This window comes from Desulfotomaculum copahuensis, assembly GCF_001655685.1.
Classification (GTDB): domain Bacteria; phylum Bacillota; class Desulfotomaculia; order Desulfotomaculales; family Desulfovirgulaceae; genus Desulfotomaculum_G; species Desulfotomaculum_G copahuensis.
Genome location: NZ_LYVF01000188.1, coordinates 1 through 48,641, shown reverse-complemented (window position 1 = coordinate 48,641; position 48,641 = coordinate 1). Strand labels below are relative to the sequence as shown.

47 protein-coding genes and 1 riboswitch are annotated in these 48,641 nt (G+C 62.3%); of the genes, 43 read left to right on the top strand and 4 right to left on the bottom strand.

Going from position 1 to position 48,641, the window contains the following annotated elements; all coding sequences use genetic code 11:
- Positions 1–219 precede the first annotated feature (219 nt).
- From A6M21_RS15320 to fliY, 33 genes are all read left to right on the top strand, one after another.
- Positions 220–846: an HD-GYP domain-containing protein gene (locus A6M21_RS15320; RefSeq protein WP_066670638.1), complete on the top strand. Its 627-nt coding sequence runs from the start codon at positions 220–222 to the stop codon at positions 844–846.
- A 3-nt stretch (positions 847–849) separates the two neighbouring features.
- Positions 850–1,992 (top strand): methyl-accepting chemotaxis protein, encoded by a 1,143-nt coding sequence (locus tag A6M21_RS19320; protein ID WP_078060767.1) that lies wholly within the window; start codon positions 850–852, stop codon positions 1,990–1,992.
- Positions 1,993–2,516: 524 nt separating this feature from the next.
- A riboswitch (cyclic di-GMP riboswitch) is annotated at positions 2,517–2,604 on the top strand.
- 187 nt (positions 2,605–2,791) lie between these two features.
- Positions 2,792–3,199 (top strand): flagellar basal body rod protein FlgB, encoded by a 408-nt coding sequence (gene flgB / locus A6M21_RS15310; protein WP_242868872.1) that lies wholly within the window; start codon positions 2,792–2,794, stop codon positions 3,197–3,199.
- 6 nt (positions 3,200–3,205) lie between these two features.
- Complete coding sequence (gene flgC, locus A6M21_RS15305) at positions 3,206–3,649, top strand: flagellar basal body rod protein FlgC (protein WP_066670635.1); 444 nt, start codon at positions 3,206–3,208, stop codon at positions 3,647–3,649.
- 15 nt (positions 3,650–3,664) lie between these two features.
- The gene (gene fliE, locus A6M21_RS15300) at positions 3,665–4,024 is read left to right on the top strand and encodes a flagellar hook-basal body complex protein FliE (protein WP_151191975.1); all 360 of its coding nucleotides are present in this window, start codon (positions 3,665–3,667) and stop codon (positions 4,022–4,024) included.
- Positions 4,025–4,208: 184 nt separating this feature from the next.
- The gene (fliF, locus tag A6M21_RS15295; RefSeq protein WP_066670632.1) at positions 4,209–5,726 is read left to right on the top strand and encodes a flagellar basal-body MS-ring/collar protein FliF; all 1,518 of its coding nucleotides are present in this window, start codon (positions 4,209–4,211) and stop codon (positions 5,724–5,726) included.
- Between the two features lie 7 nt (positions 5,727–5,733).
- A complete protein-coding gene (fliG, locus tag A6M21_RS15290; protein WP_066670630.1) occupies positions 5,734–6,732 on the top strand; it encodes a flagellar motor switch protein FliG in 999 nt (332 codons plus the stop codon).
- Positions 6,716–7,657 (top strand): FliH/SctL family protein, encoded by a 942-nt coding sequence (locus tag A6M21_RS15285; RefSeq protein WP_151191974.1) that lies wholly within the window; start codon positions 6,716–6,718, stop codon positions 7,655–7,657. The genes fliG and A6M21_RS15285 overlap by 17 nt, the downstream gene beginning before the upstream one ends.
- A 430-nt stretch (positions 7,658–8,087) precedes the next feature.
- On the top strand, positions 8,088–9,362 hold the full coding sequence (gene fliI / locus A6M21_RS15280; RefSeq protein WP_066670654.1) for a flagellar protein export ATPase FliI: 1,275 nt from the start codon (positions 8,088–8,090) through the stop codon (positions 9,360–9,362).
- Between the two features lie 238 nt (positions 9,363–9,600).
- On the top strand, positions 9,601–10,035 hold the full coding sequence (gene fliJ / locus A6M21_RS15275) for a flagellar export protein FliJ (protein WP_066670625.1): 435 nt from the start codon (positions 9,601–9,603) through the stop codon (positions 10,033–10,035).
- Positions 10,036–10,161: 126 nt separating this feature from the next.
- Positions 10,162–12,225 carry a flagellar hook-length control protein FliK gene (locus A6M21_RS15270; protein WP_066670622.1) on the top strand — a complete coding sequence of 688 codons (2,064 nt, stop codon included), beginning with the start codon at positions 10,162–10,164 and terminating at the stop codon, positions 12,223–12,225.
- A 134-nt stretch (positions 12,226–12,359) separates the two neighbouring features.
- Positions 12,360–12,764, top strand: a complete 405-nt coding sequence (locus A6M21_RS15265; protein WP_066670620.1) for a flagellar hook assembly protein FlgD — start codon at positions 12,360–12,362, stop codon at positions 12,762–12,764.
- A gap of 289 nt (positions 12,765–13,053) precedes the next feature.
- The gene (locus A6M21_RS15260; protein ID WP_066670617.1) at positions 13,054–13,866 is read left to right on the top strand and encodes a flagellar hook-basal body protein; all 813 of its coding nucleotides are present in this window, start codon (positions 13,054–13,056) and stop codon (positions 13,864–13,866) included.
- A 68-nt stretch (positions 13,867–13,934) separates the two neighbouring features.
- A complete protein-coding gene (locus tag A6M21_RS15255; protein WP_066670614.1) occupies positions 13,935–14,426 on the top strand; it encodes a flagellar basal body-associated FliL family protein in 492 nt (163 codons plus the stop codon).
- 314 nt (positions 14,427–14,740) lie between these two features.
- A complete protein-coding gene (fliN, locus tag A6M21_RS15250) occupies positions 14,741–15,121 on the top strand; it encodes a flagellar motor switch protein FliN (RefSeq protein ID WP_066670651.1) in 381 nt (126 codons plus the stop codon).
- Positions 15,118–15,498, top strand: a complete 381-nt coding sequence (gene fliO / locus A6M21_RS15245) for a flagellar biosynthetic protein FliO (protein ID WP_066670611.1) — start codon at positions 15,118–15,120, stop codon at positions 15,496–15,498. Before fliN ends, fliO begins: the two co-directional genes overlap by 4 nt.
- A gap of 212 nt (positions 15,499–15,710) precedes the next feature.
- Positions 15,711–16,445 (top strand): flagellar type III secretion system pore protein FliP, encoded by a 735-nt coding sequence (gene fliP / locus A6M21_RS15240; protein ID WP_427854633.1) that lies wholly within the window; start codon positions 15,711–15,713, stop codon positions 16,443–16,445.
- Positions 16,446–16,462: 17 nt separating this feature from the next.
- Positions 16,463–16,732 carry a flagellar biosynthesis protein FliQ gene (gene fliQ, locus A6M21_RS15235; RefSeq protein ID WP_066670643.1) on the top strand — a complete coding sequence of 90 codons (270 nt, stop codon included), beginning with the start codon at positions 16,463–16,465 and terminating at the stop codon, positions 16,730–16,732.
- 18 nt (positions 16,733–16,750) lie between these two features.
- Complete coding sequence (gene fliR / locus A6M21_RS15230) at positions 16,751–17,518, top strand: flagellar biosynthetic protein FliR (RefSeq protein WP_066670600.1); 768 nt, start codon at positions 16,751–16,753, stop codon at positions 17,516–17,518.
- 163 nt (positions 17,519–17,681) lie between these two features.
- Positions 17,682–18,755, top strand: a complete 1,074-nt coding sequence (gene flhB / locus A6M21_RS15225; RefSeq protein ID WP_066670598.1) for a flagellar biosynthesis protein FlhB — start codon at positions 17,682–17,684, stop codon at positions 18,753–18,755.
- Between the two features lie 193 nt (positions 18,756–18,948).
- Positions 18,949–21,021 carry a flagellar biosynthesis protein FlhA gene (flhA, locus tag A6M21_RS15220; protein ID WP_066670596.1) on the top strand — a complete coding sequence of 691 codons (2,073 nt, stop codon included), beginning with the start codon at positions 18,949–18,951 and terminating at the stop codon, positions 21,019–21,021.
- A complete protein-coding gene (locus A6M21_RS15215) occupies positions 21,018–22,517 on the top strand; it encodes a flagellar biosynthesis protein FlhF (protein ID WP_066670594.1) in 1,500 nt (499 codons plus the stop codon). The genes flhA and A6M21_RS15215 overlap by 4 nt, the downstream gene beginning before the upstream one ends.
- Before the next feature lie 208 nt (positions 22,518–22,725).
- A complete protein-coding gene (locus A6M21_RS15210) occupies positions 22,726–23,631 on the top strand; it encodes a MinD/ParA family protein (protein WP_066670590.1) in 906 nt (301 codons plus the stop codon).
- Between the two features lie 228 nt (positions 23,632–23,859).
- Positions 23,860–24,513, top strand: coding sequence for a flagellar brake protein (locus A6M21_RS15205; RefSeq protein ID WP_066670587.1), 654 nt, complete (start codon positions 23,860–23,862; stop codon positions 24,511–24,513).
- Positions 24,514–24,708: 195 nt separating this feature from the next.
- Positions 24,709–25,467: a sigma-70 family RNA polymerase sigma factor gene (locus A6M21_RS15195; RefSeq protein ID WP_066670581.1), complete on the top strand. Its 759-nt coding sequence runs from the start codon at positions 24,709–24,711 to the stop codon at positions 25,465–25,467.
- Positions 25,464–26,243, top strand: coding sequence for a flagellar hook-basal body protein (locus tag A6M21_RS15190; RefSeq protein ID WP_066670578.1), 780 nt, complete (start codon positions 25,464–25,466; stop codon positions 26,241–26,243). Before A6M21_RS15195 ends, A6M21_RS15190 begins: the two co-directional genes overlap by 4 nt.
- 256 nt (positions 26,244–26,499) lie before the next feature.
- Entirely contained in the window at positions 26,500–27,321 is an 822-nt protein-coding gene (gene flgG, locus A6M21_RS15185) for a flagellar basal-body rod protein FlgG (RefSeq protein ID WP_066670571.1), read from the top strand.
- A gap of 47 nt (positions 27,322–27,368) precedes the next feature.
- Positions 27,369–27,869 (top strand): chemotaxis protein CheD, encoded by a 501-nt coding sequence (locus tag A6M21_RS15180; RefSeq protein ID WP_066670568.1) that lies wholly within the window; start codon positions 27,369–27,371, stop codon positions 27,867–27,869.
- 1 nt (position 27,870) lies between these two features.
- Positions 27,871–28,659, top strand: a complete 789-nt coding sequence (locus A6M21_RS15175) for a CheR family methyltransferase (protein WP_066670567.1) — start codon at positions 27,871–27,873, stop codon at positions 28,657–28,659.
- Complete coding sequence (locus A6M21_RS15170) at positions 28,656–29,282, top strand: chemotaxis protein CheC (RefSeq protein ID WP_066670565.1); 627 nt, start codon at positions 28,656–28,658, stop codon at positions 29,280–29,282. The genes A6M21_RS15175 and A6M21_RS15170 overlap by 4 nt, the downstream gene beginning before the upstream one ends.
- A gap of 23 nt (positions 29,283–29,305) precedes the next feature.
- Positions 29,306–29,677, top strand: a complete 372-nt coding sequence (locus A6M21_RS15165) for a response regulator (protein ID WP_066670640.1) — start codon at positions 29,306–29,308, stop codon at positions 29,675–29,677.
- 27 nt (positions 29,678–29,704) lie between these two features.
- The gene (gene fliM, locus A6M21_RS15160) at positions 29,705–30,697 is read left to right on the top strand and encodes a flagellar motor switch protein FliM (RefSeq protein WP_066670555.1); all 993 of its coding nucleotides are present in this window, start codon (positions 29,705–29,707) and stop codon (positions 30,695–30,697) included.
- The gene (gene fliY / locus A6M21_RS15155) at positions 30,690–32,213 is read left to right on the top strand and encodes a flagellar motor switch phosphatase FliY (RefSeq protein WP_078060764.1); all 1,524 of its coding nucleotides are present in this window, start codon (positions 30,690–30,692) and stop codon (positions 32,211–32,213) included. The genes fliM and fliY overlap by 8 nt, the downstream gene beginning before the upstream one ends.
- 438 nt (positions 32,214–32,651) lie before the next feature.
- On the opposite strand, the gene A6M21_RS15150 is transcribed toward fliY, so the two are convergent.
- The gene (locus A6M21_RS15150; RefSeq protein WP_151191973.1) at positions 32,652–33,155 is read right to left on the bottom strand and encodes a copper amine oxidase N-terminal domain-containing protein; all 504 of its coding nucleotides are present in this window, start codon (positions 33,153–33,155) and stop codon (positions 32,652–32,654) included.
- 262 nt (positions 33,156–33,417) lie between these two features.
- On the opposite strand from A6M21_RS15150, the gene A6M21_RS15140 reads away from it, so the two are divergent.
- The 6 genes from A6M21_RS15140 (at position 33,418) to A6M21_RS15115 (ending at position 39,971) form a co-directional block, all read left to right on the top strand.
- Complete coding sequence (locus tag A6M21_RS15140; RefSeq protein ID WP_066670548.1) at positions 33,418–34,971, top strand: O-antigen ligase family protein; 1,554 nt, start codon at positions 33,418–33,420, stop codon at positions 34,969–34,971.
- Positions 34,972–34,998: 27 nt separating this feature from the next.
- Positions 34,999–35,460 (top strand): hypothetical protein, encoded by a 462-nt coding sequence (locus tag A6M21_RS15135; RefSeq protein WP_066670545.1) that lies wholly within the window; start codon positions 34,999–35,001, stop codon positions 35,458–35,460.
- Between the two features lie 17 nt (positions 35,461–35,477).
- Positions 35,478–36,434, top strand: a complete 957-nt coding sequence (locus A6M21_RS15130; protein WP_066670543.1) for a tetratricopeptide repeat protein — start codon at positions 35,478–35,480, stop codon at positions 36,432–36,434.
- Positions 36,435–36,827: 393 nt separating this feature from the next.
- Entirely contained in the window at positions 36,828–37,064 is a 237-nt protein-coding gene (locus A6M21_RS15125; protein ID WP_066670541.1) for a hypothetical protein, read from the top strand.
- A gap of 66 nt (positions 37,065–37,130) precedes the next feature.
- Entirely contained in the window at positions 37,131–37,331 is a 201-nt protein-coding gene (locus A6M21_RS15120; RefSeq protein WP_066670538.1) for a ribbon-helix-helix protein, CopG family, read from the top strand.
- 69 nt (positions 37,332–37,400) lie between these two features.
- Complete coding sequence (locus A6M21_RS15115) at positions 37,401–39,971, top strand: Ig-like domain-containing domain (RefSeq protein WP_066670535.1); 2,571 nt, start codon at positions 37,401–37,403, stop codon at positions 39,969–39,971.
- A 103-nt stretch (positions 39,972–40,074) separates the two neighbouring features.
- On the opposite strand, the gene A6M21_RS15110 is transcribed toward A6M21_RS15115, so the two are convergent.
- From A6M21_RS15110 to A6M21_RS15100, 3 genes are read right to left on the bottom strand one after another with little or no spacing between them, the layout of a single operon-like run.
- Positions 40,075–40,596 (bottom strand): GtrA family protein, encoded by a 522-nt coding sequence (locus A6M21_RS15110; RefSeq protein WP_066670532.1) that lies wholly within the window; start codon positions 40,594–40,596, stop codon positions 40,075–40,077.
- A 21-nt stretch (positions 40,597–40,617) separates the two neighbouring features.
- Entirely contained in the window at positions 40,618–41,604 is a 987-nt protein-coding gene (locus tag A6M21_RS15105; protein WP_066670529.1) for a glycosyltransferase family 2 protein, read from the bottom strand.
- Between the two features lie 18 nt (positions 41,605–41,622).
- Positions 41,623–43,290, bottom strand: a complete 1,668-nt coding sequence (locus A6M21_RS15100; protein ID WP_151191972.1) for a hypothetical protein — start codon at positions 43,288–43,290, stop codon at positions 41,623–41,625.
- A 354-nt stretch (positions 43,291–43,644) separates the two neighbouring features.
- On the opposite strand from A6M21_RS15100, the gene A6M21_RS15095 reads away from it, so the two are divergent.
- The 4 genes from A6M21_RS15095 to A6M21_RS15080 all read left to right on the top strand — a co-directional run.
- The gene (locus A6M21_RS15095) at positions 43,645–44,187 is read left to right on the top strand and encodes a tetratricopeptide repeat protein (protein ID WP_066670525.1); all 543 of its coding nucleotides are present in this window, start codon (positions 43,645–43,647) and stop codon (positions 44,185–44,187) included.
- Positions 44,188–44,364: 177 nt separating this feature from the next.
- Positions 44,365–44,862 (top strand): copper amine oxidase N-terminal domain-containing protein, encoded by a 498-nt coding sequence (locus A6M21_RS15090; protein ID WP_066670523.1) that lies wholly within the window; start codon positions 44,365–44,367, stop codon positions 44,860–44,862.
- Between the two features lie 23 nt (positions 44,863–44,885).
- Positions 44,886–47,369, top strand: a complete 2,484-nt coding sequence (locus A6M21_RS15085) for a S53 family peptidase (RefSeq protein ID WP_066670521.1) — start codon at positions 44,886–44,888, stop codon at positions 47,367–47,369.
- A gap of 100 nt (positions 47,370–47,469) precedes the next feature.
- Positions 47,470–48,641 (top strand): glycosyltransferase family 4 protein (locus A6M21_RS15080; RefSeq protein WP_161486092.1); only part of this gene is annotated, 1,172 nt, incomplete at its 3' end.

Genomic DNA, 48,641 nt, shown 5'->3' with positions numbered 1-48,641 from the left:
TAATTTATCCTATTACATACATAAATTTACACGCGGTCCATTTCCAGCCACAAGGCCCTCTTCGTTCCATACATCCATCCACCCGGCGATGTTTTCCCGCCTCCGTGCACCGCCTTGCCCCCCGCCTCTGCTCAGTTGCCGTGCAATCAACCGGGAAACGGGCTTGCCCGTCTGTTTGCCGCCGGTTCGCTTCTTGAAACCAATTTTTCGAGGTGCCGTATGAAATCCACATTAATTCACGCCGCCAGGGTTTTGATCCGGATACAGGAAGCAGGTTTCAAACCGGCGTCGGATCATGCCGGACGGGTGGCCGGATATGCGCTGATGCTGGCCAGGCGGTTGGGGATGAGTGTCAAAGCGCAGGAACGCATTTATCTGGCCGGGCTGGTGCACGATATCGGCAAAATCGGCGTCAGCAGCGACTGTTTGATGAAACACGGCCCGCTTACCGCCGCCGAGTGGGAGGAAGTAAAAAAACACCCCCGGCTGAGCCACGAAATAGTCTCGGCCATTCCGGGCATGAAGGAAATCGGCGGTATTGTTCTGTACCACCATGAGCGCTACGACGGCAGGGGTTATCCGGAAGGACTGAGCGGGGAGAAAATCCCTCCCGGAGCGCGGCTGATTGCCATTGCCGACAGTTTTGACGCCATGACCGCAAGCCGGGTATACCGTCCGGCGGTGACCGGGCAAGAGGCGGTGCAGGAAATGCGCCGCTGTTCCGGCACCCAGTTCGACCCGCGGCTGGTGGAAACCTTCTGCCGGCTGGTGGAGCAGGGTGAAATCGGTGCGGATAAAACAATGGACATAACGGTGGAAGGATTTTTGTCGGGAGGCCGGAGATAAAATATGTTCAATTTGCCTTTGTTAAATAAAAAGAACCACACGGCTGAAAATACCGCAGCCGGAAATTCATCTACCGCCGGCTGCCTGTTGCCGGATAGCGATCGTCATCCTGCCGCTGCCGGCACGCCTGCCGCGCAAACAACTCCGCCGGCCGGTACGGAGTGCGTCCCCGGAACGGGCGCGCAAGCCGCTGACGCGGCGCCGGCCGGCAAGTGCAGGTCTGCGGTGGGCGACAGCGGCTGCCATAACGGGTATGCGTCCGGGGCCGGAAATAATGCCGTCCGCGGCGGGGATCCGCCGCATAACAGGGAAGACGCCGCGCGGAATGAACTGATTGCATGCGCGCTCAAGATCGCCCCGTTTATCAAGGGATTGCTCGGCGATCAGACCGGTGTATACCTGGCCGACTGTGAAAAATATATCTATTGCAATATCGGGGTGGTGCAGCTGAAGCTGCGTCCGGGAGACCCGGTGCTGGCCGGCAGCATGACGGCGCGGGCTTTGCAGACCGGCAGGCGGGCGGTGGCCAGGGTCGGCGGGGAAGTTTACGGCGTTCCTTACATCGGCACTGGATATCCGGTCACCGATCCGGAAACCGGCGAAACAGTAGGGGCGTTCGGTACAACGATGCCCGTTACCCGCCAGGAAAAACTGACTGCCGATGCCGAACAATTGGAAAACCAGGTCGGCGCCATCGCCATGGCCACCGGCAATCTGTCCGCCACCGCGGAAGAACTGGCCGCCACCACGGAAACGCTGAACAACAACGCGCAGGGCATCCGGGAGGAAATCAAAAAAACAGACGGCGTGGTTGCCTTGATTCAGGAAATCGCCGAGCAGACGCACATGCTGGGATTGAATGCGGCCATCGAAGCGGCCCGGGTGGGTGAAGCCGGCCGCGGCTTCAATGTGGTGGCCGGGGAGATCCGCAAACTTTCCCAGGAGACCCAGCGGTCGGTGAAAGACATTTTGCAGACACTGCAGAAAATGCAGCAATCGATCATCGAACTGACCCAATCCATCGAGCAGATGGCGGCGGCCACCCAGCAGCAGGCCGCCTCGGCGCAGGAGATCAGCGCCTCCGTCAACGAACTGGGGGCAATCGCGACGGATCTGAAAAAGCAGGCCGGCGACCTGCTCAATTAATTGTGGAACGTCATGGTGACATTTTACGACCGTCCCACTGTAAATATTCCCGTCCCGTTGGGTCTGTGGACATATTCCGACTGACCATATAATTCCTTATATCAATTATATACGAAAGTTTTGGTTAATTTTTGGGTATTCCATTGTTAAAAATTGATTATTTTTTTGTTTTTTCTTGCCGATCAAGGAGGAATTTTGGCAAGGCTGGCAAATTATAAATTTGGAAATGGAAAACAGCCCAAAAAAAGCTGGGAAAAAGGACACCCTGCCGAACGGGGGCGGAAGGTACGGGCCGGGGGTAAAAATCAGGCGGACGGTCCGGGAATAATTTCGTCCACAGTCCCATGCGGCACGGGCCGTTTAAAAAAGGTTCCCGTGCGGTTGCCGGCCGGCGGCATGTTTTCACGGTGCCGCTGAACGCAACGGAAAGTACGGGCCGCCGTTCCGGACCCGTGTACACTCATTAACGCATACGCTAATGCAAAACTCACCGGTAAACTCATCATCCGGTATCGTCAACTGAATATGTCCAGGGGCAAACTTCACCGAAAGGGAGGGACGCAAAGCCACGGGCCTACAGTGGGTAACCGCTAAGGTAGCCGGGCTGCGACAAGGCTTTCTTCCGACCTTTTGGGGCCGGATTATTTTTTGGCAAAATATGACATGGGGGTGGGATGAAGGGAAATGACGCCCAATCAGCCAGTTGACCGGCAGTAGAGACTTATATCGCCGGACAGCGCTTTTTGCCGGCCGGGCCGCCGGCGGAGCAATACGGCGGACCGCTTACAGGAGTGGGGGTGTGTTTTTGGATCCTTTCGGCAGTACGATCATCATGACACTGCAAAAGCAGCTGGACGCGTCGGCGCTGACGCAGCGGGTGATTGCCAACAACGTGGCCAATATCAATACACCGGGTTTCAAGAAATCGCGGGTGGCATTTACGGAGGAACTGCGGCGGGCTCTGGGGGAGGACGCCCTGCCGCTGAAGACGGACAACCCGCGGCAGATTGAAGCGCCGCTGCCATTGGCCCGGGTGGAACCCATGGTGGTCAAGGAGGAGGATACCACCATGGGTTACAACGCAAACAACGTGGACATTGATCAGGAAATGGTCAACCTGGCCGCCAATACGCTGACTTACCAGGCCGCCGCCCGGGCGCTGGGCGACCGGCTGGCGTTGCTTGATTACGTAATCAAAGGGGGATAACCAGCCGTGCCCTTATTTGAATCATTCGGCATAAGCGCCTCGGGCTTGACTGCTCAGAGGCTCTGGTTGGATATTATTTCGAACAATATCGCCAACATGCACACCGCCGGCCGTCCCGGCGACCCCGCCGCGCCCGTTTACCGGCGTGAAGCGCCTGTTTTTGTTGAAAAACTGCGCCAGGCGGCGGACGCCCTGCCCGGCCGCGGCCTTTCCGCCGCCGGCGTGGATGTGGCCGCCGTGGTGGCCGATCCCGCCCCTCCCCGGATGGTCTACGATCCGCGCAATCCTCTCGCCAACCCGCAAACAGGCTATGTGGCCTACCCGGACATCAACATCACCAACGAAATGGTGAACATGATCGCCGCCAGCCGGGCTTACGAAGCCGGTGTGACCACTTTGAACGCCGCCAAGGACATGGCTTTGAAGGGTCTGGCGATCGGCCAGGGATAGAATGGAGTGATAGCTATGGCCATTGCGCCGTTGCCGCCGCTGATGATGATCACCACCGGCGCGCAAACCACCGCTGCCGGAGGAACGAACGCTTTGATGCAGGCAACAGCGTCCGCCCAGTCTTTCAGTGCCGCCAACGTATCCGGGGCGAACGCCCCCTCTTTCGGCGACATGCTCAATCAGGCGCTGGAACAGGTGAATGGCTCCCAGGTGCGGGCCGACCGCACGGCGGAAGAGTTTTTCACCGGCCGCCTGCAGGATATCCACCAGGTTACCGTCGCCATGGAAGAAGCGCGCATCATGATGGATCTGGCCGTACAAGTGCGCAACAAAATGGTGGAAGCCTATCAGGAAATTTCCCGCATGCAGGTCTAGTCCGGGCGCCGGCTGATGCGGTACAGCCGGGCGCAAACAGTTTTTCAAGGCAAATTGATTACAGCCGGCCGGCGCCGGCGGAGTATCCAGCGCCGGCGTCATAGATGCTTTTTCAGGCGAGTTTATTACAGCCGGCCGCCGGCGGCAGCAACCCTGCCGGCGCCGTCAGGAGATGTAGTACCGGATGAATTATAACCAGATGCTGGCCAAACTGAAAGAACGCTGGCAGTCCCTGCCCCGCAACCGCCAGATTTTGTTTTCGCTGGCCGCCGCCGGCCTGCTGGCCGCGGTGATTCTACTGACGGTGCTGGTGACCAGGCCGGTTTACGCGCCGCTCTTTACCAACCTGGACCCGCGGGAGGCGGGGAACATCGCCAACGCCCTGCAGACGATGAAAGTTTCCTACCGGGTGGAGGATCAGGGCAAAACCATCGCCGTCCCGGCCGGGCAGGTTTATGACACCCGCATCCAGCTGGCCAGCAAAGGGGTGCTGGCCGATGCCGGCCCCGGTTTCTCCATTTTCGACAAGCAAAATTTCGGCATGACCGACGCTCAGTTTCAGGTGGAGTATCAGCGGGCGCTGCAGGACGAACTGCAGCGTACTATCAACAGCATGAGCGAGGTGCAGGGTTCCCGCGTACACCTGGTGCTGCCCAAAGACAGCGTATTTCTGGACAACCAGGTGCAGCCGTCCGCATCAATCCTGCTGCAGCTGAAACCGCTGGCCAAACTCAAACCGGAAGAAGTGCAGGGTGTGGTGGACCTGGTCACCGGCGCCGTGCAGGGGATGAAGCCGGAAAACGTACATATTGTGGATACGGCGGGCGAGGTTTTGACGGACAATCTGGCCCAGTCCGACGCGCAGCTGAAATTGACCCGGCTGTCCATGGACCAGTACCAGATGCAGCGTACATACGAAAAGCAGCTGGAGAGCCGCATCCAGCAGCTGCTCACCCCGGTGCTCGGCCAGGGGCAGGCGGTGGCCATGGTTACGGCCAGCCTGAACTTCGACCAGAGCAAGACTACCAGCATCACCTATCCCAACCCCGGACAGAAGTTGAGCGAGCAAAACGTCACCGAGAGCGGCTCCGGCACAGGGGCGGGCGGCGCGCCGGGAACCAATTCCAGCCAGCCGGGCGGCACCATTCCGGCGCTGACCGGCGGTAATTCCACCTACAACAAGCGCCAGACCACCACCAATTATGACGTGGGCAAGCAGGAGCAGACATTGGTACCCGCCCCCGGCAACCTGCGCCGGCTTTCGGTGGCGGTGGTGGTCAACGGCAATTACAGCGCGCCGCAGCTGCAGCAGATCCAGAGCATGGTGGCCGCGGCGGTGGGCCTGCAGCCCAACCGCGGCGACCAGATCAATGTTTCGGCCATGCCTTTCAATCTCAATCAGCAGCCTGTGACGCCGCAGGCGCCGCCGTTCACACCGGCCGCCCTGCTCAAACACTGGCCGCTGCTGGCCGGCGCCGGCGTGGTGCTGCTCGGACTGGTTTTGGCCCTGCTCCTCATCCGCCGCCGGCGGGCGAAAGCGGCGGCGGAAGAAATGATGCCGGAAGCGGCCGGAGCCTACGCCGAAGGCGCCCCTGTGCCGCCTGTCCCGGCGCAGCCGACGCGCCGGCAGCAGGTGCGCGATCTGGCGCGGGATAAACCGGCCCAGGTGGCCGAAGTGTTGAAGCTATGGTTAAAGGAGTAGATGAGCGGTGGCCAAGTTGAGCGGCGTGCAGAAGGCGGCCGTGCTTTTAATCACGCTGGGCGCTGATCTGTCGGCGAAAATACTGAAGCATTTTCCCGACGACGATATCGAAATGCTCACCCAGCAGATATCCATACTCGAAAACGTGCCCAAGGAAACGCAGGCCGCGGTGCTGGAAGAGTTCATGGAACTCTCCCAGGCCCGTGACTACCTGATGCACGGCGGCTACAAATATGCCCGGGAAGTGCTGGAAAAGGCGGTCGGTCCGCAGCGGGCCGAGGAAATACTGAACAAGGTGTCGGTGGCCATTCAGAACGTGCCTTTCAGCAGCCTGCGGCGCACCGACGCCCGGCACCTGCTCAACTTCATCCGGGACGAGCACCCGCAGACAATTGCTTTGATCATCACCCACCTGGTGCCCGAGCAGGCGGCGCTCATCCTCTCCGCGCTGCCGCCGGAAAAGCAGAGCGATATCGCCCGCCGGGTGGCGGTGACCGACCGCGTTTCGCCCGAAGTGGTCAAGGAAGTGGAAAGCGTGCTGGAGCGCAAACTGTCCATGGTGGTGCAGGAAGATCAGACGGTGGGCGGTCTGAAAACGCTGGTGAACATTCTGAACCGGGTGGACCGCAGCACGGAAAAAACCATTCTGGAGGAACTGGAGACATCCGATCCGGATCTGGCCGACGAAGTGCGCAAGCTGATGTTTGTTTTCGAGGACATCATCAAGCTGCACGACACCGCCATCCAGCGGGTGCTGCGGGAAGTGGACTCCAAAGACCTGGCCCGGGCCATGCGCGGGGCCAACGAAGAAGTCAACGAGCGTATCTTCAAGAACATGTCCAAGCGTGCCGCCGACATGCTGCGGGAGGAAATCCAGTTCATGGGCCCGGTGCGCCTGCGGGACGTGGAAGACGCCCAGCAGCGCATCGTGCAGATCATCCGCCGGCTGGACGAAACCGGGGAAATAATAATCGCGCGGGGTGGAGAAGATGCCATCATTGTGTAGGATCATCCGCGGGACCGACCCGGGTGGAACGGATACGTATTTCCTGGTACCGCGTTATGCTTTTCCCGTTTTGACCGTTGAAACACCGGGGCAAGGCAACGGCAACGGGAAAGGCGGCAGCAACGGCAATGGAAACGGACACAGACACGGCTGTGGCGGCCCAACGGCCGGCGCCGGGTTGGACACACTGCCGGACGGTGCGGACGGCCCGGACGGTCCGGAAGCGCCGGCCCTGGCGCGGGACGAGGCGGCGGAAATCCTTGCCGCCGCCCGGGCGGAGGCGGCGGCGCTGCTGGCGAGGGCGCGGGACGAGGCGGCGGCGGAGGCGGCCGTGATCCGGGAGGAGGCCCGCCGTGACGGCTATGCGGAAGGACGGCGGGAGGGCCGCCGGGCGGCGCTGGAAGAGGCGGCGGCCGAAGCGCAGGCACTGCGCCGGCAGGCCCGCGCCGTACTGGAACAGGCGGAGGAAATCCGCCGGAGCACGCTGGCCGGCCTGGAAGATGAACTGGTGACGCTGGCCCTGGAAATGGCCGGGCGCATCGTGGCCGCCCAGTTGACCGCGGAACCGGCCACGGTGCTGGCCATTGTCAAAGAAGCGCTGGAGGCGGCGCGGGTGCGGGAGCAGGCCGTGCTTTACGTCAACCCGGCCGATGAAGCAATGGTGCAGGCGCACCGGGCGGAGTTGACGCGCGGCCTGCCGCCCGGGGCGGCGCTGCAGGTGATTGCCGACGAAGCCGTGGCCGCCGGCGGCTGCCGGGTGGCCACCGGCGACGGGCAGGTGGAAACCTCCCTGGCCGCCCGCTGGCAGGCGCTGACCCATGCGCTGCGCGAGCCGGCGGAAGAGACGGGCGGCGGCAGGCGGCCGGACATGGCGGATGACGGTGAAAACGGTGGCATAACCGGCGCGGCCGCGGTGGGTTTTTGAGCCGGCCGGGCGCCGGGCGAAGACGCAAACTGCCGGGAACGGTTCCGGCCGGCCGCCGGAGCTGCCCGGTGCGGCGCAGTTTTAACGGGCTGTAAAAATAACGCGGCTGCGGAAAAAGGTTGGTGAGAAACAGGTGGAACCGGCACAATTACCGGAGACGGACAACCGGAAGAATGCGGCTTCCGGCGGCGGGGCCGGTGGAACGGCAAACCATGTGCCGGCCGTCTCCCGGCCGGGGGAAAATACCGGTCGGGAGACGGCCGCCCCGCGCCTGGAAGCGGCGGCAAACCCCGCGGACGGGCGATGGACGGAAGTACCGGCCTCAACCGGCGGCGCCGCCCCGGCCGGATTAGAACACCATTCGAAACGGCCGGCCGCGACGGATGATGTTCCCCCGCTCCCGGCCGACCTTTCCCGCTGGCGGGAAAAAGTGCGCCGGGCGCGGCTGCTGCGTCCGACCGGCCGGGTGCTGCGGGTGATCGGCCTGACGGTGGAGGCCGGCGGCATCACCGCCCGCATCGGCGAGGTCTGCCGCATCGCGGTGCCCGGCGAGGAGCCGGTGCCGGCGGAGGTGGTCGGCTTCCGCGACCGGATCACCCTGCTCATGCCGCTGGGCGAGCTGCGGGGCGTCTACCCGGGCTGCCAGGTGACGCCGCAGGGGCACAGTCTGACCGCCCCGGTGGGGAAAAGCCTGCTCGGCCGCGTGCTGGACGGCCTGGGCCGTCCCCTGGACGGCGGCCCCCTGCCGGCGGCGGAGGCTCTTTACCCGGTGGACAACGCCCCCCCCAACCCCCTGGCCCGGCGGCGGATCAGCGCCGTCCTGTCCACCGGCGTGCGCGCCGTGGACGCCTGCCTGACCTGCGGCCGCGGGCAGCGCCTGGGCATCTTTTCCGGCAGCGGGGTGGGCAAGAGCACGCTCTTGGGCATGATCGCCCGCTACAGCGCCGCCGACGTGAATGTGATCGCCCTGGTCGGCGAACGCGGCCGGGAGGTGCGCGACTTTATCGAGGGCGATCTGGGGCCGGACGGCCTGGCCCGCTCGGTGGTGGTGGCCGCCACCTCCGACCGGCCGGCGCTGGAACGCTTGAAGGCCGCCTTTGTGGCCAGCGCGATGGCCGAGTATTTCCGGGATCAGGGCAGGGACGTGCTGCTGCTGATGGACTCGGTCACCCGTTTCGCCATGGCCCAGCGGGAAGTGGGCCTGGCCATCGGCGAACCGCCGGCCACCCGCGGCTACACCCCTTCGGTATTCGCCCTGCTGCCCCGCCTGCTGGAGCGTTCGGGCATGGGGCCGCGCGGATCAATTACCGCTTTTTACACCGTGCTGGTGGACGGCGACGACATGAACGAACCGATTGCCGACGCGGTGCGCGGCATATTGGACGGGCACATCGTGCTGACGCGGCAGCTGGCGGCGCAAAATCACTATCCGGCCATTGACATACTGCAGAGCGTGAGCCGGCTGATGCCGGAGATCGCGGACCGGGAACAGGTTGAACAGGCCGGACGGCTGCGGGATCTGCTGGCCGCCTACCGGCAGACGGAGGATCTGATCAACATCGGCGCCTATGTGGCCGGCGCCAACCCGCGGGTGGATGCGGCCGTGGCCGCCCATGACGGGATCATCCGCTTTTTGCGTCAGGACATGCATGAAACGAGCAGTTTTGAGCAGACACGCGAAGCGCTGGCCGGGATCGGTACTTGAGCGGACGGCGGCAAAATTTTTCACAGCGGCGCGTGCTGACATGCCGGTTTGTCCGGCCGGCGGACCCGGCCGCGGAGATGAAGTATCCGGGGAAAACTGGCTCCGCCGTGCGAATGGAAAGTTGGACTGAAAACCTGTCTCCGCCCGGTTGCCGGCGTAAAAAGGCGTCTGAATCCGCCGTCCGGCGCCGGATCCGCGCCGGGGGGCTTGTAAAATATACAAAAACGGGGGTATCCAAGTGCGCAAGTTCAATTTTCACCTGCAGCCGGTACTGCAGCACCGGGAACGCCTGGAGGACGAGGCGGCGGGCGTCCACGCCCGCGCGCAGCGGGATTATTTGGATCACCTGACGGAAATGCAGGAAACCGCCGGCCGGCTGGAGAGAACCATGACCGGACGCAGCGGCGGCCGCCTGCATCCGGGCGAGGAATTTCACCTGCTGCTTTACCGGGGGTATCTGGCCGATACGCTGGAACAGCAGGAGGAGGCGGTGCAGCAGGCGCGGATCCGGCTGCAGCAGGCGCGCGAAGAAGCCCTGGCCGCCCGGCGCGAGCGTCTCAAGCTGGAGACCGTGCGGGACAGGCAGTGGCAGGAGTTCAATCTGGAGGAAACCCGCGCCGAACAAAAGGAAGCGGACGAGCAGGGGCTGCGCCTGGTGTGGCGGAGAAAATAGGCCCGGTCAGTGGATCAGGGGACGGTTCTCGGAAGTACATGATCTTGACTGCGCCATACCGCGGCAAAACGAATACTGGCCGGCTGATCACCCGCTGAGAGTGCCTGCCGGCAGGGAGTGAGCATAATGGAAGTACAGGCGGTAAATGTGGATAGCGCCCCGCGGAACATGCCGGCCGGCACCCGCGGCAGCGATCCGGGCGGGGCGGAAGCCTTCCTGGCCGTGCTCGCCGCGACTGCGGCCGGCAGCGCGTCCGCCGGCCGTCCGGCGGCCGGCGCCTGTGACGGAAGCGACGGCGGCACAAATGCGTGGCGGAGTGCGGCGGTTGCGCCGGACGCCGCGCGCGGGGCGGCGGCGGGGGCGGCGGACAAAGATGGAAGCAACCGGGCAGATGCGGCCGGCCCGGACGGAGACAAAACGGCCTCCGGTTGTGCCCCCGCGTCCAGGGATGACACAGACGCAGCCGCCGGGACGGGCAAGGACAAGGGCAAAACTGCGCGCACAAAACACGGTGAAAACGGAGGCGCTTCCACCGGCGCTGAAAACGCCGGCGGCGCTAAAGGTTCGGCCGCCGCATCGCCCGGCGCCGGCAATGCCGCCCAGGACGGCGCAGGCAGCGCGCAGGCGCAGAGCGCCGCGGGCGGCGCGGCCGCAGCCGCCGCGTCCGGGCAAGCCGGCGGAACAAACGGCGCCAACCCGGCCGGTACAGCGCCGAGCGGCGCCAACAGCGGACAGGCGGCCACCGCCGGGCAGGCGGCCGTCCCCGGCGCAGCCGGCATGGTGGGAAGCGCCGGCGGCGGGGCCGGCGCACAGGGCGTCTCCCCTAACCCGGCCGGCACATCCCCGGGCGTGCCGTCAGCGGGTGCCGCCGGCGTTACGGGCGGCATATCCGCACTGCCGGCTCAAACTGCCGCGGGCGCGGCAGCGGGAGGCGCTGTTCCGGGCGGGACGCCCGGACAAAACGGCGCCGGAGCGGCTCCGGCCGGCACGGCCGGCGGTACGGGCGGCGTCAACCCGGCCGGGACGGTTTTACCCGGTGGGGCAAACGCCGCCGGTGCGGCCGGTACGGCGACGCCCGGCGCCAACAGTGGGGCGGCGGCCGTCCCCGGCGCAGCCGGCATGGTGGGAAGCGCCGGCGGCGGGGCCGGCGCACAGGGCGTCTCCCCCAACCCGGCCGGCACATCCCCGGGCGTGCCGTCAGCGGGTGCCGCCGGCGTTACGGGCGGCATATCCGCACCGCCGGCTCCCACTGCCGCGGGCGCGGCAGTGGGAGGCGCCGTTCCGGGCGGGACGCCCGGACAAAACGGCGCCGGAGCGGCTCCGGCCGGCACGGCCGGCGGTACGGGCGGCGTCAACCCGGCCGGGACGGTTTTACCCGGTGGGGCAAACGCCGTCGGTGCGGCAACGCCCGGCGCCAACAGCGGGGCGGCGGCCGTCCCCGGCACAGCCGGCATGGTGGGAAGCGCCGCCGGCGGAGCCGGCAATCGGATCGTTTTCTCCGACCAATCCTATCCATCCCCGGGTGTGGCGTCACCGGACGCCGCCGGCGCTTCAACCACCGGTGCCGGGGGCCTGGCGGCCCCCGGGAGCACAGGCGCCTCCGCCGGTACGGGCGGCGCGGGAGCCGGCGCCGGTTCCGGCGGAGCGTTTCAAGGCGGCGGCACGCAAACCGGTTCCGCCTTCATGGGGGCTCCGCCTCCGCCGGGCGGGGTGACGCCCTTCTCCGTTCCGGCGGCGGGCGCCGGGGCGGCGGATAGCGGCGTAACAGCCGGGCTGCTGGCCGCGGCGCTCAGCCGCGCCGTACTGGAGCAGCAGGGGGGGCAGACCGTCCTGCGCCTGAAGCTGGTGCCGGAAGAGTTGGGGGAAGTGGCCGTCCGGCTGGTATACAATCACGGCGTCCTTTCGGCGCAATTCATCACCGCCAGCCAGGCCGCCCGTGACGCGGTGAGCAGCAGCCTGCCCCAGCTGCAGCAGAATCTGGCCCAGCACAACCTGCACCTGGAGGGCTTTTCCGTCCAGGTGGGCGCCGGCGGCTCCGGCTGGTCCGGCGGCACACCGGAAGGCGCGCCGGGCGGCGGCCAACCGGGGGAAGGGCGCAGTTGGAGCGGCGGCTCATGGCAGCCGGCGGACGGCGCCCGGCCGCAGGAGTACCAGTCCGGCGCGCCGGGCGGCGTCAACGCACTGATCTAGCCGCGCAGCGCAGCAGGGGCCGGTCCTTGTTGTATGCGGCGGCCGGCATGATTTTTCCGGCCCTGCGGTACCAGGCCGCAGGTTCTTGAAAGGCGGTTTTATCAAACCAGGGTATATAAAGGAGGTGGTTGCAAATGCAGGCCGCAGCCGTAAGCGGCAACAACCTGCAGCCCGGGACACCCAGCCAGGTCGCCAACCCCATGCAGCTGGACAAGGACGCCTTTTTGCAGCTGCTTGTGGCCCAGCTGAAGAACCAGGACCCGATGCAGCCGATGGACAACAACCAGTTCATCTCGCAGATGGCCCAGTTCAGCACGGTGGAGCAGCTGACCAACATCTACCAGACACTGGATCAGATGGCCCGGGAAAACGGGCTGACCCAGGGCGCGTCCCTGGTCGGCCACCAGGTCACCCTGACCGCAGACGACGGTTCCACGGTGACCGGTACGGTGCAAAAGGTGGCCCTGGTGGACAACAGCGTCTGCCTGTATGTGAACGACAAGCCATACGACATGAGCCAGCTGACGGAAGTGCAGTGACAGGCGGGCACATTCCGGCGGGTGTGGAATTCACCGGTCAACTGGTGATTTTACGACCGGCGCTACGGTTTATTAATACGGTTTATTAAACGGATAATTTCAATCCGCTGGCCGCAGCCGGATCTAATATATCCCGGTTTGAAGCAGCACATGAACTGCCCCGGCTTTTTGAATGACACTGCGTATAAATCAGGGCTGGAAGCCCGGGCCGGTTTACAGGGGGGATACAGCTATCTTTAAGCGGATTGCGTAGTATCAAACAACTGTTTATTAAAGGAGGCTTGCGAACATGCTCAGATCATTGTATTCCGGCGTGTCCGGCCTGCGCAGCGAGCAGACGGCCATGGACGTGATCGGCAACAACATTGCCAATGTGAACACCACCGGCTTCAAAAGCAGCCGGGCCAACTTCCAGGACATGGTCTACCAGATGGTGCGCGCCGCCAGCGCGCCAAGCGGCGGCGGGGCGGGGTCGGTCAACCCTTCCCAGGTGGGTACAGGCGTATCGGTGGCCAGCATCAGCTTGGACATGAACAATGGCGCGCTGGAAAACACGGGGCGCGCACTGGACCTGGCCATTCAGGGCAATGGGTTTTTCTGCGTCAAGGATAATTCCAATAATCTTTACTACACCAGGAACGGTAATTTTAATGTTGATGTAAAAGGTGATCTGGTGGATGAAAACGGCAACCTGGTTTTAAACAGCGCAGGCAGTACGATTAATCTGTACGGCACACCTGCGCATCAACAAATTACATCAATCAGTATTGGTAAGGATGGTAAAATAACAGCGTTGGATTCAGCCGGAGCCACAATAACTGGAATTAATAATATCGGCTTATTCCTTTTCAAAAACCAGGATGGACTAAAACAGGTCGGGCAGAACTATTTTCAACAAACTACAGCTAGCGGCACGGCCAGCGCGATCGGAACAATTGGTAGCACCACCATGATCAACTCCGGCTACCTGGAAATGTCCAATGTCGATCTGGCCCAGGAATTCACCAACATGATCACCACCCAGCGCGCCTACCAGGCCAACGCCCGGACGATCACCGTCTCGGACAGCCTGCTACAGGAACTGGTGGACCTGAAGCGGTAAAAGCAGTTAAACCCATTTATGCCGGTAATTTTTAATTAATACCGGCGTCCATGATAGGATGATTAATCATGCCTCCCATAAAAAAATTGCCCAACGGCGAAAACAACGGCAAAAAAGAGAAAGGCGGCGGCCTGCGCACCTTCATGCTGGTGCTCCTGGCCGTGCTGCTGGGCGGCGGGCTCACTTTCGGCGCGCTGCGCTACACCGGCGTGCTGTCCGGTAAGCCGGCCCAGGCCACACCGGTGGAGCAGTCCATGGATACACTGGATCTGGGCAGCAAGGTGCTCAATCTGGCCGACGCCGGTCCGAGCCACTTCCTGCGGGTGGACGTGGTGCTGGCCTATCCCAGCGGCGACAAGGCGCTGGCTGACGAGCTCAAAGCCAAGCAACCCCAGGTTACGGAAGCGATGCTGACCGTACTGCGGGGAATGACCAGTCAGCAGGTACTGCCGGTGAAAAACCAGGACTCGATCAAGCAGCAGATCCTGCAGGCGGTTAACGCGCAGCTGATTCACGGCAAGGTGGCCGGTCTGTATTTCACCGATTTTCTGGTGCAGTAGAGGGAGCCGCCGGGTTCTGTCTATGTCCTGTATTTTTCCATCACCTGCGAATTTCCTGGTGCAGTAGCGGGAGCCGCCGGCACCGGCGTTTGCGCCCGGCGGCTGAAACGAACCGGCCGGCGCTGCGCAATCAAGCAGCGTAAAAAGGACCGCCGGTACCGCGCTTTTCTATGTGTGGCAACCGTGCGGCAACCGCGCAGGCCGGCGCCGGACCGGAATGCCCTGTCGCAACCCTGATTGAACGGGTGCGGCGCCGGCCGCCGGGAAGCGCTCTGATCACGCAACACAGTGAAGCAAGAAAGTGGGAAGGCCAAATGATCACCGAAGAAGAACTGCAGAACTTGATCAACCGCATGGAGGGCGGCCCGGCCGTAAAACGGGTCAGCTTCCCGTCCCTGACGCCCGGAGCGGGTACAGACCGGATGAAGGTGCCCCTGGAATACCTGGGGGACGTGCCGATTGTCGTGACGGTGGAACTGGGCCGCACCACCATAAAAATACGGGATATCCTGCAATTGAGCGCGGGCTCGGTGGTGGAACTGGACCGGCCGGCCGGCGACACGGCCGATGTGCTGGTCAATGACCAGCCGTTCGCCCGGGGGGAAGTGATCATCCTGGGGGCCAACTTCGGCGTGCGCATTGAAAGCATTTACGACGCCTTCCAGCAGCGCGCCGCGGGTGGGGACGGGCATTGAGCGGCGGCATGGCGGGCAGCGTGATTCAGCTGCTGGTCTATTTAATCCTGATCTGCCTGCTCGCCTACCTGGTTGTCCGCTATGGTCTGGGACGCCGTTTCGCTTTTCTGTCCGGCCGGCGCATGCGGGTGGTGGAGCAGCTGCCCCTGGGCCCCAAGGCTGCGCTGACCCTGGTGCAGGTGGGGCATCGCTACTACCTGCTGGCCCACCAGGACGGCGCCGTCGTCGTGGTGCGCGAATTCGAGCAGCTGCCGGAGGAACTGCCCGTGCCCGCCGGGTATGCCGGGCAGTGGTCTTCCCCGGCGGCGGACAGGCTGGCGGATTGGCTGGAACAAATCAAGGAATGGATTGCGAAACGAAGAGGTCGGGGTAAATGAGTCTGTCAAAAACAGCAGGTGTGCAGGTTCAACCGGCAGAGCGCAAAAGGTTTTCCGCCATACCGCGGCGCGTCGCGACAACCGGACGGGCGATCCGGCGGCCGGCTGCCACCGGACCTTTGGCCCCGGGACAAATTTTCCGGCGACCGGCGTTCCCAAAAACCGCGACCCCCGGACAGGCGCGCCGGTGGCTCCTGTCCGCGCCGGTACTGTTGGCCGTCATCTTGATTCCGGCGGTCCTGCTGATCCTGCCGGCCGCGGCGCAGGCGCAGCCCCTGCCGGGCATCAACCTGCAGGTCAACCCGTCGGACAACCCGGCCCAGGTGGTGGACAGCGTCAAGATCCTGGTCCTGCTGACCATTCTGGCCCTGGCGCCCGGCCTGCTGGTCATGGTGACCAGCTTCACGCGCATCGTGGTGGTGCTGTCCATTTTGCGCAGCGCCGTCGGCATCCAGCAGACGCCGCCCAACCAGGTGATCATCGGCCTGGCCCTGTTTTTAACCGCCTTTGTGATGGCGCCGGTGTTCACCCAGATCAACGACCAGGCGCTGCAGCCTTATTTAAACAACCAGTTGACCCAGCAGCAGGCCTGGGATGCGGCGGCCAAACCCCTGCGCGCCTTTATGCTCAAGCAGACCCGGGAAAAAGACCTGGCCCTGTTCGTGAAGCTGTCCAAAACGCCGCAGCCGCGCAACGCCGGCGACGTTTCCCTGCTCGTGCTCACGCCGGCCTTTGTGATCAGCGAACTGAAGACGGCCTTTGAAATGGGCTTTCTGCTCTATGTGCCGTTCCTGGTCATCGACATGGTGGTGGCCACGGCCATGATGTCCATGGGTATGTTCATGCTGCCGCCGGTGATGATCTCCCTGCCTTTCAAAATTTTGCTCTTTGTCATGGTCGACGGCTGGTACCTCGTGGTCAAGTCCCTGGTGGAAAGCTATCATTAGACGGGTTGGTGGACATGGTGACTGATACATTCGTTTTACAAATCACCCGGGAAGCGCTGGTGATGATCCTGCTTCTGTCGCTGCCCACCCTGGCGGTGTCGCTGATTGTCGGGCTGGTGATCAGCGTCCTGCAGGCCACCACCCAGATCCAGGAGCAGTCGCTGACCTTTGTGCCCAAAATGATTGCTGTTTTCGTGGTGCTGGCCATTCTGGCGCCCTGGATGATTCATTTGATGACCACCTACACCGAACAGATTTTCAACCGCCTGCCGGGGTTGACACAGTAACTGCGGGGGGAACGCACCTTGCTCAATTACGATCAGGCAGCAGTATTTATTTTAATCCTGATCCGGATCAGCGCCTTTCTGGCGGCCGGGCCGCTGTTCGTTTTTCCCAACGTGCCGCAGACGGCCAAGGCCGGGCTGGCCCTGGCGCTGACGGTGGTGCTTTTTCCGGTGGTGGCCTCCCCGTCCTTCCACGTCCCCGGCGGCCTGTTGGGGTTCGGCCTGCTGGCGGCCAGGGAAGCCGCCACCGGCCTGGCCATCGGTTTTGTGACCGGCCTGGTTTTTCAGAGCCTGACCATCGCCGGGCAGATCATGGACATCCAGATGGGCTTTTATATGGCCAACCTGTTCGACCCCATGATGGGGCAGCAGGCCACGATCACCTCGCGCTTTTTGTACCTGCTGGGCATGGTGCTGTTTTTCATCCTGGACGGCCACCATGTATTAATCGCCGCCCTGGCCAAAAGCTTCGACCTGGTGCCCCTGGACGGCCTGGCTCTCACCGGCGCCGGTACGCTGGCGGTAATCCGGGTATTTGCCCAAACGGTTGCCCTCGGCGTGCAGATTGCCGCGCCGGTGGTGGCGGTGGTGCTGATTGTGAACATCTGCCTGGGCTTGTTGGGGCGCACCGCGCCGGAGATGAATGTTTTCATGCTCGGCTTTCCCCTGCAGATCGGCCTGGGACTGCTTACTTTGAGCGTGATGGCGCCGCTTTTGGGCGTGGTCTTCCGCTCCCTGGCGCAGTTGATGGAAAGCAACCTGTACATAGTGTTAAAAGGGATGCATTGATTGCCGGTTGCCGTTTCCGGTGCCGTCCGTGGCGGGCCGGCTTAAAAGCACAGGGTTTGCGCAGATTTTTGAAAAGGAATGTACCGGCCTCGGCCCGCCCCGGCGGCGGACGCGGCGGACCGGCGTAAATCTTCGCATTATCTATTGAAAGGAATGTTTCGTTATGGCCCGGGGCGGCGCACAGGACAAAACGGAAGCACCAACCCCGCGCCGGCTGCAGGAAGCCAGGCGCCGGGGGCAGGTGGCCAAAAGCCGCGACTTCAGCGCCGCCGTGATCCTGATGGCCGCGGTGCTGCTCTGCTACATGCTGCAGGTCAGGGCGACCGTGCAGTGGGAACAGGAGTTGAGCTGGTATTTCAGCCACTGCTTTTCCTTTGACCTGCCGCCGCAGAACCTGCCCTGGGTGCTCTATGATGTGGGCATGCACGTAATGCGCATGTTCGCCCCCTTTTTCGTGGTGCTGGTGGGCGCCGCCCTGGCGGTGAACATCTGGCAGACCGGCTTTATTTTCAGCACGGAGAGCCTGAAATTCTCCCCGGACCGGCTGAATCCGGTGAACGGCCTGCAGCGCTTGTTCAGCCTGCGCAGCCTGGTTGAGCTGGCCAAAAGCGTGCTCAAGGTGCTGGTGGTGGGGGCGGTGAGTTTTTTGACGGTCAAGTCGCGCCTGCCCGCCCTGCTCATGATCTTCACCCGCCCGGCGGAGGCCGCCTTCGGCACGGTGAGCGGCACCCTGCTGGCGGTGGCCGCGGCGGCCGGCGGCACCTTCCTCGGCCTGGCCGTGCTGGACATGTATTTTCAGCGCTGGAGTTTTACGCGCGACATGCGCATGAGCAAGCAGGAAGTGAAAGACGAGCTCAAGCAGACCGAGGGCGACCCGGTGGTCAAGGGCTGGCAGCGCCGCCGTATGCGTCAGATCCTGCTCAACCGCATCCGTCAGGAGGTGCCCCGGGCCACGGTGGTGATCACCAACCCCACCCATGTGGCGGTGGCCCTGCGCTACGCGGAAGATGAAATGGCCGCGCCGCAGGTGGTGGCCAAGGGGGCCGGCGACCTGGCCCGGCGCATCCGGGAAATCGCCGCCGAAAACAACGTGCCGGTGATGCCCAAACCGGAACTGGCCCGCGCGCTCTACCAGCAGGTGGAGATCGGCGCGGAAATACCGGTGGAGCTCTACCAGGCGGTGGCCCAGATCCTGGCCCTGGTCTACCGGCTGAAGAAAAGACGGCCGCCGGCCTGAAAAACGGGATGACCGTTGCCAAAGGCCGCCAACAGGGGCCTGTCCCCTTCGGTATTTGCCGGATTTGATAAATAATGGCTCCGGTCCATACACACCGGTTCACCGGCTGGATGAACGGCGCGACATGCCGCTCCACACTCCCGCCGGCGGGACCGGCAGCCGGAAGATATCTTAGCAGATGGAGGCAATAACCATGCCCGCACGGACGGCGGTAAAAACACAACTCAAGCGCAACACCGACCTGCTCATTGCCGGCCTGGTGGTGGGCATCGTGCTGCTGATCATCATTCCCATGCCCCCTCACGTGCTGGATGTGCTGCTGTCCCTGTCCATCACTATCGGACTGACCGTGCTGCTGATCACCATGTTCACCACCGAGCCGCTGCAGTTCTCCATCTTTCCCTCGCTGCTGCTGGTCACCACCCTTTACCGGCTGGCGCTGAACATCTCCTCCACCCGGTTGATCCTGGGCCAGGCCTACGCGGGCAACGTGATTGACGCTTTCGGCCATTTCGTGGCCGGCGGCAACTATGTGGTCGGATTCATCGTTTTCATCATCATCACCGTGATCCAGTTCGTGGTGATCACCAGCGGCGCCGGCCGGGTGGCCGAGGTGGGCGCCCGCTTCACTCTGGACGCCATGCCCGGCAAGCAGATGAGCATTGACGCCGACTTCAACTCCGGCCTGATCACCGAAACGGAGGCGCGGGAAAAGCGCCGCCGCCTGCAGCGGGAGGCCGACTTCTTCGGCGCCATGGACGGCGCCAGCAAGTTCGTGCGGGGCGATGCCATCGCCGGCATCATCATCACTCTGGTGAACATCATCGGCGGCCTGGCCATCGGCGTACTGCAGATGAGCATGCCGGTGACCGAGGCGCTGCGCACATACACCGTGCTGACCATCGGCGACGGTCTGGTCACCCAGGTGCCTTCAGTGCTCATATCCACCGCCGCCGGTATTCTGGTCACCCGGGCCACCTCCGACGCCAGCTTCGGCGCGGACATCTCCCGGCAGTTCACCGCCTTTCCGAAAATCCTTTTCGTGGTGGCCGGAGTGCTCTTTGTGCTCGGCTGCATCCCGGCCATGCCGAACATCCTGTTTTTGAGCCTGTCCGTGGCGGCCTTTTTCGCCGCCCGCAGCCTGGCCCGGGAAAAACAAAGGGAAGAAACCAGCCGCCGGGAGGCGCAGGCCCGCCAGCAGATGCAGCAGAGCCGCCGGGAGCCGGAAAACGTGGCCACTTACTTCCAGGTGGACCCGCTGCAGATTGAATTCGGCTACAACCTGATCCCGCTCACCGATGAAAACCAGGGCGGCGACCTGCTGCACCGCCTGGCCGCGGTGCGCCGGCAGTGCGCCCTGGAGATGGGCATTTATGTGCGGCCGATCCGCATCCGGGACAACCTGCAGCTGACGCCCAACACCTACGTCTTCAAGATCCGCGGCGAGGAGGGCGCCCGGGCCGAACTGATGCCCGGCCACTTCCTGGCCATGGACCCCGCCGGCCGGGAAAAGGACATCCCCGGCATCCCGACCACCGAACCGACCTTCGGCCTGCCGGCCTGGTGGGTCACCGCGGCGGAGAAGGAGAAGCTGGAACTGGCCGGTCTGACGGTGGTGGATCCGTCCACCGTGCTGGTCACCCACCTGACGGAGTTCATCAAAGCGCACGCCCACGAACTGCTGGGCCGCCAGGAGGTGAAGGAACTGCTGGAGGCGGTGAAGGAAAAGGACCCGGCGGTGGTGGAGGAATTGTCGCCCGACCTGCTCGGCCTGGGCGAGGTGCAGAAGGTGCTGCAAAACCTGCTGCGGGAGCGGGTGCCGCTGCGGGACATGGTCACCATCCTGGAGGCGCTGGCCGACGGGGCGCGGCTCAACCGGGACGCCGACTTTCTCACCGATCATGTGCGCGGCGCCATGGCCCGCACGCTCAGCCGGCTCTACCTGACGCCGGAAGGCAAACTGGCCGTGTTCACCCTGCATCCGCGGTTGGAAAAAACGCTGGAGGACGCCACGCAAAAGACGCAGCTGGGCGCCTATCCGGTGCTGGAGCCGGGACTGGCCCGGCAGGTGCTGGAAAAAGTGCGGGCGGCGGCGGAAAATATGAGCATCAAGGGTTTGACGCCGGTGGTGCTCTGCTCCCCGCGGGTGCGCCTGCCCTTCCGGCGGCTGATTGAACGCTACCTGCCCAATCTGGCGGTGCTGTCTTTGAATGAGATTGCGCCCGATATTGAAGTGGAGGCGCTGGGGACGGTGACGGTGGAATGAAAGTAAAAAAATACGTGGTGCGCGAAATGCAGGAGGCTATGCGCCTGATCCGGGACGACATGGGTCCGGAGGCGGTGATCATCAGCAGCTACCGCCTGCCGCGCCAAAACCTGCTTGACTTTTTCCGGCCGCTGCAGCTGGAAGTGACCGCCGCGCTGGACGAACCGCCGGGCAGCGCCGCCCCGGCCGGCCTGCCGGCCGGGCGGGGGGAGACGTGCACCATTGAAGTGGGCGCCATTGCGGCCGGCTGCGGTGATGCCGTGCGCGGTGCGGCGGATGCCGTCCGGTTGGCGGGCGTGGTGCGGACGGTGCTTCCTGGCGGCCGGCCTGCGGTCCCGGCCGTCCGGGTGGAAAATTCGACTGTAAAGGAGAAATTTACCGCTTCCGGGCAGGAAAATGGTCCCTCTTCATTTAATATAATCCTCAAACAACAGGAGGAAACGCTGATGGAAGGTGATCCGGCGCGCCGCTGGCGGCGGAAACTGCTGGAAATGGAAGTGTTGCCGGAGGTGGTGGAGCGCCTGCTGGACGGCCTGACCGGGCCGGACGGGGAGGAGGATGAGGCGGAGGAACTGCTCCGCGTCCGTTTGAAAAGCCGCCTGGCCGCTCTGGTGGAGCCCGCCTACCGGCCGCCGTCCGGCGCGGCGGTGAACCATACGCCGGCCGGCGCCGTCCGGCCGGAACCGGTTGCCGGCCGGGCACTGATCACCGGGAGGCGGGAAAGATTGCTCCCCGGGGAGGATGCCGGCGGTGTTCAGCACGGTTCCGCCCCTCGCGCAGTGCACGACGGCCCTGTGCCGGACGCCGGGCCGCCGGAGGCGTCCGGCCGCCATACGCCGGCCGGACATCCGGACCATGGCGCTGCCCGGCTGTCCGGCCGGCCCGGACGGGATACCGGCGCGGAAAAAGCCGTTTATGCCTTCATCGGCCCGACCGGGGTGGGTAAAACCACCACCCTGGCCAAGCTGGCCACCCGGCTGGTCCTGTTTGAAAACAGGCGCATCGCCCTGGTGGCCCTGTACAGCCACCGCTTCGGCGTGGCCGAGGAATTGAAATTTTATGGCGAAACTCTGGGCGTGCCGGCCGAAGTGGTGATGACCCCGGCGGAACTGGCCGCGGCCGTGCGGACGCACCGGGACAAGCACGCGGTGCTCATCGACACCGAAGGCGTCTCCCACCGCAACGCCGCCCAGCTGCTCAAACTGAAAAGCTTTCTGGACGTCCTGGAACCGGGGCGGGAAATTTTCCTGACGCTAAGCGCCACCACCCGTTCGCGCGACCTGCTGGACATGGCCGGTGCTTTTTCACGCACCGGTTTCACCCAACTGGTGTTCACCAAACTGGACGAAACAGCCGTGCGCGGCCCGGCGCTCAACCTGGTGCAGCAGACCGGCCGCCCGGTGTCCTATGTGACCGCCGGCCAGAGCGTGCCCGACGATCTGGAAACCCTGACCCCGCGCCGGCTGGCGGCGCTTTTGCTGGAAGAAACAGACTAGGGGCGTAAAATTAATGCGGAGGCGCCTACCCGGTAAGCCCGGCCGGGCACCGGGGCGGCGACACCATGAAAACAGCTGTGGCGATGGATACAGCTTTCCCCGTCACATTTGCCAACACATCTATTTTGACCGGTCTGGAGAAGGCGCCTGCGCCCGGAGATCCGTCCGGCCCGGACCAAAACCGGGAAAAATCATGGGGGTTTGTTTCATGTGGGGCCGGCAAAACGAAATAAAAACCGGAGTTTTACGCCGGAGTGCCGGCGCGGGCGCTTTCGCCCCCGCTTGCCCGGAGGCCGCCCCGGCCGGCGCGCGTGTGCTCGCCGTGGCCAGCGGCAAGGGCGGGGTGGGCAAGAGCAACCTGACGGTGAACCTGGGCCTGGCCCTGGCCGCCCTGGAGCAGCGGGTGATCATCCTGGACGCCGACCTCGGCCTGGCCAACGTGGAAGTGCTGCTCGGCGTGACGCCGCCCGTCAACCTGTTCGACTGCCTGTACCGCGGCCGGGACATCCATGACGCGCTGGTGCCGGCCCCCGGCGGCGTCCGCTTCATCTCCGGCGGTTCGGGCTTCCTGGAACTGGCCAACCTGGATCAGCAGCGGCGCAGTCAGCTGGTGGCTTCGCTGGCGCAGCTGGACGGAGAGGCGGATTTCCTGCTCATCGACACCGGGGCGGGCATATCTAAAAACGTGCTGGCCTTTCTGGCCGCCGCCGGCGAGGTGATCGTGGTGATCACCCCGGAGCCGACCTCACTCACCGACGGCTACGCGCTGATCAAGGTGCTCTCCCGCTTCCGCTCCCACCGCGAAGTGCTGCTGGCGGTGAGCCGGGCGGCCGGCGGGGCGGAGGCGCGGGAGACGGCGCGGCGCGTGGAGGCGGCGGCCGGCCGCTTTCTGGATATCGGCGTGCGCTATCTGGGCGCCATTTACGAGGACCGGGCGGTGAACCGGGCCGTGCGCGCGCAGCGTCCCTTTATGCTGGCCGAACCGCGCTCCCGGCCGGCGCGCGCCGTGGCGGACATGGCCGGCCAGCTGCTTACCGGACGGCGGGAAGAAGCGGCGGTGCGCCGTCCGGGGATCAACGGCTTTTTCAGCCGTCTGGCCCGCGCCTTCGGGTAGACATGGCGCAATGCGGGCCGGGATTGCGCCCGGACATTTCGCCCGTCGCTGTACTCCGGTCAATGATTTTCCAAATTAACGGCATCATTGCGGTCAACAGCCGTGCTAGCGGTGCGGGGAGCTGCATTACGTTATTCACTGGGCCGTGGAAACAGAGCACCATCCGGCCGGCGGGCGTTTCCAGCTCCTGACACCCGACATCCGACTTCTGAAACGGAGGGGCCAGTTTTGCCTGAAAACCAGGAACTGCGCATCAACACGAAAATTCAAGTGGCCCGGACGGGAGAGCGGGACTGGTACGCCTCCGCCATTCAGGACATCCGCGGCGGCGAGCTGTACATCGCCGTCCCCCGGCTGCGCGGAGACGCCCTCACCTTCGCCGCGGGCGACCAGGTACAGGTGCGGTTTTACGGCGCCGGCGCCAGCTTTGTGTTTCCCGCCCGCTACCTGGGCCGGACCGCGGACGCCATTCCGCTCTACCGGCTGGCGCGCACGGGGGAAATTGAACGGGTGCAGCAGCGCAGCCACGTGCGCCTGAAAGCCGGCCTGGACGTGCAGTACGCCCCGCCGCCGGAAAAAAACCGCCGCCCGCGCTACAAAAAGGGCTATTCCGTGGACATCAGCGGCGGCGGCATGCGCCTGGCCGTAAGCGAGCCGGTGCTGCCCGGCCGCGAACTGCTGCTCAAATTCACCCTGCCCCTGCGCCGGGGAGCGAAAGAAATGGAATTGACCGGGCGGGTGATCCGGTTGTTTGAATCCGAATTCGAAGGCGCCAAAACCTACCAGGCGGCGCTGGAGTTCACTGATTTGACCCGTTCCCAGCAGGACGCCATAGTACAATACATTTTTCAGCGCATGGCGGAACAGGCCCGGCTACGCTAACAGTTTTACACAGGGCGGATACAGGCCGGGCTCAACGCAAAGGGTGCGGCCGGCCGGAACCATGGCCGGGTTTGCACAGGCCGCCGCCCGGGTGTCACCGGAGCAGGGAAATGGCCCGGACCGGCTGAAAACCATCCCGCCGTTCTGATAAACAAGGGCACGTCCCCGTGTCTTTACCGTCAAGGACTGATATCTATGGATAAAGACCTGCTCTGGCAGCAGTTCAGACAAAACAAAAGCCAGGAATTACGCCACCAGCTGGTGCTGTCCTACCTGTGGCTGGTCAAGCATCTGGCCGGCCGGCTGGCGGTGCGCCTGCCCGCCTGCATCAGCCAGGAGGACCTGGAGAGCTGCGGCGTCTTCGGTTTGATCGAAGCGGTGGACAAGTTTGACCCGGATATGGGGCGGGACTTTGAAAGCTACGCCTACGCCCGGGTGCGCGGCGCCATGCTGGACGAAGTGCGCCGGGCCAACTGGATTCCGCGCACCATGTGGCATAAACTGCAGCTGCTCAAAGCCACGCGGGAAAAGCTGGAGCGCAAACACCACCAGGCGGTCACGAACGAAGCGGTGGCCCGGGAAATGGGCGTCAGCACGGCCGAAATAAACCGGCTGGACAACCATTTTCAGCGCATCTACACCCTGTCCCTGGATGAAATGGTCACCGCCAGCGGCGGGGAAACCCTGCGCCTGGGCGATCTGATCCCCGACCCGGCCAGCCCCGATCCGCTGGACAAGGTGGCCGAGGACGACAACCAGCGCCTGCTGGCGCAGGCGGTCGCCGCAATGAGCGAAAAGGACCAGCTGGTGCTGTCGCTTTACTACCGGGAGCGCCTGACGATGAAAGAAATCGGCCTGGTGATTGGGGTGACCGAATCCCGCGTCTGCCAGCTGCACTCCCGGGCGCTGAACCGCCTGCGTCAGAAGCTGAAGGAAATGGAGGAAACAAAATGATCCGGGGCATTTACACCGCCGCGGCCGGGCTGGACGTGCAGTCGGCGCGGCTGGACGTGATTTCCAACAATGTGGCCAATATCGCCACGGCCGGCTTTAAAACCGACAATGTGACGCAGAAGACCTTCCCCGACCTGCTGCTGGTGGAAAGCCAGCCCCGGCCGGGGGATGTGCCCGTCGGACCGAGCTGGCGTCCGGTGGGCGTGATCAACCAGGGCGCCGCCGTGAACGGCGTGTATACCGACTTCACCCCCGGCGCGCTGCAGGGCACCGGCAAAAGCACCAGCCTGGCCCTGACGGCGCCGGACAGCTTTTTCACCGTGGCCGACCCGGCCAACCCGGGCGGGGTGCTCTACACGCGCGACGGCGATTTCGCCGTGGACGCCGGGGGCTACCTGGTGGACGCCCGTGGCCGGCGTGTGCTGGGCGTAAACGGGCCGGTTCAGGTCAACAACGCCAATTTCCAGGTTGACCGGAACGGCCGGATAACCGTGTCCGGTCAGCCGCTGGACCAGTTGCGCATCGTGCAGTTCAACAATCCGGCCGGGCTGGTCAAAACGGGGGACAACTATTTCCGCGCCCCTGCCGGGGCGGCGCAGCCGGCCGTCAACCCGGGCGTGCGCCAGGGTTACCTGGAGGGTTCCAATGTGAATGCGGGCGCGGCGATGGCCGGCATGGTCAGCGCCCTGCGCGCCTACGAATCCAATCAGCAGACGCTGCAGACGGAAAACCACCTGCTCGATCTGGCCATCAACCAGGTGGGCGTGCTGCGCTAACCGCCCGGCAAACGGCCGGCGACGCGCGGGCAAAACCGTGCCGGGCGGGCGGCCCTGCGCCCGGCGGCGTCTTTCAGGCGCGAAACACCGCGGCCCTGCGCCCGGCGGCGTCTTTCAGACGCGAAACACCGCGGCCCTGCGCCCAGCGGCGTTTTTCAGACGCGAATCATCGCCGCCGGCGCTGCAAGGGCGGCGCCATCCGGCGGACCGGTCAATCTGTACCTTACCTTTGAAAATAAACTGCGAGGTGATTCCCATGCTCCGCGCCCTGTACAACGGCGTTTCCGGCATGACCGCCCAGCAGTCCATGCTGGACGTGGGCTCGAACAACATCGCCAACATCAATACCACCGGCTTCAAAAAGTCGGAAATCTCCTTTAACGATTTGATCTACCAGCAGATGGGCGCCGAAGGCATCCCGGCCGTGCCCTCCAACGGGACCGGCGGCGGCACCGGCGCCAACGGCGCCACCCCGCCGGTGGTCGCCCCCACTTCGGGCACCGGCGTGCGCGTGGCCGCCACCATGCGCGATTTCCGCCAGGGCTCCCTGCTGCAGACCGGCCGTCCGCTGGACGTGGCCATCGACGGCCAGGGCTTCTTCAAAGTGACGCTGCCCGACGGCACCAGCGCCTACACCCGGGACGGCTCCTTCAACGTGGACGCCAACGGCAACCTGGTCACCCTGCAGGGCTACCAGGTCGCGCCCAACATAACCGTAACCACGCCCTACAGCGCCATCGAAATCACCCGGGACGGCAACGTCAACGTCACCGACAGCCAGGGCAACGTGACCAACGCCGGCCAGCTGGAACTATATACATTCAACAACCCCGAGGGACTGGTGGCGCTGGGCGACAACCTGTACGCCACATCCGCCGCCAGCGGGCAGGAGACACAGATCGACCTGAGCCAGAACAGCAGCGTCTCGCTGCGTGCGGGCTACCTGGAAGGCTCCAATGTCAACCCGGCCGAAGAAATGACCCGCCTGATCGTGGCCCAGCGGGCCTATGAAATGAATGCCGGCACCGTGCGCACGGCCGATCAGATCTGGGGCCTAGCCAACAGCCTGGTCAAGTAGCCGCGGCGTACGTGATTTGCAACCCAAACCTGTAAAGGGGGACTGGAATGGAGCCGGCCAGAGACCGCATTGAAATACAGGTCGGCATTGCCGATTACAAGATTGCCAGGGAGCCGGGCCAGCTGATCACCCTGGGACTGGGCTCATGCGTGGGCGTCAGCCTGTACGACCCGGCGCTCAAACTGGGCGGACTGCTGCACCTGATGCTTCCCGACAGCACACAGTTCAGCAATGTCACCCGGCCGGCCAAATTCGCCGACCTGGGCATTCCCCTGATCATCGGCGAGATGAAAAAGCAGGGGGCGCGCCTCAGCCGCCTGCAGTCCAAGCTGGTCGGCGGCGCGCAGATGTTTTCCGGCCTGGACAGCAAAATGACGCTGAACATCGGCCGGCGCAATTCGGAAATGGCGCGCCAGATGCTGCAGCAGTACGGCATCCCGATCCTGGCGGAAGAAGTGGGGGGCAACCGGGGGCGGACCATGATCTTCGACACCAGCGACGGGCGGGTGCTCATCCGCATGCTGGGCAGCAAGCTCAAGGTGATCTGACATGGACTTCGCCCAATTCAAGGACCGGGTACGCAAAGACTTCCGCCTGGACCTGCAGAGCTATAAGGAAACCCAGCTGCGCCGGCGCATGGACGCCTTTCTGGCCCGCCACCGGCTGAATGATTACGGCGTATTGTTCCAGCTGCTGCGGGACGACCGGGCCGTATACGAAGCCTTCCTGGATCACATGACGATCAACGTGTCGGAATTTTTCCGGGACCCAGCGCGTTTCAAAGAACTGGAAGGCGCCATCCTGCCGGACCTGCTGCGCGCCAAAAGCCGCTTGAACATCTGGAGCGCGGCCTGCGCCAACGGCGCCGAACCCTATTCGGTGGCCATCATTCTGGAGGATCTGGCGCCCGCCCGGCGGCACCGGCTGGAGGCCACCGACATCGACAAAAACATCCTGGCCAAAGCGCAGCAGGGTAAGTATGCCGCCGACGCGGTGCGCAACGTGGACGCCCGCCGGCTGGCCCGTTATTTCACCCGGGAGAACGGCTCTTATGTGCTCAAGGAGGACATCCGCCGGAAGGTATCCTTCCACCGGCACGACCTGCTCACCGAACCGTTCATCCGGGACTGCGACCTGATCCTGTGCCGCAACGTGACCATCTACTTCACCCGGGAAGCCCAGGACCGGCTGAACCGGCAGTTCGCCGCGGCGCTGTCCCCGGGCGGCGTGTTGTTTATTGGAGGCAGTGAAATGATTTTCAATTATCAGGAACTGGGTTTGGATAAAGTGAGCACTTGTTTTTACCGAAAACTTGAACATAGGGGGGCGGGCCGGTGAATTACCGCACTCTGTCGCCCGCCGAACTGGACGCCCTGCAGGAAATCAGCAACATCGGCGTGGGCAACGCCGTCACCTCCCTGGCCCAGCTGATCAACCAGCGGGTGGAAATGAGCGTGCCGCGCGCCTGCTTCCTGCCCTTTGAAGAAGTGATCGCCCTGGTGGGCGGCTACGAGGAACTGGTCGGCTGCGTCAGCCTGCGTGTGCTTGGCGACGCCCCCGGGATGGTCCTGTTCATCTTCAGCGAAGAGAGTACATACCGCCTGGTGGACATGCTCATGGGCCTGCCGCCGGGCAGCACCGCCGCGCTGGACCAGATGGCCGAATCGGCGGTGAAGGAGGTGGGCAACGTGCTCACCGGTTCGTTCATCAGCGCCATCGGCATGATGACCGGCCTGAAAATGATCACCACCGTGCCCCTGTTTGCCTTCGACATGCTGGGGGCGGTGCTCACCTCGCTGATGGTGGCCGCCGGGCGGGTGGAGGACCAGGTGCTGGTGATCGAAACCGGCATGTTCAACCATAATGACGCGCAGATTAAAGGACATTTTTTCCTGCTCACCGAACCGGGCGCCATTGACCGGCTCATGGCCGCCCTCGGTTTGGGTGCGGGCCAGGCTTGAAAAAACCGGAGGGGGAAACAGCATTGGGTAAGAAGATCCTGGTGGTGGACGACGCCGCATTCATGCGCATGATGATTAAAAACATCCTGCTCAAAAATGGTTACGAAGTGGTCGGGGAAGCTGAAAACGGCAAGCAGGCGGTGCAGATGTACGCCGAACTGAAGCCCGATCTGGTGACCATGGATATCACCATGCCCGAAATGGACGGCATTGAAGGCGTCAAGGCCATCCGCGCCCTGGATCCCGACGCCAGCATCATCATGTGCAGCGCCATGGGCCAGCAGGCCATGGTCATGGACGCCATCCAGGCCGGGGCGAGGGACTTCATTGTCAAACCGTTCCAGCAGGACCGCATCCTGCAGGCCATCGAGCGGGTGTTGTCCCGCCCCCGCTAGCAGGCGGCCGGAAAGGGGTTTATCGACATGCAGGAAATTCTAAGCCAGGGGGAAATCGACTCGCTCCTGGCCGCGCTCACCTCCGGCGAGCTGAGCATGGAGGAGGCCAAACAGGGCCGGGAACGGCAGGTCAAGGCCTACGACTTCCGCCGCCCGAACAAGTTTTCCAAGGAGCACCTGCGCACACTGGAAATGCTGCACCAGCATTACGCCCGGCTCCTTTCCAGTTTTTTGTCCGGCTACCTGCGCACTACGGTGAATGTGGAAGTGGCCACGGTGGGGCAGATGATTTTCGAGGAATTCATCCGCTCCATTCCCATTCCCACCGCGCTGACCGTGTTCGGTTTAAAACCGCTGGAGGGTTCGGCGCTGTTCGAAATCGATTCCCAGCTGATTTTTTTGATCATCGACCTGCTTTTCGGCGGTCCGGGCAACGCCGGGGATCAGATGCGCGAACTGACCGACATCGAAATCACCGTGGTGCGCCGGCTGATGGAACGCATATTGGAAAACCTGGCCGCTGCCTGGCATGACTTTTACGCCGTCACACCGGAAGTGCAGGGCATCGAAACCAACCCGCGCATGCAGCAGCTGTATTCCCCCAACGAGGTGGTCGCCCTGATCACCTTCTCGGTGGTGATTAACGAGGAAGAGCGGGGCCTGATCAACCTCTGTCTGCCGTACATAGTGCTGGAACCGCTGATTTCCCGCCTGTCGGTGCGCCAGCAGTTCAGCCGCCAGGTGGGCGCGCCGGGCGAGGACGACATCCGCCGCCTGGGCCACTGGCTCGGATTTTCCCGGGTGGAGCTGAACGTGCTGCTGGGCGAGGCGGAAATCACCGTGCGCGAACTGCTGCAGCTGCGGGAGAGCGATATTCTGGTGCTGAACCGTGCGTTGAACCAGGATCTGGATCTATACGTGGAGGGCGAGTTGAAGTTCGGCGTGCAGGCCGGCCGGATCGGCTCAAACCTGGCCGTGCAGGTGGTCGCGCTCACCGGGGAGGAGAAGGAAGATGCCTGACGATAATTTCTTGAACCAGGATGAAGTGGACGCCCTGTTGAAGGCCGTGGACAAGGTGGCGCCGCCGGCCGGCGAGGAAACGGCCGCCGCCGTGGACGCCCCGCCCGGCGGGGAAACGGCCGCGCCGCCGGAACGGGCGGTGGAAGCGGCGGGCGGTGCCGCGGCGGATGCCGGTACGGCCGGGGAAGCGGCGGCCGTCGCGGGGGGCGGCGCCGGGACGGCGGCGGAGGCCGCCGGTGAGCAGGCGCCTGCAGGCGGGCCGGCCGGGGAGGGCGCGGCGGCGGACGGGGCGCCCGGCGGTCAAGACACCCCCCCGGCCGGGGAGGAGGTCGCCCCGGGTGTGGCGCCGCCGGCCGCGAACACCGCCGGGGCGGACAAGGAGCAGTCCGCCCCGGACGCCGCGGGCACGCCGGATGACGGCGGCCTGCTCAGCGCCGCCTGCCGGCAGGCGGCGGAGCTTTCGCCTGCGGAGCAGGACGCCCTGGGTGAAATCGGCAACATCTCGATGGGCTCGGCGGCCACCACGCTGTCGGAACTGCTGGGGCAGAAAGTGAACATCACCAGCCCGCGGGTGGTCACTTGCCTGCAGGAAAAGCTGTTCCAGAGCTTTAAAATCCCCTACATTGTGATCCAGGTGGAATTCAAAGAAGGGCTGCAGGGGTTCAACGTGCTGATCATCCAGCTCAAGGACGCCATGATCATGGCCGATCTGATGATGGGCGGCGATGGCACGCACGCCGCGGAGCAGATCTCCGAAATGGAGCTTTCGGCCGCCTCGGAGGCCATGAACCAGATGATCGGCACCGCCTCCACCTCCCTGGCCACCATGTTCCACCGCACGGTGAACATATCGCCGCCCGCCACTACGGTGCTGGAGATGACCGAAGGCCGGGTGGACTACCGCCTGCCCACGGAGGATCCGATCGTGGTGGTTTCCTTCAAGATGACCATCGGCGCGCTGGTGGACACGGAAATCATGCAGATCATGAGCATAACCACGGCGCGCGAGGAGGCCGCCTTGCTGCTGGCGCAGCTGGTGGAGCCGGCGGACTGGGAGCAGCCGGCCGCCGCCGGCGCGCCAGCGGAAACGCCCGCCGCCGGCGCTTCCGCCGCGGATACGGCCGGCGCGGCACCCGCGGGCGCCATTAACGCCGGGGAAACGCCCGCCGCCGCCGGCAACGGCGCCCGGGCCGCGCACCCGCCGGGCAACGGCGCCGGCCGCCGCACCGTGCTCAGCGAGGAGGAGCAGCGCAAGCTGGAACTGCTGCTGGACATCCCGTTGAAAGTGAGCGTGGTGCTCGGCCGCTCCCGGCGGCCGATCAAAGACGTGCTCGGGCTCACCCCGGGGGCGATCGTGGAGCTGTCCTCCCTGGTGGACGAGCCGGTGGAAGTGCTGGTCAACGGCACGCTGATTGCGCGCGGGGAAGTGGTGGTGGTCAACGAGAACTTCGGCGTGCGCATCAACAGCATCATCAGCCCGGAAGAACGGGTGGAGCAGCTCGGGCCGCGGCATTAAACCGGCGGTGCGGCCCGGCCGGTGGCGGGTCCGGCTGGTGTGCCCGGGCGTCCTGCAGTGCGGTTGCCGGCGGGCGGCGGTACGCGGGAGGGTGAACAAACCCCGCCCGTGTCCGCGCGTGTTTCAGTGAAGCGCAAACAAACCCGTCCGTGCCGGCGCGCGTTACCGTGGGACGTTAAACAAGTCCCGCCCGTGTCACGCGCGCTCTTGTGGAGCGCGAGCAAATCCGTTCGTACCGGCGCGCGTTACCGTGGGACGTTAAACAAGTCCCGCCCGTGTCACGCGCGCTCTTGTGGAGCGCGAACAAACCCGTCCGTGCCGCGCCTTCCGTGGAGCGCAAACAAGCCCTGTGAGCCGGCGGCTCACAGGGCTTGCCCCATGTTCCGGATGTTTTTGTCCACGCCCGGGCATACCGGACGTGTCCGGCCCTTCAGCCTGCTACTTCAGGCCAACGGTGATCGCCCGGGTTTTCGCATTCCAGTTCACCTGCGCCCCGAATGCCTCGCTGACAAAGCGCAGCGGCACCATGGTGCGGCCTTTGACCAGCCTGGCCGGCACCTCGAGCGTGACCGCCTTGCCGTTGCGGTAGGCCTTGATCTGCTTGAGGGTCAGTTTGACGGTCACCTCGCCGCGTTTGGCGGTGACGGTGCCTGTCTTGCCGTCCCAACCCACCTGCGCGCCCAGCGCTTCAAAGATCGCCCGCAGGGGCACCAGCGTGCGCCCGTTTTCCACCACCGGCGGCACGTCGAAAGTGAGCTTTTTGCTGTTTACAAATACTGCGATGCCGGCCGGCTGCGCCGGACTGTAAACAGCGGCGGTGACCGTCTGCGCGGTCCGGGCGCCGGCCGTGGCGGCCGCCGCCGGGGCGGCCGCAGGCGCCATATACACGGCCGCGGCCAGGGCCAGACCGGCCAGCAGGGGCAATAAAGCCTTTTTGAGCAATATATTCACCTCCTTTTCCAGCACTAAGCACTATAACTTCGACAGCATTCCAAATATTCCTGCCCCGGCCGCCGGATGTCCGCCGCCGGCCGCCCATTCCGGTAGAGCGCCGGCGGCTGTGCGGCCGCCGCATCAAACGCCGCCCGCGGCGGCGGACCCCGCGCCGGGGGCGCGGAAATTTTCATGCCGCCAGGCAGGATTTTAAAATATTTTTGTAGAATAAAAAAGTTTATGCCATAAATCATATTTAAGGAGCGTGCACATGGCTAAAATTGTCGCCCTCGACGCGGCCAAAACAAAAATAAACGTACAGCCGGCCGCCGCCGAACCCTGGACCTACCAGGCGGCCTTCTGGGGCCTGGCCCTGCTGCTTTTTTTCCCGCCCTTCTTCCGCGGCCTGTTTTTCGCTGCCGATCAGGAACGGGCGCTCATGCTGGCCGCCTTGATTTGCTGGTGCGCCTGGCTGTGGAAACACGGCCGGCGCGATTATGCCTTTCTCTCCCACCCGCTGGACTATTTCGCCCTCGCCCTGCCGGCGGCGTACATACTGTCCTCCTTTGTGGCGGTGAACGCCGGCCTGGCGCTGGATGAGATCGTGAAGAACGTCCTCTATTTCCTGGTTTACTGGACGGCGGTGCAGGTGGTGACGGGGCAGCGTGAGGCGATCCGGCTGCTGCATGTGATCTACCTGGCCGCTGTGGGCGTGGCCCTGGCCGGGCTGTTCACCGCCACCGGCCTGGCCAGTGTCAAAGACGGCTTTTTGGGCGGGCGCATCTACTCCACCTTCCAGTACCCCAACGCCCTGGCCAGCTACCTGACGGCGGCGGTGTTCCTGGGCCTCTTCTTCAAATCAGAATACGGCGCACTGGCCCTGCGCGACGCGATTACCGACCGTACACTGCTCAAAACGCTGCCGGACAGGCTGTTGCGTAGCCGTCCCTTCGGCTATCTCTATAAGGCGCTTGACTTCATCCTGCTGGCTGTATTGTTCGGCACCAAATCGCGGGGCGGCCTGCTGGTCACCGGCGCGGCCGTGGTGCTCTACCTGATCGGCCTGCACTGGCAAAAACGCCTGCCCGTCCTGCTGCACCTGGTGTTCCTGGGCATCCTGGCCTATCCGGCCGCCCGCCTGTTCATCAATGCCGCCACGGCCAAACAGATGGCCGCGGCCTGGCTGTGGATGCTGGCCGGACTGGTGCTCACCCTGGCCGGACAGTGGGCCTGGAATTTTCGGCTGGCCGGCTGGGTGGACCGGTTTGCCGCGGTCAAGCGGCGGGTCAACCTGACCCTGGGCGGCATACTGGTTGTGCTGGTGGCCGGGGCGGCCGGTTTTTTGGCCCTGCACCTGCATAAAGTGGATACATTCAAATACCTGCGGGACGCCATTGAAAGAATGTACTTCGTCAAGGACGCCCTGGCCATGATCAAACAGCGGCCCGTCCTGGGCTGGGGCGGCGGCGGCTGGCAGGAGGCCTACCGGGGCTTCCAGGGCTACCTGTACAACTCCAATCAGGTGCACAGCTATTACTTCCAGGTGACGGTGGAAACAGGCCTGATCGGACTGTTGGTGGTGCTCGGCATCTGGATCTGCTTTCTGTGGGCCGGCCACCGCGCCCACCGGGCGGCGGAACCGGGCGGCACCGGAGAGGCCCTGATCTGGACCGTGACCGTGGCCGCGCTGGCCATCGGCGCCCACGCGCTGATCGACTTCGATCTGTCCCTGTCCGCCCTCACCCTGGTCTTATGGACGCTTTTCGCCTGCGCCCGCGCCCTGGCCGGAAAATGGACTGGCGCGGAAGGACAGGGCCGGTTATAATGGTAACAAAAACCAGGGGTGATCCGGATGGAAGACCAAACCCTGCATCAAAAAGTGGACCGGCTGACAGAACAGGTGGCCCGGTTGGCGCAAATGATCGGCACTGTAGCCGAAGGCCAGGCCGGTCTGCGCCGGGAAGTGACCGGTTTGGCGGAAATCCAGGCCGGAATGCACGGGGAAGTGATCTCCCTGGCGGAAGGCCAGGCGGATCTGCGCCGGGAAGTGACCGCTCTGGCGGCCGGCCAGGAACTGTTCCGCAGCGAACAGGAAAAGATGCGCGGGGAAATGAAAGCCGTGCAGACGGCTGTATTTGAGCTGCTGGATGGCCAGAAAGCATTGCGGTCGGCGCAAAATGACATCCTGGAAAAGATCGACATTATTGCCGAAATGTACGGCAGACATGAGTATGAACTGAAATATTTGAAGAAAAAGGTCAATCCGCTGCCGCCCGCACTGCAGGCGCTGGATAAAATGCTGGCACGCGAATAAACAAACAGGAGCGCATGATGAGTAAAAAGAGCAGAAGAAAACCGGTGGCCATCCCGGCCTCCGCCGAACCGCCGGTCAAACAGGTATTGAAACAATCGAACCAGGTTAAAGCGGCGAAACCGGCCGGCCGGCGACAGGACAAGCACCGCCCGGCCCGGCCGGCCGTGCTGGCCGCCGCCACCGTGCTGTGCGCCGCGGTATTTCTCACCGGCGGCTCGCTGGCTGCGGCCGGCAACTACGCCCAGCAGGCCGGCGCCCAGCTGCAGGCCGGCAACGCCCAGCAGGGCCTGGCCGATCTGCAGAAGGCCGTCACCTACAACCCGTTCAACGCCGACTACCACGGCGAACTGGCGCGCGTCTACCTGGCTACCGGCCAACCGCGGCAGGCGCTGGCCGAAGCGCTGCAGACCGCCGCGCGCAGCGAAAGGCTGGCTGACGCCAGGGCGCTTTTGGCCCAGGCCTACCTGGCCAACGGCAAGTACGAAGAAGCGGTCGCACACGCCCGCCGGGCGGTGGAACTGGCCCCCTACCAGATCAACTGGTACGAAACGCTGGCCGCCGTTTACGCCGGCGCTGGCCGGGGCGAACTGCAGGCCGGACAGAAGGACGCCGCCCGCAGGCACCTGACGGAAGCGCTGCAGGTGCCGGCCATGATCCAGGCGCGGGTGAACGGCCTGGGCGCGGAAGAAAAGCGCCTCTGGAAGGACGCTCCGATGCTGGCCGTCACCCCGCACCTGCAGCTCTACCTGGGCGAGGCCGAATACATGCTCGGCCAGCAGCCGCAGGCGGAAAAGGACCTGCAGGCCGCCAGCGGCGACAATCAGGCTAAAGGCGAGGCGCTGACCTGGCTGGCCGTGCTCAAGCACAAGCAGGGCAAAGAGGCGGAGGCGCAGAAGCTGCTCCAGCAGGCGGATGCCGTAAACAAGGGCTACACAAACATGTACAGCCAGCTGGTTAAAACGCCCGTGCTTTAATGAATGCGTGTCCCGCGCCGCCTGAAAATTAATGACGGATCGCTTCGGGACCGGGGAAAACCCGGTCCTTTTTGACGCCCAAAAAGCAATGGTAAATGTCGAATAATGTCGAAAGATTTTCCCAGAGATTTTGTTTCTTTTTGGAGGATTATCCAAAACAGCAGAGAATATATGCCTGTGTAATAGGAACCAATCACCATGTAATGCAACCAACCACTCAACTATAGTTGGTACTGGGGGATCATTCCAGGTCCCAAACCCACCCAATTTCAGCCAACCGCTTTCACCCCGTCATCCGGGGTGAGGAATAAACATACAGGCACTGGGGAGGTGACGCCCGGCGGTTGATTCTCAACCGTAAAAAGATCAGCCAGGAGGTGAGAGGTGATCTAATTGGCCAATATCTACAGCCGTCCCAAGGCGTATGTCTCGTTCCAGGTGCGGATCTCGCCGGATTTGAAAGAAAAACTGGCCCGACGGTCCTTTGAAACGGGAGTCAGCCAGGCCTCCATTGTCATCGCCGCCCTGCAGCACTACCTGGACGCGGGACTCACCCCGCAGAGCGAGCAAATCGAGGAGGAGGAGGACGGCACCGGCGGGGAGGATGAAGACCGTCCGGACCGGCGGTAGCCGTCGAGTGGAACCGCGCCGGCAGACTTGGGATATACGACTGTGGGAGGTGAGAGGTGAGCGTGTTTGGCTAATGTCATCGGCGGCGCCAGGGCGTACGTGGCCTTCCAGGTGCGCGTCTACCCGGAATTGAAGGAAAGACTGATGCAGCGCTCCATGGAAACCGGCCTCAGCCAGCGGGAGATTGTGGCCGACGCCCTGAAATCCTACCTGCAAAAAGCGGATGAATCCGGCGCTGGGACGAAAGCATCAGTCACCAGGAAATGAAGACCGCGTCAAACCCAAAACTACCCAGAGGGGCGGCCCGACCGCCCGAAAAGGAGGATTGTGCTTTTAATGCATAAGTCAGCCAATATGAAAAAACTGAGCGTACTGCTGGTGCTGGCCATGATGGCCATGATGGTGTTTTCCGCCATTCCAGCCTTCGCCGATAGCAACCCGGTGAGCAACGTCACCGTCAGCGGACCGGCAAACTCATACACACCGGTTGCCATCGGCAGCAATGTGACCTTTACCGCCAACTGCACGGATACCGCCAGCAATCCGGAATACCAGTTCTGGGTGATCGGCCCGAGCACCAACTATGTGTGGACGGCCGTACAGGATTACTCATCAACCAATACCTTCACCATGAGCAACCTTGCCGCCGGCAGCTACACCGTGGCTGTTTACGCCATGGATAAAAGCGACGTTGATGCAGGCAACTGGGCAAACGCCGTGTACGCCGACAAAACCTATGTGCTCAATGTCGGCAGCACCGTCAGCCTGAATGCCAGCTATGCCAACGGTCAGATAACCGCGACCGCCTCTTCGACCAACATCCACGCCGCCCGGTATCAGTTCTGGTATCAGGATCCCGTCGACGCCACCAAGTGGACGGCCAGCGGAGATTATTCAACATCAAACACCTTTACCTTTACGCCCGCCACACCCGGTACTTACAACATCGTGGTATATGCCTGCGACCCCAACGCGCCGCAGGATTGGACGCATTCGGTGTCAGCCAAAACTTCGGTCGGCACTCAGTTAGAGGTGCAGTCGGTGAGCGCTCTTAACGGCAGTCAGATTCAGGTTGTCTTCAGCAAGCCTGTTGATAGCGCTACCGCGCAGGCTCCTGCAAGTTATTCATTAGTTGGCGCAACTTTCGCTTCCGCTGTACTGCAGTCCGATGGACAGACGGTACTTATTAACTTAAACCCTGCAATTAGTAACGCGACGCCTACTCCGGTTGCTGTTACTATTAATGGAGTAAAATCAAAGGATCTAAGTGAAACCGCTCCTCTTTACACGAAAACAATAACCGTTGCTGACACGACTTCTCCAACTATAGTAAGTGTTGTATCCAATTCTGGCAGCGGCAACGCTACCAGCGCGAAAGTGACCTTCAGTGAACCAGTCAGCCTTGCAGGAAGCATCTTTAAACTGGATGGAGCAGTTGTGGTCCCTGTCCTTGATCCTACAAATACGATTGGGACGATATCCGGTTTAAGTTTAGATCCTTCCAAAGAGCATGCCCTGGTTGTGCTTAACCTGAAGGATCTATCCGGCAATATGATTAGTCCCAACCCGACAACAGTTAATTTTAATGTCATTCAGAATGTTAATGCACCCACGGCCAGCGTATCCGCTTATAGTGATACAAATATTTTGGTAACCTTCTCCACTAAAATGGATCCCGCTACTGTTACAGCCGCCAACATTTCAGTTAAAGACGAATTGTTAAACAATGTACCAATTGGTGCCGTGACACCTCTACCGGGAGATGCAACCGGGACGAAGTTCCTTGTTCCAATTACCGATCCTACTATGTACAATACTAAAACATCCCGCACCTACACTGTAGTATTCACGAATAATATCAAAGATCAATATGGTAACGCCATGGTCGCGACAACTGCTCCGGTCACCCTGACAAAAGATACAACAGCCCCGGCTATTACAGGCACCAACTTCAATAAGGATGTCAGCGGTAAGGTTACTAATATTGTATTGACCTACAGCAAAGGCCTGGCAGCTTCCGCCGGTTATTCTACAACTGGTGTTACTGTTGTCGATGCCAATGGCGTAGATAGAACTGTCGGATTCTTTGCGCCCAATTCCAACCCGGTGTCTGCCGGTGATACTCAAGTCACTATTCCTTTGACAGCTGCTACGGCTTTGAGCGGTAAGTACACCTTCACTTTCCCGGCCGGATTTGTGACCGATACAGCCCTGACTCCAAACCAAAGCGCTGCCAGCACCCAGGTGATTGACTTCGGTAATTCTGCCAATCCGCCTGCCGCTCTTACCGTTACATTGGCTAATGCTGGTACAAATAAATTCACCGCCACATATAGTGCTGCAGTTAAAGGTGGTGCCGTGACAGGGTCTGCAACTGATCCTGGCAACTACAGTCTAAACGGAGCCGCGATGCCGGCTGGCACTACGATAACGCTAGACCCAACCATGACGGTTGCCACCATAACCCTGCCGGCCAACAGCATTGCCAAGTCTGATCCTGCCGCTTTGTTGAGCGTCTCAGGCGTTCAAACTGCTGCCGGTGCTACTGTGACACCTACCGTAACTCCTGTTGCCGTTGTCGACAACGTTCCGCCTGTGCTTCAATCAGCCCAGGCAGTTGACAATGCTACCATTGTTCTGACTTTTAGTGAAGATGTGACTGTTGGTGCTGCCACAGATGTCAAAGCCAACTTTACGATTAATGAAAACGGCGTTGCATTGGCTCCAGCTACAATAACTGCTGATCCGGTTCCTGGTTTTGACAATAAAGTTAAACTTACCTTGCCAGCGGGGACTCTTGACTTGACAAAACCCCACACTATTACTACTGCTGGTGCATCCCCAATCAAGGATACATCTGCTCTCTTAAACCCAGTGACAGCCGGAACCACAGTTGCAGTAAACTAGCTAATTTTTAAATAAGAAAGGCCTAAAGGGAAATCCCTTTGGGTCTTTCTTAATTTCGACGAATCATTTATTCCGCCAAGCACTGGGAATTTTCAATGCATCGTCAATCATTCCCGTGGCTTAAACTGTGGCTGGCGGTATTTTCGCCGGCATTCCCCGGACCGGCAGCAGGCTGTAACTGCTCCGCCAACTTGAGTGCCGGAATTTGAGAGACGCCCGACACCTTGAAGGTCCAATATTTGTTCAAGATAAAATTTGAAAGCGGCACGATGGTGATCGTGCAAAGCTGCCCGGCAACATACCACCAGTGCAATAGCTGGACAGTTATGTACATTATGCCCGAATTTAACGCCAGGCCGGCCAGACAGACCGCGGCGTACCTGGGAAAATAAGCGGTATGGGCGCTGCCGCGCATATTGAAGGTAAAACGGTAGTTCAGGGAATAGGATATCAGGAGGGAAACAACAAAACCGAGCATTGAGGCGGGCAGCGGGCGCCATGCGCAAAGCTCCACCAGCAGGACGAGGGTGCCGATTTGTCCGGCGGTGGAAAACAGGCCGGCAAGCCCGAATGTAAGGAGCTGTTTTACTATCTGGAAGCGGCGTCTGAAAAAATTAATACCCATATAATGCTTTCCCTGCCGTTTTCATTGTGCGTCCTCCGAACGGCCGCTGCCGCATTTCATTTCCACCGGCGCGGCGGTATCAAAGCCGCGGGTACTGCGCACAAAGTAAAGCGGCCTTTTTTTGGTTTCAATATAAGTGCGGCCGATGTATTCACCGATAATGCCGATTGTAAAGAGCTGCACGCCGCCCAGGAACAAAATCATCACCATCAGTGACGGGTAACCGGGCACCGGGTTGCCGTGAAGCAAAGTGTCTATGATGAGATAAATTCCATAAACAATGGATAGAAAAGCGACAACCAACCCGAAAAAGGTGGCAAACCGCAAGGGGGTGTAACTGAACGAGGTAATCCCTTCAATGGCCAGATTGCACAACTGCCAGTAATTCCATTTGCTTTTTCCGGCATGCCGCGGTTCCTGGTTGTAAGTCACCCCGGTCTGCCGGAAACCAACCCAACTGAATAATCCCTTCATAAAGCGATGCTGTTCATGCAACTGCCTCAGCGCATCCACCACTTTCCTGTCCAGCAGGCGGAAATCCCCGGTGTCCCCGGGAACATCAAAAGAGGTCAGCTTGTTTATAACCTTGTAGAATATGTGCGAAGTCCATCTTTTCAGCCACGGCTCGCCGTTTTGTCCGGATCTGGTGGCGTAGACCACGTCATATCCCTCACGCCACTTTTCTACAAGCGCCGGGATCATTTCCGGCGGGTGCTGCAGGTCCGCGTCGATCAGGATCACCGCCTCTCCCCGGGAGTAGTCTATACCGGCGCTCATGGCAATTTCCTTGCCGTAATTTCGGGACAGATCAATTACTTTGACGCGGTTATCCCGTTGATTGAGGGCGATCAGTCTGTCAAGTGTCCGGTCGCAGCTGCCGTCGTTGATGCATATTAATTCGAAGGGCTGTCCGGTATCCGTCAGTACCTTGACCGTGCGCTCGTAAAAGGCAGTAATATTATCCATTTCATTATACATGGGACAAACCACGGATATTAAGTGATACATGGCGAACCTCCACCGGCCTCAATTGTATGTTTGGGCGTCTTCGACCTCCAATACCGGCCAGGCGGCCCGGTAGCGGATCACCAGGCACGGCGCCAGATGGAAAGTCTTTCTGATCCCGGTCCCCTCGCCGCGGCCGGTGAGAATAACCCAGGCTCTTTTATCTTTCTTGTTCGCGGCCAGTTTTTCAGCTTCTTGATCCGAACGTATTATTTCAATCGGATTATGCAGACGGCCGTTTGACAAGGCGTAAAGGGCGTCGGTGCCGGCCCAGTCGGAGGCCCAGCTGGATATGATATGTTCATGGTAGTAAAAGTCCCACGGTAAGTAACCATATTTGTCGGTGCGAATTGCCACCGGCTCTTTTGTCAGTCCCCATTTTCCCAGGGCGGCTGTAATTTCCTGACCGACCTGCGTATCGAAACAGCCGGCGATGAGATAGGAGCGGACCTCCGAAACGTGTATCAAAACCAGGTAGCAAAAGAAAAATGAAAGAGCGGCCATTGAAGCCGTCCTTAATAAATTTTTAAGCGAGGTGTTTCCAATCAGCCGGTTAACCAGGCAGGCAACCAGGCAGATCACCCCTTCAACAACCAGCCCGATCCCGGGTGTGGCGACATATACGGAACGCAGGCTGATGTAATCATAACTGGTAATCAGCCAGGGGGTATATGACAGTACGAGCCAGGCGGCTCCGGCGGCAAAAAGATACACAATCTTTTGAGGATTAATCTTTTGAACATTGCTTTGTTTATATTCCCCGGCCATCAGCCATACGGCAAAAGCTGTGATCAATAAAACAAGCAGCGCCAGATCAAAATCCGAGCGCACGATCAGCGGCGGCCTGGCAAAAGCGCTTCTGGTCACCGGTCCCCAGATTTCCGACAACTGCCTGGTAACTGCGTTTAAGTTAAATAATACCGCAGATATGCTGTCCGGCGGCTTCCGGGCGGCAAGTGCAGCGGCGGCGCCCGGACTCATGCTCAAATACCACAATGCGGTCACAGCGAGAGCGAGAACACCAGCCGCGGCCCCCTGCCAGCGGCGGTCTTTGCCGCGCAAGGCAAGAGCAACAACGGCGGCCAGCCCGCAGAACCAGAACTGCTCATAGGAGAGAAATGCGGCCGTGGTGCAGATAAACCCGCTCAGCCAGTAAAGCCGCCGGCGTGCATCATCAGCACCATCCCGGTAGGCGGCGATGAAATGCAGACCCAGGGCGAGGAAGAGCATTCCCGGCGCTATAAAGGTGGCCGCCCCCAGCCACTGCTGTCCTTCCACAGACGCCGGCCACCAGAGCAGGCAGATCACAAAGCCCCACACCGGCAGATGGAACTCCCGGCGCGCAATTTGATAAAAAACAGCGGCGGCCGCCAGCACGATGAAGGAAATCAGCAGGGAAAGCAGATCGAGATGCGGCCAAAATCTGGAGAAGAGGCCTATATTCAGCAGATCACCCAACGGCCGGGTGGTGTAGTTGTCCATAACAACAGACCAGCGGTTCGGTACGATATTCGGTTTGACCAACCAATACCAGTCATCCAGCATGGGGAAGTACTTCCAGCCTGCAATGCCCGTGCTTAAAACCCAAAGCAAAGCAATCAGATGGGGCGGTTTGATCTTGTTAATCGCCGAAAAACCGTCCGGCGCGGAAGATTGACCAACCGGGCTTCTTTTTTTCCGTTTGCGCATTTCGAGTACCAACACCTGCCGGCTTTTGGAGTTATAATAAGATATTTCAAAATTCGACGGGTTTACCTGCAATCCTGCCGGTGACGCAAATTTCCCGGATCATATGCCAGGGAGGTAATTGTTTACCATATTGGCGCTTTCTTTTGGCCTTGCCGGTTTTATTACAGAGTAAATTAGCCGTGACTGCGGGCGTTTTAAGTTAAAAGCCCGGAAATCTTTAAATCTGCCGGGCAGTAAGACACGATCACGCCGCCTGGCGGGGCTGTTCCGGCGTTGATCCGGGTTGACAGGCCCGGTCCGGCGGTTCATAATATGGAGTTAAATACAGTAAAACATGGAGGTAGGAGTTAAAGGATGAAGAGGTCTTACAAGCCGCTGATTGCGATTGCTGTCCTGTTGCTGCTGGCCGTGCTGGCCGCCGGGTGCGGCAGCAAGCAGGCGCCGTCCCCGCCGTCCGGACAGGCAGCCGCGCCGGCGGCCAATGCGGGCGCCGATTTGGCCAAGAACGCCGGTAAATTCGTGCAGCAGGCCGATGCCCACAAGGACAGCGCCGCGGCGCAGTTCCAGGCCGCCCTGGGCCTGTACAACGCCAAAAAGCTGTCCGAGGCCGCGCAGTATTACGAGCGGGCGATCAAGCTGGACCCGAAAAACGCCACCTATCTGAACAACCTGGGCAATGTCTACCGGGATATGAAAAACTACAAGCAGGCGGCGGCGGAATACCAGCAGGCGCTCAAGCTGGCCCCGCACAACATTGTCAGTTATGTAAATCTGGCCTCGATGCAGGCCACTTATCTGAATGATAAAAAGGCCGCCCTGGCCACCGTGCGGGAAGGCTTGCAGAACAACCCGCAGAACAAGGATCTGCTCACTATGGCCAGGCAGTTTGCCAAGTAGAGCGGTATGATAAAAATATTCGCCGCCGGCGGTCCCTGATGTTAAATTCAGGGGCCGTTTCTTTTACCATAAGATAACTGCAGCGCTGTTGCCGGCCGGTATAGTATAATGGCATGTAAGCTGCTGATTTAAGCCGGCTGGAAAAATTTCGATACTATTGTAAAGGAGGTTTGATTTTTGTTCAGAAAAATCGTGCTGTCTTCCGTCCTTTTGTTTTGCCTGCCCTTTGTTTTTGCCGCTCCTGCTTTTGCCGGGCCGGCAAAGGCGGTGATTGCGGCCGGCAAAAACACCGGTACCGTTGACGGACAGGCTTACCGGCTGCAGATGGCGCCGGTGCTTGAAAACGGGCACCTTTATGCGGCTGTTCGTGATCTGGCCGCGGCGCTGGGGGCCGGTGTGAGCTGGGAGGATAAAACGCAGAGCGCGACAATGATCCTGGAGCGGGGTTCACGCCGCTATACGGCGGTGCTCCGGGCGGGCGCCGACCGGATCGAGCTGACCGACGCCCCGGGCAGGGGAATTGCCGCTCAGTACATCAGTGTGCGGAAAATCATGCTGGACGCGCCGGCCGTGCTGCAAAACGGGCGTCTGATGGCGCCGGTGCGGCCACTGGCTGAGGCACTGGGTTTTCAGGTGCGCTGGGATGCCACGGCGCAGGCGGCGGTGATCGAATAAATTGAATTCGGGGAGGGAAAGTGTTGAATTTCCAGCGCTTGATCAGTCTTTTGCTCTGCCTTTTTTTGCTTGCCGGAGCGGTGCCGGCCTTTGCGGCCGGCGCGGACGGCGGTGTTCCGTTGGCCGGCAGTGTGCTGCCGCTGCTCGGCGATCCGGGCTGCCGGCAGGTGGGCCCGCTTGATCCGGACCGCATGCTGTCCTTGACCGTGGTGCTACGCCCGCAGGAAAAATTTGACCCGCCGGTGCGGGAACAGGCCGCTTCGCGGTTCCGGACCCCTGCGGCGGCGGCGGAACAGCCGCTGATTGATTACCTGATGCAGTGCGGTTTGGCTGTCAACCCCGGCGCCGGCGGACTGACCATAAGCGCCGGCGGCACGGCGGCGGCGGTGGCAAAGGCGCTGCACGTGCAGTTGTTCCGCTATGTGTACCAGGGAGAGGAGTTTTTCGCCAACGACCGGCCGGTGACGCTGCCGCCGGATCTGTCCGCCGGCGTGGCCGGCGTGTTCGGCCTGAACAACTTCCAGGCCTTTCACTCGCTGCGGCGTTCGATAAAAATAAAAAAGCCGGCCATTCGCCCCCTGCTCGGCCGGCAGCCGTACACGCCCCCCTACATTCCGGCGGAAATACATAAAATTTACGGCTTTGATCAGGCCTATGCCGCCGGTCTGAACGGCGCCGGGGTGACGGCGGCGGTGGTTACGTTTGCTTCCTTCAACCAGTCGGATGTGGACAAGTTCACCGGCGGTCTGGATCTGCCGTCCGGCGGCGGGACTGAGGTGGTGCCGGTGGACGGCGGCTCGGGTGCGGTCGACTTTAACGACAACTCGTCGGTGGAAACGACCATGGATGTGGAAAACCTGCTCTCCAGCGCCCCCGGCTGCCGGCTGCTGGTTTATGAGGCGCCCGCCTCGGCTACGGCCCGGGATATGATTGACGCCTTCAGTCAACTGGTCAATGATCACCGGGCGCAGGTGGTCAGCCTGAGCTGGGGTTCGGACGACGGGCAGCTGACCGAAGATTTTTACGTCTCAATGGACGCAATCCTGCAGGCCGGCGCGGCCGAAGGGATCACTTTTGTGGGCGCCTCCGGTGACGACGGAGGGGATCATCCCGTTTTTCCCGCTGAAGATCCCTACTTTACCGCGGTGGGCGGCACACAGCTGCAGCTGAACGCGGCGGACGGCTCGCTGGCCGGGGAAACCGGCTGGACGGGCAGCGGCGGCGGTCCGAGCTGGCTGATTCCGGCGCCGGCCTGGCAGCAGGGGGCGTTCTTGCCCGCCTCCGGTTACCGCATGTCCCCGGACATCGCCTTTGACGCCGCTCCGGAAACCGGCTACGCCCTGTACTACAACGGCGGCTGGAACTACGACAACGGCACCTCCGACGGCGGGACCAGCGCGGCTGCGCCGGAAGTGGCCGCCGCCATCGTGCTGGTGGATCAGGCGCAGGCACGGCAGCACAGGCCGCCCCTGGGCGCCGTCAATCAGGCGTTGTACGGCCTGGGCGCCGCCGGCAGCCGGGCCGTCCGGCCGGTGACTGAGGGCTCCAACGGCCCGTATCAGTGCGGCAGCGGCTACAACATGGTCACCGGTTGGGGGGTGCCGCGGGTTTTTGACTTGATTACGGCGCTGACCGGTTTTTCGGCCGCTCCTACGGTTTCAATAACGGCGGATTCCCTGCGGGCCGCTACCGGCGACAATGTCGCTGTTACGGCCACCGCCGGCGGAATAACCAATCCGCAATACCAATTCTGGATTCAAAACCCGCTGGACCAGTCCTGGTCGAGCAGCGGGGACTACAGTGGAAGCGGCGGTTTCACCTTTACTGAAAGCATTCCCGGAACCTATACGGTTTTGGCCTGCGCCAGATCCGGGGACGGATCCGGCGGCGCACCGGTGCAGAGCGCTCCGGTGACGATTACTTTCTTCAGCAGCCGGCCGGCGGTCAGCGCACTGGCGGTGACCGGTCCCAACGGCAGCCAGCCGGCCGGCGGCAGGGCCGTGTTCACAGCCGCGGCCGCCGATCCGGGCGGAGTCCCGGAGTACCAGTTCTGGGTGCATGACGCCACCGGCTGGCGGGCGGCGCAGGATTATTCCACCCGCAATACTTTTGCGCTGGACAGCCTGCAGCCGGGCAGTTATGTGGTGGTGGTCTACGCCCTGGATCAAAACGATTTTGCGGCGGGCCGCTGGACAAGCGCTTACCGGCAGTCGTTTGTTTTGAACGTGGCCAGCAGTGTGCGTCTGAACGCGCCGGCCGGCGCCGTTACCGGCGGCACAGTTGATTTGACCGCCCTGGCAGCCGGCCTGACCGGAGCGGAATACCAGTTCTGGTATCAGTCGCCGGACGGGTCGTGGCACGGCAGCGATTATTCGTCCGCAAACAGCTTCCACTTTACCGCCGGATCGCCCGGCGTCTACCACCTGGTGGTTTACGCCAAGGATCACTACGCGCCGAATACAGCCCGGTTTTCCGTGTTTGACACCGCTGCAGTTAATGTGCAGTGAGCCATTTCCAATCCCACCTCTTTTTTCTTTTCGCCCCGGGCGGGTTTTACGGCAGGTATTTTGCCGCCGGTGTAGTATTTCTGTTAGCATGGATAAATCATTGACCGTTTGTTTCGTCAGCAATGAAATCTGGCCGGGCACCGGCGGCGGCATCGGACGCCTGCTCGGGGAAAATGCCGCGCAGTTGGCCCGGCAGGGCGTCAGACCGCTGATGCTGCTGGATGTGGCGGAGCGGCAGAAAGAGGCCTTTATGGCCTACGCGGCGGCAAACATACCGGGGGCGGCGGTCCATACCGTGGACGGTCTTTTAACCGCCCGGCGGGAGGAAATGCGCGCCTACGGGGAGCCGGAGGCCGGGCCGGACGATTTCCGGTTTTATTATTACTGGCGCGCCTACCTGGTCGATTTATGCCTGCAGTTTCTCCTGGACCGGGAGCGGGTGGACGGCATCGAGTTCGCCGATTACCTCGGGCAGGGGTACGTGTATTTCAAAATGCGGCCGCAGCGCGGCCGGACGGACGTTCCGGCCTGGGTGCGCCTGCACGGCAGCGCGGAGATCTGTGACGCCGCCGACGGGAAGGAGCTGTTCACGCCGGACCGGCGGCAGCTGTACGATATGGAGCGCTTCTGCCTGGCCTGCTGCGACTCCTGGTTGGCCCCCTCCGCCGGGACCGTCCGGTGGTACGCGGATCATTACGCCCTGGAGAAGCAGTGCCTGGTGCAGCCGCCCGGCTACCAGTGCCCCGGTCCGGGCGGGGCGCATCCCCGCCGGCGTGAGCCGGCGCGCCCGCCGCGGGTGCTTTTTTACGGCAAACTGCAGCACATCAAGGGGGCGGACCTGCTGGTGCGGGCGGCGGTGGAATATTTGTCCCGCGACGAGCCGGAGGCCGGGTTTTTATTGGCCGGGCCGGACATGCCCGCCGCCAACGGGGAATCGACGCAGGCGCAGCTGGAGCGTTTAATCCCGGACTGCTTCCGGGAAAATTTTACGTTTACGGGAAAAATCGATCCGGCGGAACTGCCCGCGCTGGCTCTGGCCTGCGACCTGGCGGTGATTCCGTCGCGGGCGGAGACATTCTGCCTGGCCGCCCACGAATTGAACTGGATCGGCATTCCGCTGCTGCTGAGCGATATTCCCGGCCTGGCGGATTTTTTCCGGGACGGGGAGAACTGTCTCAAATTCAACGGTACGGCGGAAGATCTCTACCGCCGCTTGAAACAGTTTTTCGCCGGCCCGGACACGGCGGCGCGCCTGCAGCGGCGGGTAACGGA

Bases quoted from the DNA above. Each gene is read 5' to 3' on its own strand.
- A6M21_RS15285 (WP_151191974.1), top strand. From the start codon at position 6,716: ATGCCATCATTGTGTAGGATCATCCGCGGGACCGACCCGGGTGGAACG.
- A6M21_RS15140 (WP_066670548.1), top strand. From the start codon at position 33,418: ATGGCTAAAATTGTCGCCCTCGACGCGGCCAAAACAAAAATAAACGTA.
- A6M21_RS15210 (WP_066670590.1), top strand. From the start codon at position 22,726: ATGTGGGGCCGGCAAAACGAAATAAAAACCGGAGTTTTACGCCGGAGT.
- fliE (WP_151191975.1), top strand. From the start codon at position 3,665: ATGGCCATTGCGCCGTTGCCGCCGCTGATGATGATCACCACCGGCGCG.
- A6M21_RS15255 (WP_066670614.1), top strand. From the start codon at position 13,935: ATGCCTCCCATAAAAAAATTGCCCAACGGCGAAAACAACGGCAAAAAA.
- A6M21_RS15320 (WP_066670638.1), top strand. From the start codon at position 220: ATGAAATCCACATTAATTCACGCCGCCAGGGTTTTGATCCGGATACAG.
- A6M21_RS15195 (WP_066670581.1), top strand. From the start codon at position 24,709: ATGGATAAAGACCTGCTCTGGCAGCAGTTCAGACAAAACAAAAGCCAG.
- A6M21_RS15175 (WP_066670567.1), top strand. From the start codon at position 27,871: ATGGACTTCGCCCAATTCAAGGACCGGGTACGCAAAGACTTCCGCCTG.
- A6M21_RS15215 (WP_066670594.1), top strand. From the start codon at position 21,018: ATGAAAGTAAAAAAATACGTGGTGCGCGAAATGCAGGAGGCTATGCGC.
- A6M21_RS15105 (WP_066670529.1), bottom strand. From the start codon at position 41,604: ATGTATCACTTAATATCCGTGGTTTGTCCCATGTATAATGAAATGGAT.
- A6M21_RS15115 (WP_066670535.1), top strand. From the start codon at position 37,401: ATGCATAAGTCAGCCAATATGAAAAAACTGAGCGTACTGCTGGTGCTG.
- fliY (WP_078060764.1), top strand. From the start codon at position 30,690: ATGCCTGACGATAATTTCTTGAACCAGGATGAAGTGGACGCCCTGTTG.
- flgG (WP_066670571.1), top strand. From the start codon at position 26,500: ATGCTCCGCGCCCTGTACAACGGCGTTTCCGGCATGACCGCCCAGCAG.
- fliM (WP_066670555.1), top strand. From the start codon at position 29,705: ATGCAGGAAATTCTAAGCCAGGGGGAAATCGACTCGCTCCTGGCCGCG.
- A6M21_RS15265 (WP_066670620.1), top strand. From the start codon at position 12,360: ATGCAGGCCGCAGCCGTAAGCGGCAACAACCTGCAGCCCGGGACACCC.
- A6M21_RS19320 (WP_078060767.1), top strand. From the start codon at position 850: ATGTTCAATTTGCCTTTGTTAAATAAAAAGAACCACACGGCTGAAAAT.
- flhB (WP_066670598.1), top strand. From the start codon at position 17,682: ATGGCCCGGGGCGGCGCACAGGACAAAACGGAAGCACCAACCCCGCGC.
- fliN (WP_066670651.1), top strand. From the start codon at position 14,741: ATGATCACCGAAGAAGAACTGCAGAACTTGATCAACCGCATGGAGGGC.
- A6M21_RS15100 (WP_151191972.1), bottom strand. From the start codon at position 43,290: ATGCGCAAACGGAAAAAAAGAAGCCCGGTTGGTCAATCTTCCGCGCCG.
- flhA (WP_066670596.1), top strand. From the start codon at position 18,949: ATGCCCGCACGGACGGCGGTAAAAACACAACTCAAGCGCAACACCGAC.
- A6M21_RS15270 (WP_066670622.1), top strand. From the start codon at position 10,162: ATGGAAGTACAGGCGGTAAATGTGGATAGCGCCCCGCGGAACATGCCG.
- A6M21_RS15110 (WP_066670532.1), bottom strand. From the start codon at position 40,596: ATGGGTATTAATTTTTTCAGACGCCGCTTCCAGATAGTAAAACAGCTC.
- A6M21_RS15180 (WP_066670568.1), top strand. From the start codon at position 27,369: ATGGAGCCGGCCAGAGACCGCATTGAAATACAGGTCGGCATTGCCGAT.
- A6M21_RS15130 (WP_066670543.1), top strand. From the start codon at position 35,478: ATGAGTAAAAAGAGCAGAAGAAAACCGGTGGCCATCCCGGCCTCCGCC.
- A6M21_RS15095 (WP_066670525.1), top strand. From the start codon at position 43,645: ATGAAGAGGTCTTACAAGCCGCTGATTGCGATTGCTGTCCTGTTGCTG.
- A6M21_RS15260 (WP_066670617.1), top strand. From the start codon at position 13,054: ATGCTCAGATCATTGTATTCCGGCGTGTCCGGCCTGCGCAGCGAGCAG.
- A6M21_RS15190 (WP_066670578.1), top strand. From the start codon at position 25,464: ATGATCCGGGGCATTTACACCGCCGCGGCCGGGCTGGACGTGCAGTCG.
- fliF (WP_066670632.1), top strand. From the start codon at position 4,209: ATGAATTATAACCAGATGCTGGCCAAACTGAAAGAACGCTGGCAGTCC.
- A6M21_RS15135 (WP_066670545.1), top strand. From the start codon at position 34,999: ATGGAAGACCAAACCCTGCATCAAAAAGTGGACCGGCTGACAGAACAG.